This window comes from Micromonospora sp. CPCC 205561 (genome assembly GCF_036906775.1).
Classification (GTDB): Bacteria; Actinomycetota; Actinomycetes; order Mycobacteriales; family Micromonosporaceae; genus Micromonospora.
This window is the reverse complement of sequence record NZ_JBAKHV010000009.1, coordinates 57267-112007: the sequence shown is the minus strand read 5'-3', so window position 1 is coordinate 112007 and position 54741 is coordinate 57267. Positions and strand designations below refer to the sequence as shown.

Here is a 54741-nt window from a genome sequence, read left to right as displayed (position 1 = left end):
TCTCCCGCCTGAGGATCAGGTCGATCAGCTCGGGCAGGAAGCGACGCACCGGGGCGGGGCCGCCGTGCAGGTGCACGTGCGAGAAGAACAGCTCCTCGCCGGGCAGTTCGACGCCGTGCGCCACGCCGACGTAGCCGACGTGCCCTCCGGGACGGGTGGAGCGGATGGCCTGCATCATCGACTCCTGGGTGCCGACCGCCTCGATCACCGAGTGCGCGCCGAGGCCGTCGGTGAGGTCCTTGATCCGGGCCACGCCCTCGTCGCCGCGCTCGGTGACGATGTCGGTGGCGCCGTAGTGGGCCGCCAGCTTCTGGCGGGGCTCGTGCCGGCTGACCGCGATGACGCGTTCCGCGCCGAGCTGCCTCGCGGCCAGCACGGCGAGCAGGCCGACCGCACCGTCGCCGACGACCGCGACGGTCCTGCCCGGGCCCACCTCGGCGGCCACCGCGCCGAACCAGCCCGTGCCGAGCACGTCGGAGGCCGCCAGCAGGTCTGGGACCAGGTCCTCCGGGGGAAGCTCGGGCGTGGCGACCAGGGTGCCGTCGGCCAGCGGTACCCGCAGGTACTCCGCCTGGGCACCCAGCCCGCCAACCGGCTCCCGCTGGACGCACGAGGACTGGTAGCCCGCCCGGCAGATGGGGCAGGTGTTGTCGGAGGCGAAGAAGGAGCCGACGACGAACTGCCCGGGCCTGACGTCCCTGACCTCCCTGCCGACCTCCTGGACGACGCCGACGTACTCGTGGCCCATCGGGGACGGCCCGTCGACCGTCTCGATGCCGCGATACGGCCACAGGTCCGAGCCGCAGACGCAGGTGGCGGAGAGGCGGATGACCGCGTCGGTCGGGAGGAGGATCCGCGGGTCCTCGCGCTCCTCCACCCGTACGTCACCGGGGGCGTGCAGGACAGCACCGCGCATGGGGTTCTTCCCTTCGATTCCGTTCGGCCGCGACGCGACCGCTGCCCTGCGGCTTACCCCGGCAGGGCGTGGATCTGCCGTCTTCCGGCGAGCAACCCCGTGGCTGTCGGCGGTCGGGTCCGGCGTCGTCCAGCCGAACCTCGGTGCGGCCGGCCCGGGGAGTTCCCGCCCGCGCGCCACTTCGCACCTCGACCGACGACGAAGGAGCGCGGCTCGTCCACCAGCACGACGGCCGGCAGAAACCGGAGTGCCGCACCGGCAGGTCGGGGAGAAATGGGGAGCGGTGCTGATCTTCGCTCTCCATACTGGTGCCCATGAAGCTTGCCGAGGCACTTGCGCTGCGCGCGGATGCGGCGCGCCGCGCCGAACAGCTCCGCGCCCGCATCACTGCCAGCGCCCGCTACCAGGAGGGTGAGGCACCCGCCGAGGACGCCTCGGCGCTTCTCGCGGAGGCGGGCGAGGTGCTCGGTGAGTTGGAGTCACTGATCCGGCGGATCAATCGCACCAACGCCGCCACCGAGGTGGAGGGTGGCACGCTCACCGACGCGCTTGCGCGTCGCGACGTACTCCGCGTGCGGCACGGCGTGGTCACCGCCGCCGCGAACGCCGCGGCCGGTGAAGGTCAGCGCGGGTACCGGCAGCTGCGGTCGGAGTTGAAGATGATCCCGGCGCTGCCGGTGGCGGAGTTGCGCAGGCAGGCCGACGACCTCGCCCGGCAGGTCCGCGAGGTTGACACGATGATCCAGCGGACGAACTGGGAGGTCGAGCTGCTGGACTGACGAGTCGCGGAGCAGGTAGCCGACGTGGAGGCGTGCGCGAACCCGAGAGCCGGCGGGTAATCCGGCTCACTCCTGGTGCGCCGAGGGCAGGCGCGGGGGTTCGATTCCCCGGCACACATCGCACGCCCAGCACAGCTCACAGGTGACGGCGCACAGGGCACGGCACACCACCGGGTGCAGATCCACGACGGCGAGGGTGGGACAGGGGACTTCCGCGACCTCGTACGGCAGCTTGCCCGCCGCGACTTCGACACGTGCGCTGCACGGTGCCGGAGCTGCGGGAAGCCACGTCGCTCGACTACTCCTTCAGGTACCCCGTGGCAGGGTCGATCTCGGCGAGGAAGTCGCGGATCGCCTCCTCCATCTCGGGCTCGGTCATGGCGGAGCCGGCGGCTCCGCTGATCCCGAAGCCGTAGTCGTGCGGCCCGCTGAGCCAGTCGAAGTCGTACTCGCCGGGCCGCTCAGCCCGCTGACGGACGCGGAACTGCTGCCCGTCGACCGTCAACATGATCGGATCGCCCCCGACGTGGCGGGGGTTCGTGTGCTCGGGCGCGAGGCCCGGCTCCGGCTCGTTTGACATGCCTGCTCCTTCGATCGGTGATCCGCGCGGCGCGCTCAAGCGGCCCGGGGGCCCGCCCGGTTCGGAGCGCTCGGGACGGCAGGTTGGGTCGCGGGGTCGACCTCGGCGGTGACCCGTTCGCCCGGGCGTCGCAGTCGCGGCGACGCCCCAGGTCCCAGCCCGGCGGCGTGGAACTCGCGGTTTGTCCCATTCTTGCCACTCCAGTAGCCCAAAGGTGCTTTTGTGGTCTTCGCGCTATTTATACCGCTTCGGGCAGGGCGTGAATCGTGAGACGCCTCCTGCGAGCAGTACCCACGGAGGGTGTTCTGTGAAAGTCATACCCATTCATCGTCTTCGGCGGGCAGCCCTGCCGGCGCTCGCCGCTGCCGCGGCTGCCGCAGTGGCCGCCACCCTGCTGCTCCTCAACTCGCCCGCCGCCCACGCTCAGGAAGCGCCGGTGGGCCTGGGGACGGCCGGCAACTTCTCCGTACTCGCCGGGGCGGAGCCCACCAACACCGGCCCGAGCTTCCTGGCCCAGAGCCTCGGGCGGTACCCAGGGAACACCGCGTCGGGCTTCGAGACGGCAACCATAGGCGGCGAGGTCCACCTAGGCGACGCGGTGGCTCTACAGGCCCAGAGCGACCTGACCACGGCGTTCAACGACGCCGCGGGCCGGACCCCGTTCACCGTCCTCCCCGCGGAACTCGGCGGCAACACCCTTAACCCCGGGGTCTACCGGATCGGGGCAGCGCAGCTGACCGGGCCGTTGACACTCAACGCCCAGGGTGACCCCCAGGCCGTGTTCATCTTCCAGGTCGACTCCGCGCTGACCACGGCGTCGAACAGCAGCGTCGTCCTCATCAACGGCGCTTCGCCCTGCAACGTGTTCTGGAAGATCGGCAGTTCGGCGACGATCGGCACGGGTACCACCTTCGTGGGCACCATCATGGCTCAGGCGTCGATCACTATGGCCACGGGCGCGACACTGCAGGGCCGCGCGCTGGCTCGAACCGCCGCCGTCACCCTCGACACCAACGTCATCACCGCCCCGCTGTGCGCCGGCCCGACCGGTCCGCCCGGCCCAAGCGGTCCGCCCGGCCCGACCGGTCCGCCCGGCCCAAGCGGTCCGCCCGGCCCGACCGGTCCGCCCGGCAGTCCCGGCGCTCCGGGTAGTCCTGGCGCTCCGGGTAGTCCCGGCGCTCCGGGTAGTCCTGGCGCTCCTGGCGCTCCTGGTAGTCCCGGTGCTCCCGGCAGTCCTGGCGCTCCCGGTGCTCCCGGCAGTCCTGGCGCTCCTGGTAGTCCCGGTGCTCCCGGCGCACCCGGCAGCCCCGGTGCTCCCGGTGCTCCCGGCGCTCCCGGCGCTCCCGGCGCACCCGGCAGCCCCGGTGCTCCCGGCGCTCCCGGCGCTCCGGGTAGTCCCGGCGCTCCCGGCAGTCCCGGTGCCCCAGGAGAACCCGACGACAACCCCGGAACCCTGCCGGTGACTGGCAGCGGCTCCGTCCCGGTCATGACGGGCACGGGAAGCGTCATGGTCGCCCTGGGCGGGCTCATGTTCTTCCTCTCGCGACGTCGCGCACAGCGGTCCTGATCGGGGCCCCGAGGGATCCCGACAGGGCGGGGTAATGCCACATCGCGTCTGATGTCGACCACCCTCCGAAGCGGACTGCCGCCCGGCTCGTCACGTCAAGCGGACCTTTCACAGGTTCGGACGCTGGCGGGTCGGGCGGCGGTCCGCTCGGCTCGGTCGGGTGGTTGGCAGGCGGAAGCGCCCACCACCACCGCCGGCAGGAGGCGCAGTGACCGCACCCCCGCGACCGCCGTCAGGCCGCCGACGCGTCGGAAACGGCCTCTGGCAAGGGCCGCGCTGCCCCCGTCGCGGAGAGCGGGAACCCCCGCCCTCCGCGACTGACGACCTACCGGGCGACGAGCAGCAGCAGCGACCGGCCGCCCAGCACGTACGTGGTGGAGGCGCCACCGATCCGGGCCTCGCTGCCGGGGCTGGCCACCTGGTCGGGCCCCTCCGCCCAGTTCGATGTGTCGGTGACGCGGTACCACTGCTTGCCCGGGGGCGGGGCGGGCAGGGTGAAGGTCACGCTGCCGGACCAGCCGTTGTAGGCGGCGTAGAGACCCGAGTCGCCGAACTCGCTGCCGTCGATGCGCCAGGCCAGCGCGTGGTTGTTGGCGTTGCCCCAGTACGCGCCGTCCGGCGACGTGCCCGCCGGGGTGAACCACTCGAGCTGGCCCAGTCCATTGCCGTTGGTGTCGGCGGCGGTGTAGAAGTTCGCCGGTCGTAGGGCGGGGTGCGCCTTACGGAAGGCGAGCAGCCGGCTGGTGAAGGTGGCGAAGGTCGTCTGGTCGGCGTCCGGGGTCCAGTCCAGCCAGTTCGCGCTGGAGTCCAGGTTGTAGGGGTTGTTGTTGCAGTTGGTGGTGCGCAGGTACTCGTCACCACCGGTCATCATCGGGGTGCCCGCCGACAGCATGAGGAACGCGTGGCCGTTGCGGGCTGCCCTGCGTTGGTCGGCGGCCACACCGCCCTGGTTCCACGAGATGTTGTCGTCGGATCCGCCGTCGGACGGACCGTACGGCCAGGGTTGGTTGTTGTTCTTGCTGTTGCAGGCATAGAGGTCCCGCAGGGTGAACCCGTCGTGGGCGACGATGAAGTTGACCGAGTTCCAGGGGCGCCTGCCGTCGTCGCCGTAGAGGTCGGACGACCCGGCGAACCGGTCGGCGAGGCTGGCCGGGGTGACCGCGTCGACGCCCATCTTGTTCTGGTCGCGCCGCAGGGTGTCGCGGTAGATGCCGTTCCATTCCGACCAGCCGGCCGGGAAGTTGCCGACCTGGTAGGTGTTGCCGCCGATGGCCCAGGGTTCGGCGATCCAGTCGACACCGGACCCACCGCCGGCCGGTCGGGCGGGCATCTCGGCGACCAGGCGGTTGAGGGCGGTGCCCGGGTCGGTCCGGCTGTAGTTGAAGCAGCCGTGCTGGCAGGTGTTGCCCAGCACGGACGCCAGGTCGAACCGGAAGCCGTCGACGCCGAGTGTGTCCTTCCAGTAGGCGACGGAGTCCACGATGAGGTTCTGCGCGGCGGGGTTGAAGGTGTTGTAGTTGCCACCGACGCCGGTGTTGTCCCAGGGGCTCTGCCGGTCGCCGGTCAGCGAGTAGTAGGTGGAGTTGTCCAGGCCGCGCCAGGAGAACAGGTTGTAGGTGTTCTTGTCGCCCTGTGGCCCGTCCTCGCCGGTGTGGTTGTAGACGACGTCCACGAGCACCTTGATGCCGGCGTCGTGGAACGCCTTCACCATGGCCTTGAACTCGGCGGTGGGACCCCCGGGGGACTTGTCGTAGGCGTAACGCCGGTCGGGGGCGAAGTAGTTGAGCGTCATGTAGCCCCAGTAGTTGTCGCCGGCGGTGCCGGTGGGGTCGACCTCGTGGGTGTCGTTCTGCGTCTCCTGAAGGGGCAGGAACTCCACCGCCGTCACCCCCAGCGACGCGAGGTAGGGGGCCTTGAGTCCGGCGCCCCGGTAGGTGCCGCGGTACGCCGAGGCGATCGTGGGATCGTTCCGGGTCAGGCCGCGCACGTGCACCTCGTACACGATGTCGTCCTTGAACGCCCGGGTGGGTTTCGTGCCGACGCCGCCGGTCGTCGGCCTGAGGACGATGCCCTTGGGGGCGAACGTGCCGGTGTCGACCGCGCGGTTGGCGCCGCTGCGGTAGCCGGCCACGTCGGGACGGCTCGGGGTCTGCGGGTCGTGGCTGATCTCCCGCGCGTACGGATCGATCAGCAGCTTGTTGGGGTTGAACCGGTTGCCGGCGGAATCGACGTCGGAGACGAATCCCGCCGTCGACCCCTTCGTCCAGCCGGCGTGGTACGGCCAGTTCGGCCCCCAGGCGCGGTAGCCGTAGTAGACCGTGCCGGTGATGCCGAGGCCGTTCAGCTCGGCGACGCTGATCGTCCTGGCGAAGATGCCGCCGCTGCCGGTCAGCACGTAGCTGGCCCGTTCCTGCGCGCCGGTGGCGGCACTGTAGAGGTAGAGCGCGATCCGGGTGGCCGTCGCCGAGCGGACGCGGAAGGTGATGTCGCTGGCGGCCCCGTTGTAGCGCGCGCCCAGCGCCTGCCCGTCGATCGTGGCCTGGGCCGCCGGTGCGGAGACCAGGCCCGAGGGCAGTACGCCGGTCAGGCCGACCAGCATCGCGACGATCAGGGCGAGACTTCGTGGTGCGGGTCGGGGGGACGTCCTCGGCTCCGTGGCCTCGGTGAGCGGCTCGGAGCGCGATTGGGGGTTCATGCGGAAGACCTCCTCGCGGGGGCGGGATGTGGGGCGAGGAGGTCGGCAGCGGGCCCATCCGCCGACCATCGATCAATGCAAGTCCTTGCAATGTTTCCAGGACGCTACCATCCAGGAACATCAAAGTGAACGGGCTCGATGCTTCATGTGCGGGCGCGGCGGGATGGCGAGGTGCCGTGCGCTCTGGAAGGTGTTGCAGAGCCAGCAAGAAGTCGACGTCCCGGGGATGCTCGGCTCCGTACCGGTCGTGACCCTCGCTTCGGTCGCCCCACCGTCAGCACGCCGAAGCTCGGCCGACTGGCTTCGCTGACAAGTCGACCGGATCAGGGCGGCCCTAGCCATCTGGGCCAGGGGATGTCGCCCGCAAGCGTCAATCGGAACTCGACGGCCACGTCCGCTGCCCCCTTCAGTCCCGCGCACGATCTGCACGATCAAACGGCCTGGGGTCACCGCCAAAGGCAGGCAGCTTGAGGCGCTGGAGAGAACGTCTGGGGCGGGTTTGTGGTAGCGCGTCAAGGTAATCGGGCGATAGCCTGTGTCGCAGCGGACGGGCCAGATTCCCAGCGGATCCGCACCTTGGCGGACAACAACTCGCAGCTGGATGATCGGGTAGCCTGGTGGCGCTGCGGGCCGCTAGCTCAATGGCAGAGCTGTGGACTTTTAATCCATAGGTTCAGGGTTCGAGTCCCTGGCGGCCCACTCCTCCGCAGGTCACCGCCCCCTGGTGGGGTCGCTTGCGTCGTGATCTTGGCTTGCACAGCTACGATGTACAGCAGCACCTGTGGATCCACCGCCAGGTCGACCAGGGACGAGACGCAGGCCCGCCCAAGGTACAATTTCCTGTACTCGCCCTGGAGGTGGTCATGCGGACCGTCAACTTCACCCAGCTACGGCAGAACCTGGCCGCCGAACTCGACAGCGTCATCAACGACGCGGAGGAAGTGGTGGTGACCCGGTCGGGCCACGAGCCGGTGGTCATCGTGCCGCTTGCGGAGTACGAGGCGATGAAGGAGACCGAGTACCTCCTTCGCAACCCGGCCAACGCCGCAGCCCTGCGCCGCTCGATCGCGGAGCTTCAAGAGGGCGACACGGCCGAGCGGGGCCTGATCGACCCGGCCACCGTGCGGGACGTCGCGTGAGGCTGGTCTTCACCGCGACGGCCTGGAATCAGTACCTCAGCCACACCGACCGAAAGCTGGTCAAGCGCATCAACGACCTCATCGCGGACGTGATGCGCAACGGATACGAGGGCATCGGCAAGCCGGAGCCCCTTCGGGGAGAGCTGTCCGGCTTCTGGTCCCGCCGGATCGATCGCGAACACCGGCTGGTGTATCGGATCACGAAGGACGACGTCGAGATCATCGCCTGCCGCTACCACTACGGCGACAGGTGAGCGGACCGCACTGACCGGTGCGCCACCCTGGTCGACCACGGCGACGATCAGTGGGTCTGGGACAGCCACCACGTCGAGCCGATCGTGCCCGACCCCAGGGTGCCGGGCTGACCGACCCGTTCCGAGCAGGAGGCCGACGCCCGAGGGTCGGCCGGTGCCGACCTGCTCCCGTCTCAGCCTCCCGTGGCCAGTCGTAGTTCGGGGAGGCGTTCGCTGGCGGCGTCGATCACCGTGCGGGCGAGGGCCGTCGGGAGGCCGGCCTGCGCCGCCAGGCTCTCCGTCGTCACCCGCTGCTGGCCGAGGAGTTCGACGGCCCGGCCCAGCAGGGAGGGCTGCTCCCGGGGGCCGAGATCACCCGGCTCGGGATGACCCCACTGGGCGAGCAGGCTCATGCCCCGCCGGTAGGTGTGGTCCCGGTACACGCCCAGGTCGTGGCCCCGGTAGACGAGCGCCTTCAGGCTGATGCCCCAGCGGCGCTTCAACTCGTGCAGCCGGTCGAAGTCGAGGCGGGCCGGCAGCTCCGCGGCCAACGCGGGGCTGGGAGCGAGGAACTCGGAGGCGAAGGCGGTGGCTTCCCGCTCCAGGATCTGGCTGCCGGGCTCGGCGTCGTGGTGCAGCAGCAGATGACCGAGTTCGTGGGCGGCGTCCATCCGGGAACGGGCCCGGTCGTTCTTGGCCGGGTTCAGGAAGACGAACGGCCGCTGGCCGTACCAGTGCGAGAAGGCATCGACCCGCTCCGAGGCGTCCGGCAGGGACAGCACGATCACCCCGTGTGCCTCCAGCAGCCGTACGGTGTGCGGCACCGGCCCGTCGTCGAGCCCGAACTCCCGGCGCGCCGCCGCGGCGGCCGCGCGGATGTCCTCGGCCCGCGCCGGTTCCGGCAGATCCAGCTGGGGCAGCCGCAGCTCGGGCAGCCGCAACTGCCGGCTCAGCACCTCCACCACCCGCCAGGCGACCTCGCCGAACGCCTCCGCCTGGTCCCGCTCCGCCTGGCTGGTGGCCCGCAGACTACGGAAGTGTGCACGCCCCGGCGACGCCGGAGCGGGAAAGCCGGCGGCGAAGAACTCGACCGGCATCGTCAACGCCAACGCCAGCCGGGCCAGCACCGCCGCCGACGGACGGGCCTGCCCCAGCTCGTACTGGCTGACCGCCGCCGCCGTGACCCCGACCTGCCGAGCCAACTCGTTCTTGCGCATCCGCCGCCACCGGCGGGCCAACCCGAGGGCGTGCGGCTCGAACGCCGCGACGGCCACGCTGGCCGACAGCGGCGCACGGGTTCCCCCGGTCACGCCGATCGGCCGGCGGCAGCACCGAGAGTACGACCGCCGGCGCGGCCGGGCAGCAGCGTCTCGATCGGCAGCTCGGGAACCGGCAGCTCGTCGTGCCGCTGCCTCGGTACGCCGGTGGCGTCGCCGACGACCGGCAGCGGCGTACCCACCGTGACCGCGTCACCGAACCAGAGCATCACCTCGAACCACGGCGACCCGCCCTCACGGTTGTCCCGGGGCAGCCCGAGGTACGCCGTCGCCTCCCCGGTCGCGATGTCCCCGGTGTGCGCGACGCGCAGATGCCGCTTCGGCGGCACCACACCGGCGAAGACCTCCGGGAACTGCTCGTCGTCGTCGAAGGCCAACTGGCCGTCGCGGCTGTTCTCCACCGCCCCGCCCAGCCGGGCCTCGCTACCCTCCCACCGGATCGACTCGATCCCACCCTGCAACGAGTAGAGCCGCACCACGTACCCGGCGCAGAGGATCTCCAGGGAGTTGTCCTCCAGCCGGACCCGCACCCCGTCGACACCGTCGAACGTCGCCTTGCCCAGGTTGGTCAGGTTGCGCCACACGGTGGTGCCGAAGCTCATCGCGTCGTCGCCCAGCTCCGGCTCGTGCCGGTCGGTGGCCCGTCGGTACACCTGCCGGATCAACCCGCCCAGCGGCTCCAGCACGCCCCGCTCGTCCAGCACCGCCACCGCGTCGTCCAACAGGCCCATGCGGGGAAATCTAGCCGACGCCGCAGTTGATGTTGCGAAAATCAAGCGCTCGACACGCCGGAGATCCGAACCCCATCCAACCTCGCGCGTCCTCACGCCGTCCTCCGTGCCGGGCGAGGGGAACCTGGGTGGCCGTGGGCCACCGATTACGGCCGCCGCGGATGGTGCAGAGCGCCACGACCGGGGGCCGCAAGTGCAAGATCGACGCCGGGAGGCGCTGGCGACGAGGGTAAAGGGCGGGGCGGGTGTGGCGGGGGCGGCGCCGGGCGGTTGACTGGTGGGACGAACCGGGGGAGGACCACCGATGACCGAGTCGATCCGCGTCGCCGTACTGGCCGGGGCGACCCTGACCACCGGGCTGGTGGCGGGGCTGTTCTTCGCGTTCAGCTGCGCGGTCATGCCGGGACTGGCCGGGACCGACGACCGGACGCTGGTCGGCGCCATGCAGTCGATCAACCGGAGGATCCTCAACGGCTGGTTCCTGGGCGCCTTCCTCGGCGCGCCGCTGCTGCTCGCCGTGGCCGCCGCCGCGCACCTGGGCCGGGGCGGTGCGGTCCTGTTCTGGACCCTCGCCGCGCTGGCCTGCTACCTGGTCACCTTCGGGGTCACCGTGCGGCTGAACGTGCCGCTCAACGACCGGTTGGAGGTTGCCGGCCCGGTGGACGGCATCGTCGACCTGGCCGAGGCGCGGGCCCGGTTCGAGGCGGCCTGGGTGCGGTGGAACCTCGTCCGCACGGTCTCCTCGGTGGCCGCGTTCGCCTGCCTGGTCGCCGCCCTGCTGACCCGGAGCGGCTGACGCCGCCGCGCCCGAAGGCCGCCCTGCCGAGACGTGGGCCAGCCGCGCCGCCGGGCGTCGGGGGCGGGGCAGGAATGGGCGGGCCCGTGCGGGGGAAGACGTGTCCGCATGAGGATGAGCAGCGCCCCGGCCGTGGCGGCCTCCAGCGAGGAGACGGGCCCGGACGGCGTACGGGAGCCGGCCGGCGAGGTGCACGCCTGGCTGCCCGGGCAGAACCAGACCGTCTGCGGGCTCCCGCTCAGCCGGACCCGGCTGCGCCGCTTCCCGCACGTCCGGTTCGAGTACGGCTCGACGGATGTGCTCACCGAGGCGGACCCGGTCGGCTGGATCTGCCCGCGCTGCCTGGCCGCCTCCGCCGGCCGCCGACGCGACGGGAAGAAGAACTGGGTCCGCCACGCGCCCCGGCCCTGACGGCGGCGGAACGGCCACCGACGGTCGTCGCGCGGCGCGATTGACTCGTGGCTGACCGGGTACGGGTCAGACATGCGGATCGTGGTGGTGGGGGCGACCGGCAACGCGGGCACCGCCCTGTTGCGCCGGCTGCGGCGGGAGCGCGGAGTCGACCTGGCGGGGGTGGTCCGCCGGCTGCCGGGGGCGGACTGCGGTGAGCCGTACGACCAGGTGGAGTGGCACTCCTGCGACATCGGGCTGCCCGGTGCGGCCGGCCAGCTAGCCGAGGTCTTCGCCGGCGCGGACGCGGTGGTGCACCTCGCCTGGCAGATCCAGCCCAGCCACGACCAGCGGGTGCTGCGCCGGACCAACGTCGGCGGCAGCGCGGCGGTGATCGAGGCGACGGTCCGCGCGGGCGTGCCGGCCCTCGTGTACGCGTCGTCGGTCGGCGCCTACGCGCCCGGCCCGAAGGACCACCCGATCTCGGAGCGCTGGCCGGCGACCGGGGTGCCCGGCTCGTCGTACAGCCGGGACAAGGCCGAGGTGGAGGCGCTGCTCGACCGGGCGGAGCGGGAGCACCCGGGGCTGCGGGTGGTGCGGCTGCGGCCCGGCCTGAACTTCCAGCGGGCGGCGGCGACGGAGATCACCCGCTACTTCCTCGGCCCGTTCGCACCCGTCCGGCTGCTGCGCTTCGGCCGGATCCCGCTGGTGCCGGCGAACCGGCGGCTGCGGATGCAGGCGGTGCACACCGACGACGTCGCCGACGCGTACGCCCGGGCGGTCCTCGGTGACGCGCGCGGCGCGTTCAACGTCGCCGCGGACCCGGTGCTCTCCCCGGAGCTGGTGGCCCGGCACTTCCACGGCTGGACGGTGCCCGTGGCCGCCCCGGTGCTACGCGTCGCCGCCGCGCTGACGTGGCGGGCGCGCCTGCAACCGGTCGACGCCGGCTGGGTGGAGCTGGCGCTGCACGCGCCGCTGATGTCGAGCGAGCGCGCCGAGACGGAGCTGGGCTGGCGGCCGCGCCACGACGCGGTGAGCGCGCTGCGGGAACTCTTCGCCGGGATGGCCGAGGGCGCGCACACCGCCAGCCCGCCGATGTCGGCGGACAGGGACCGCCCCGGCCGCCCCGCGGCCTTGCTGCGCGGCCGCCCCGCCGGTCACGGCAACCCCTACTGACCCACGCCGCCGCTGCCGGGCCGCGCCGCGCCGCAAGCGGTGGCCGGGCGCGCGGGAGCGAGCCCCGGTCAGGGGCGGGACAGGGCGAACGCGGTCAGGAAGCCGGCGACGGTGACGAGGCCGACCAGCAGGTGGGCGCTCTCGAACGCCTCCGGCACCATGGTGTCGGTGATCATCGCGAGGATCGCGCCGGCGGCCAGCGCGGTGATGGCGGCGAGCGCGGCCGGCGGGGCGTCGCCGAGCAGCGTGAAGCCGGCGACCGCCGCCAGGCCGCTGACCAGGGTGATGATCGACCAGAGCGCGAAGACGAACCGTCGGGACCGGCCGGCCGCCCGCATCCCGGCCGCGCTGGAGAGGCCCTCCGGCACGTTGCTGAGGAAGACCGCGACCACGGTGACCAGGCTGACCGGCCCGCCGGCCAGCAGGCTGGCGCCGATCACCACCGACTCCGGTACGCCGTCCAGCAGCGCGCCGACCGCGAGCGCCGAGCCCGAACCGGGCCGCTCGCTCTCCGAGGGCTGCTGGTCGCCGGAGCGCTTGCGGTGCTGCGCTCCGCGGCGGGCGAGGGCCAGGTTGGCCAGGGTGTAGGCCGCCGCCCCGCCGGCCGCGCCGAGGGTGGTGGGCAGTAGCCCACCCTTCTCGTGTGCCTCGGCGATCAGCTCGAACGAGACGGCGGAGAGGAGCACCCCCGCCCCGAACGCCATGACCGAGGCGATGATCCGCTGCGGCACCCTGACGAACCAGCCCACGGCCGCGCCCAGCAGCAGGGCGGACCCGGCCAGCAACCCCCAGGCGCCCGCCTGCGACCACTCCGGCATTCGCAGCACCGTACCCCGCGCCGAGCCCCGGGAAGCGTCGTATCAGAAGTCGGCGAAGAGGTAGGGGGCCTGGCGGGGGAAGAGGCGACGCAGCTCCGCGGCGGCGTCCACCGGCACCTCGCCCAGCCCGCGCAGGCCCACCTCGACCGGGTCCAGCACGCCGTACACCAGGGCGGAGACACCGGCGGCGGTCAGCGTGGCGGCGGGCGGCGAGCCCACCGTGGCGGCGGCGCCGGTGACCAGCTCCAACCTCCCGGTCGTGCCGTCCAGCAGGTACGAGCCGGCCAGCCACCGGTCGCCGGTCAGCTCCACCCGGACCCGACCGGGCCCGACGGGCAGCCCGGCCAGCGCGTCGACCGCGAGCAGCCGGGCCATCGGCGCGGACGAGCCGGGCCGGGCCACCCGCGCCTCGACGTGCACGGCCAGGTCGGTCAGCCACAGCTCCGGCAGCTCGTCGGCGGGGATCTGGACCGTGATCCGCTCCACCTGGTCGACGTGCCGGGCGAAGAACTGCAACATCAGCGCCCGGGCGAGCGGATCGGTGACGAGCAGGTCGTCCGCCGCCAGCGTGCCGCCGTGGTCGTCGATGCGGTAGGTCACCGCGCCGGTGATCGTGCCGCCGCTGCGGGCGGTGAGCAGCCAGTGCTCGTCGCGGTCGCGCAGCCCGACGTCGCGGTAGCCGGGGAAGATCGAGAAGCCGTGCCGGTCGTTCAGGCACCGCTCGGTGAAGGCGCGCCAGTCCCGGTAGCCCTCGCCGATCCGTTCCCAGCCGACCTCGCCCGGCAGGTCGGCGGCGAGCAGCTCGCCCAGGTCGGCCGGCGAGAACGCGGCGGTACGCGGCTTCGGCAGCCCCACGTAGCCGAACCGGGCGTAGAACGACGGCCGGAACGGGTAGAGCGCGCTGAGCTGGTGCCCCTCGTCGCGCATCTCGTCGAGGAGCTGGTGCAGCAGGGTGCGTACGTGCCCCTTCCGGCGGGCCAGCGGGTGGCTGGAGACCCCGGCGACGCCCGCCATCGGCAGCACCTCGCCGCGTACGTTCTGCCGCATCGGGATGGCCGAGGCCGCGGCCAGGGTGGTGCGGCCCTCCTCGACGACCAGCGTCCGGTTGCCCTCGTTGTAGGGCAGGTAGCCGCGGAACTCCTCCGCCCGGGCCACGCTGCGCGGCGACGCCTCGAAGGCGTACGCGCCGAGCGCGAAGCTGGTGGTCAGTCTTTCCTCGGCGCTCACCCGGCGGACGGTCATCGGTCCATCCCAACGTGCCTCGGCGGTCGCCGCAACCGCAATCGCCGGTGGGAGGGCCGGCGGACGGTCATCCGACCGCGTAGTCCCGCTGCCGACCGAAGGCGGCCCGCGGGCCGCCCCCGCTGTCGCGCCCGCGAGGAGGCGACGACCCGCTCAGGCGGCGACGACGTCGGAGACCACGACGGTGACGTTGTCCGGCGCGCCGGCCTGGTGGGCGAGCTTGACGAGCTGCTCGCCGCACTGGTGGCGGTCGCCGTACGTGCCCAGCGCGGCGGCGATCGTGCCGTCCTCGACGTAGTCGGAGAGACCGTCGCTGCACAGCAGCAGCCGGTCGCCGGCCACGACCGTCAGCACCCCGACCGCCGGGGGCGTGTCCGAGCCCTGCACGGCCCGGGTCACCAGGGACCGCTGCGGGTGGTGGCGCGCCTGCTCCGGCGAGAGCGCCCCCTGGTCGACCAGCGCCTGGACGAAGGTGTCGTCCCGGGTCAGCTGGGTCAGCTCCCCGTCGCGCAGCAGGTAGCAGCGGGAGTCCCCCACCTGGGCCAGCACCAGCGCGTCCCCGGCGAGCAGGGCGGCGGTCAGCGTCGTACCCATGCCGTCGCGCGCCGGGTCGACGGAGATGGCGGCGGCGATGCGTCGGTTGGCGGTGCTCACCACGGCCCGCAGCGCGTCGGCCGCCTCACCGGGGGTGGTCGGCGGGCTCAGCTCGTCCAGGATCCGGATGACGATCTCGCTCGCCACCTCGCCGGCGGGCAGGCCGCCCATGCCGTCCGCGACCGCGACGAGGCGGTCACCGGCGAGTGCGGAGTCCTCGTTGTTGGTGCGGACCAGGCCGATGTCGTTGATGATGGCCGAGCGGAGGATCAGCGTCATGGGGTCAAGCTTGCCAAGAACACCCTCCCGCCGTCTCTACGCACTACTGCGTAGGGTTGGGGAATGATGCCGGTGTCGATGGTCGGACGCGCCGGCGAGCTGGCCGAGCTCGACCGGGCGTGGTCCACCGTGGTCGCCGCGCGACGCTCCGCGCCGACCGTCGCGGTGATCACCGGTGCCGCCGGGGTGGGCAAGTCTCTCCTGGTCGCGGCCGCCCTGGACGCGTTCAGCCCTCGACCGGCGGTGGTGCTCTCCGGTGCCGCGCGGGTGCACAGCCCCGCCCCGTACGACTGGTTGGCCGCCGTTCTCACGGGCCGGGACACGAGCGGGCTCGATCTTCCGCCGGACGCGCTGGCGTGGCTCGCCCAGCAGCCGACCGCGCCGCGCGAGCGCTACGCGCCGGGCACCCTCCTGCGGCTCGCGGTGCGGGTCGTCCGGCTGCTGGTCGCGTCCGGCCCGGCCGTGCTGGTGGTGGAGGACCTGCACGCCCTCGACCCGGCCAGCCTGAACCTGGTGGGCGAGCTGGCCACCGCCGTGGACCTGCCGGCGCTGCTGGTGGTGGCCGGCCGGCCCCCCGAGGACGCGGTCGCGCCGGATCTCGCGGCCCGCGCCCTGGCCCGCCTCTGCGGCGTCCGGGGCGCCGTCCGCCAACATCTCGGACCGCTGCTCCCGGCCGAGGTCGCCGAGGTGCTGACCCAGGTGTACGCGGACCCGCGCCCGTCCGGCCGGCTGGTGGCCGCCGTCTGGCGGCGCACCGGCGGCAACCCGTACGCGCTGACCGAACTGCTCGCCGCACACGCCGGCCGGGGCCCCGAGGCGCTGCTCCGGCCGGCGTCCGTTCCGCGTCCCCAGCGGGTGGCGCCGCACCGGCCGACCGGCCCGGCCGACGCCGAGCTGACCGGGCGGGAGATCGAGGTGCTGGGCTGTCTGGTCGCCGGGATGTCGAACAAGCAGGCGGCCCGGGCGCTCGGCATCTCGGTGCGGACGGTCACCGTGCACGTCTCCAACCTGCTGCGCAAGACCGGGTCGGCGTCGCGCACCGAGGCGGCGATCTGGGCGGTGCAGCGGCGGCTGCCGGTGCCGACGCCGGTCGACGGCTGAACCAGCGGGGCCGGTGCCGGGCGGGTCAGCGGCGGGGGTAACGCAGCAGGAGGCTGGCGGCGACCTCCTGCTCGCCGACGGCGGCGTACACGTGCGGCACGTCCGAGGCCCAGCGCAGGTGCCCGCCGGCGGCGGCGGTCAGCGGCGCGTCGGCCGGGCCGGCGCGCAGGACGCCGGCGAAGACGGTGACGTGCTCGGTGACCCCCCGCTGGTGCGCGGGGGAGAGCTGCCCCGGGCCGGGCGCGACCCGCATCCGGTACAGCTCGTAGGTGGCGTCGGAATCCTCGAAGACCTCAAGCAGGGTGGCGCTCACCGCGGCGCCGCGGACGGTCGGCCCGGCGGTCGACTCCGCGGCCGGGGCGGAGAGCACGGCCGTCAGCGGGACGCCGAGCTGCGCGGTGATCGCGTAGAGCGTCTCCAGGGTCGGGTTGCGGGTGCCGTTCTCAAGCCCGGAGAGGGTCGCCTTTCCCACCCCGGCGAGCCGGGCGAGGGTGGAGAGCGACATCCCCCGCTCCTCGCGCAGGGCGCGTACCCGGCAACCGACGGCCCCGGCGCCCGGATCGGGGGCCGAACGGTGGACTGGTGACGTCTGCGGCACCCCGCTATGGTGCTACAGGTTCGTGTTCCGTAAACGGAACGATCGGGGGACGGGGATGGCGGGACGCTCGCAACCGGTGCTGGCCGGCGTGGTCACCGCGCTGGTGGGATTCGCCAGCTCGTTCACGGTGGTGCTGGCCGGCCTGCGCGCCGTCGGCGCCTCGGACGCGCAGGCGGCCTCCGGGCTGCTCGCGGTGTGCGTGGCCTCCGGGGTCTCCGCCGTCTGGCTGGGCCTGCGGCACCGGATCCCGATGAGCGTCGCCTGGTCCACCCCGGGCGCGGCGCTGCTCGTCGCCACTGGCGCGATGCCCGGCGGTTGGCCCGTCGCCGTCGGGGCGTTCCTGGTCTCGGGCGTGTTGATCGTGGCGGCCGGGCTCTTCCCGGCGCTCGGGCGGGCCGTCGCGGCGATCCCCCGACCGGTCGCGGGCGCGATGCTGGCCGGGGTCCTGCTGCCGCTCTGCACCGCCCCCGTCCGCGCGCTGGTCGAGGTGCCCCGGCTGGCCGTCCCCGTGGTGCTGGCCTGGCTGCTGCTGCACCGGTTCGCCCGACGGTGGGCGGTGCCGGGAGCGCTGGTCGTCGCGGTGGCGGCGATCGCTCTGACCGCCCCGGTGTCCGGGCTCGGCGGCGCGGGGCTGCTGCCCGCGGTCGAGTTGACCGCCCCGGCCTGGAACGTCTCCGCGATGGTGGGCCTGGCGCTGCCGCTCTTCCTGGTCACCATGGCCGCGCAGAACGTGCCCGGGATGGCGGTGCTGGTCGGCTACGGCTACCGGCCGCCCTTCGGCGCCGCGCTGCGGGCCACGGGGCTGACCACCCTCCTCGCCGCCCCCGCCGGCGGACACGCGGTCAACCTCGCCGCGATCACCGCCGCGCTGGCCGCCGGCCCGGACGCCCACCCGGACCCGGACCGCCGCTGGATCGCCTCGGTCACCGCCGGGACCGGGCTGGCCCTGCTGGGGCTGGGCGCCGGGGCGGCCACCGCGCTGGTCGCGCTCGCCCCGCCGGTGCTGATCGAGGCGGTGGCCGGGCTGGCCCTGCTCGGCGCGCTGGCCACCGCGCTCACCTCGGCCCTGGCCGAGCCGGCGGCCCGGGAGGCCGCGGTGGTCACCTTCGTGGTGACCGCGTCCGGCGTGACGCTGGTCGGCGTGGGCGGCGCGTTCTGGGGCCTGGTCGCCGGCGGGCTGATGCTCCTGCTCTTCCGGCACCGCCCCGCCGGGTCGGGCACGGCTGAGTCGGGCACGGCCGGGTCGGGCACGGCCGGGTCGGGCGCGGCTGAGTCGGGCGCGGCTGAGTCGGGCGCGGGCGGGTCGGTCGCGGCCGGGCGGGATTCCGTCGCGGTGGGCTCGTCGCCGAGCGGCGGCGGGGCCGGCGGCACCTGACCGTCCACGCGCTTTCGAGCTGAGTCGGCTACGACATCACGGCACCGCCCCGGCCACCGCCGCCGCCGCTGTGCCGGCTCGTCCGGCTCCGGCCACCGCCGCTGTGCCGGCTCACTCGGCCCCGGCCCGCCGCCATCGCTGTGCGGGCCATCCGGCTCCGCCGCCGCCCGGGCGCCCTGGCTTGGCGCCGCCGCCCCGCAGCTCTCCTCGACCTTGCCCGGCGCCTTGCCTCGGCCCCGCTCCGGCACCCGGAGCGAGCCCGGGTGCGGCGGCGTGGCGCGGGTTCCGGCGAGGCGTCCGGGCGGCCGGAGGGCGTTGAATCGTCTACGACATCAGCTCGAAAGCGTGCGGCGGGTATGCCATCCGGCGTCGTGTCGGGCGCGGATGGGCGCCGCTGACGCCGGGGCGGGGATCCGGCTCACTCCTCGGACGGCAGGTCGCGGGCCGGGACGTCGAGGCGTACCTGGCCGTCGGCCACGGCGCCGATCTGCTCGGCGAGCACGTAGACGGCGCCGGTGCGGACCAGTTCGGTGGAGACCTTCAGGTAGCCGCTGTGCAGCAGGCGGGCCGCCAGGTCGGCCGGCACGTCCGGCTCCTCGACCGCCGTGGACTCGATCAGCTCGTCCAGGCTGCTGCCCGGGTCGGCGGTCGGCGCCTGCACGGTCACCGCGTTCGGGTCGCCCCGCTGGACGAGGTCGACGGTGCCGACCTCGGTGCCGTCGACGTCGACCACCCGCATGCCCGTGGTGACCCGGGAAACTGCCGCCTGTCGCTCGGTGCCCTGCTGCTCCATCCTGGAGCGGTTCCCGGCCCCCGCTCCGGCTAAACCGTCAGCGCGCCGGCCTCACGCCTCCGGCGTCCAGGCGCTGGGCGGCCGGGGGGAGAGCTCGCGCCACGTGTCCGTGCCCTGGAGCAGCGCCCGGACCGTCTCCTCGGCCTCGTCGGCGGTGCCGTACTCGTAGAACCGGGAGACGCCCTCGGAACCGCCGGCGCGCTGCTCGACGTGCCACCGGTCGGCGTCCACCCGGAGGAAGACGTCGCGTCGGGCCAGCCGGCCCCATTTCCCGTTCCACCAGTGCTTCCGCTGCTCCATGGCGGGACTCTATCGAACAGGCGTACGAAAATGGGTGGCCCCTGCGGGATTCCCGCAGGGGCCGATGTGCGTGTGCCGGGTTCAGCGCTGGGTGGGCGGTTCCTCCCGGCGACCGAGCACGTCGTCGAGCGCTCCGCGCCGCTGCCCGGGGGTGGCGTGACCGGCGGCGACCAGGGCGTCCCGGATCTCGGTGAGCAGCTTGACCTCCTCGCTCGGCGCGCTCGGCGGCGGCTCCTCGCCCCGCCTGCGCCGCTCGGCCAGCTTGTTCATCGGGAAGACCACGAGGAAGTAGAGGGCCGCCGCGGTGAGCAGGAAGGTGATCAGCGCGTTGATGAAGCTGATCCAGTCGAACTCGATGCCACGGATCTTCCACGCGGCTCCTTCGAGCCCGTTGCTCTTGCCGGTGAGCAGCAGGACGAAGAGCCCGATCAGCGGCTTGAGGAACGCGTTGGTCAGCGACGTGACCACCGAGGTGAACGCGGCGCCGATGACGACACCGACCGCCAGGTCGACGACGTTTCCGCGCATGATGAAGTCTTTGAAGCCCTTGAACATCCATACTCCCGAGGTGTCCGGTCCGTGGTCCGGCACAACCTATGCCCCGGGCGAGGGCTCCAGAAAAGCGCCGGCCTCGATCGCCGCGCGGTCCGGGTCGCCGGCCCGGATCGCCTCGACCAGCCGGGAGTGGTCGACGTAGCGCTCCGGCTCCAGCGCGTCGCCCATCGACTGGGCGACGGTGCTGCGCAGCGCGGCCCCGACGGAGGCGTACAGCTCGGCGAGCATGCCGTTGTGCGCCGCCGCGACCACGGCGGTGTGCAGCGCGGCGTCGGCCTCCACGAACTCGTCGACCCGGCCGCCGCGCCAGGCCGCCTCGCGGGCGGCGAGCGCGCCGTCGAGGGCCGCCAGGTCCCCGGGCGTACGCCGCAGCGCGGCGAGCCGGGCGGCCTCCACCTCGAAGGCGCGGCGCACCTCGACCACCTCGACCACCCGGTCGTCGGTGAGCCTGCGGGCCACCACGGGGGCCAGCTCGTCGGTCGACACCACGTACGTCCCGGAGCCCTGCCGGCACTCCAGCACCCCGGCGTGCACCAGCGCCCGGACGGCCTCGCGGACCGTGTTGCGCCCCACGCCGAGCGCCGCGACCAGCTGCGGCTCGGTGGGGATCCGCCCGCCCACCGGCCACTCGCCGCCCAGGATCCGCTCCCTGAGCTGCGCGATGGTCTGCCGCACGCGGTGCCCCCGGGGCGGTGTGGCGACGGAATCAACCGACGGTGGCACTGGTTACATCACCGGCCCGAAATTCATCCCATGATTGTAGGTTCGAAGCCATGACCCCGCCACCCACCGTCGCCCCGGCGGCCCCCACGCCGCCGGCCGCGCCCGCGCCGGCCGCCCCCGCGCCGGCGCGACCTGTCGCCGGCGGCCTGCTCGTGCTCGCCGGCATGCTGCTCGTCGCGCTCAACCTGCGGGCCGCGATCACCAGCCTGGGCGCCCTGCTGGACGAGGTGCGTGGCGGCCTCGCGCTCTCCGGGGCGATGGCCGGGTTCGTCACCACCCTGCCCGCGCTGGCCTTCGCCGTCTTCGGGGCGCTCACCCCCCGGCTGGTCCGCCGGCACTCGCCGGCCCGGGTGCTGGTCGTGGCGATGCTGATCCTCGCCGCCGGGCAACTGGTCCGCGTCGGCACGAACTCCGCGCTGGTCTTCATCGCCGGCAGTGCCCTCGCGCTGGCCGGGATCGCGGTGGCGAACGTCCTGCTCCCGCTCCTGGTGAAGCAGTACTTCCCGCACCGCGTCGGGCTGGTCACCGGGGCGTACTCGATGGCCTTGACGGTGGGTTCCACGGTGGCCGCCGCGGCGGCGGTGCCGGTGGCGCACCTCTTCGGCTCCTGGCGGGCCGGGCTCGCCGTCTGGGCCGGGCTGGCGCTGGTGGCCGTACTCCCGTGGGTGCCGCTGGCGCTGCGGGCGCGCGCGGCCCGACGGGCGGCGACCGCGGCGGCGGTGGCGCCCCGCCCTGCCCGGATCCGGCCGGGACGGACCCGACTCGGCTGGGCGATGGCGGTCTACTTCGGGACGCAGTCGCTCGGCGCCTACGCGATCATGGGCTGGCTGGCCCAGCTCTTCCGCGACGCCGGCTACCGGCCGCAGGACGCCGGGCTGCTGCTCGCCGGGGTGACGGCGCTGGGCGTGCCGATCGCGCTGCTGATGCCGACCCTGGCCGGCCGGCTGCGCACGCTGCACCCGCTGGTGCTGACGCTCTCGGCGGCCATGGTCCTCGCCTACGTCGGGCTGGCCGTCGCGCCGCACGACGGGGCGCTGCTCTGGATGGTGCTGCTCGCCATCGGGCAGAGCGCGTTCCCGATGGTCCTGGCCACCATCGGGCTGCGCGCCCGGAGCGCCGAGGGGACGGTGGCGCTCTCCGCCTTCAGCCAGAGCGTCGGCTATCTCATCGCGGCCCTGGGGCCGCTGCTGGTGGGCATCCTCTACGGGACGACCGGCGGGTGGACCGCCCCGATCGGCTTCCTGCTGGCGGCCCTCGCCGTGCAGACGGGCGCGGGCATGGTGATCGCCCGCCCCCGGTACGTCGAGGACGAGGCGTGAGCGCGGAGCGTCAGGAGCTGGCGGGCGTGGGGTCGCCGGCCACGGCCTGGTCGACCGTCGGGTAGGTGTGCAGCACCTCGACGAGGCCGCTCACCTCGAGGATGCGCAGCACGCCCCGCTGCGGGGCGGCCAGCCGCACCACGCCGCCGGCCTCGTCGCAGCTGTTCTTGGCGCGGACGAACACCGACAGCCCGGTGGAGTCGCAGAACGAGACGTTCGCCAGGTCGAAGACGAGCCGGCTCCGGCCCTTGTCGAGCAGGTCGGTGATCTGGTCCTGCAACTGCGGTGCGGTCGCCATGTCCAGCTCGCCCGCGACCGATACGACGACCACGTCGCCGCGCTGTTCCGTGTGCACCGTCAAGGACATTCGCCAGACCTCCTGTTATCGGGGAAACGGTATCCCACGACCGGGGTGGTACGCAGAACGGGAGCCGGTATCCGGTGGGCAGCCTCATTCATTTGCCACGCGGCAAGTAGCTCCCCAGCCCCCGGTGATAGAGTCCGCCGTCCAGGTCGAAGGGGGTTCCACCATGGCGCTGAGCGCCGAGGAGAGCAGCCGGCTGGCCGGTCTGCTGACCGGTCACGCCGAGCGGGTCACGCAACGCTGGACGGAGATCGTCGCCGCTTCGCTGCGTGGTCGGCTCAGCCAGGGGGAGCTGCGCCGGCAGGTGCGGGAGCTGCACTCTAGCATCATCACCGCCGGGGAACTGGGCGCCGTCGATCTCGAGTCCGAGCAGGCCACCGAGCTGCGCGCCGTGCTGTCGGAGCTGTCCCGCGGGCGCGCCCGCCAGGGCTTCTCCGCCTCCGAGACCGCCGTCAGCGTGTTCGCGCTGAAGGAGGTGCTGCTGGAGCTGCTGGAGACCGAGGACGGCCCCGACAAGCTCCGCGACTACGTCGCCTTCTCGACGCTGATCGACCAGATGGGTCTCTTCACCTTCGAGAGCTTCGTACGCACCCGGGAGAGCCTCATCGCCGACCAGGCGGAGCAGCTGCTGGAGCTCTCCACCCCGGTCGTGAAGCTCTGGGAGGGCGTGGTGGCCGTGCCGCTGGTCGGCACCCTCGACTCGGCCCGCGCCCAGGTGGTGATGGAGCGGCTGCTCCAGACCCTGGTCGACACCGGCTCGCCCTACGCGATCATCGACATCACCGGCGTACCGGCGGTGGACACCCAGGTCGCCCAGCACATCCTCAAGACCGTGGTGGCCGCCCGGCTGATGGGCGCCGACTGCATCATCTCCGGCATCCGACCGCAGATCGCGCAGACCATCGTGGCCCTGGGCATCGAGTTCGGCGACATCGCCACCAAGTCCAGCCTCGCCGACGCGCTGCGACACGTGCTCCGGCTCACCGGGGTCGAGACCAGCCGCCGCCAGCGCCGGGAGGCCTGATGGAGCGGGTGCCGATCCTCAAGATCGGCGACATCCTGCTGGTCTCCATCCAGCTCGACATGTCCGACCAGACGGCGGTCCAGCTCCAGGACGACCTGGCGGAGCGAATCGTCGCCACCGGCTGCCACGGCGTGATCATCGACATCACCGCCCTGGACATCGTCGACTCGTTCGTCGGGCGGATGCTCTCGACCATCGCCTCGATCTCCAAGGTGCTCGACGCGGAGACGGTGGTGGTCGGCATGCGCCCCGCCGTCGCCATCACCCTGGTCGAGCTGGGCCTCTCCCTCAACGGCATCCGGACCGCGCTCAACGTCGAACGGGGCATCGAGCTGATCGCCGCCGCGCGCGGCGACGAGCACGAGTTCGCGTTCGACGACGAGGCGGACGCCGAGCCGACGGCGTTGTCATGACCGCCGGTGTCGACCTGGGCCAGCCGCAGGCGCAGGCGATCCGCAGCGACGAGGACGTGGTCCGCGTCCGGCAACTGGTGCGTACGGTGGCGGTGGCGGTCAAACTCTCGCTGGTCGACCAGACCAAGGTGGTCACCGCGGCCAGCGAGCTGGCCCGCAACACCCTGGTCTACGGCGGCGGCGGCATGGTCGAGGTGTCCACCGTGGACAACGGCCGGCGGCGGGGCGTGCGGATCGTCTTCGCCGACTCGGGCCCGGGCATCGCCGACCTCGACCTGGCGCTCACCGACGGCTACACCACCGGTGGCGGGCTGGGCCTCGGGCTGAGCGGGGCGCGCCGACTGGTCGACGAGTTCGACATCCAGACCGCCGTCAACGAGGGAACCCGGATCACGGTCACGAAGTGGTCCCGATGAACGACGAGGTCTCCGACCGCGGAATCTGGTTCCGGGTCGAGAGCGGAGGTGCGGCCAGCGCCGTGCGGCGGGCCGCCGAGCGGCTCGGCGTCCAACTGGACATGAGCGAGGCCCGCATCGCCGACCTGGCCATCGTCGCCGCCGAGCTGACCAGCAACCTGGTCAAGCACGCCCGGGACGGGGTCCTGCTGCTGCGGCCCGTCCGGCGTGAACGGGAGGCGGGCGTGGAGCTGGTCGCCATCGACGCCGGGCCGGGGATGGCCGACCTCACGGCCTCCTCGCAGGACGGGCACTCCACCGCCGGGACGCTCGGCATCGGCCTCGGCGCGATCGTCCGGCAGGCGAACTGGTTCGACGGCTACTCCCGGCCGGAGCGGGGCACCGTCCTCGCCGTGCAGGTCTGGCCGGGGCGCGACGGCGGGCACGAGCGGCCCTGGGTCGGCGCGCTGAGCCGGCCACTGACCGGGGAGTCGGTCAGCGGGGACGGGTACGCCTGGCGGGTCGTCGAGGGCCGACGCCAGGTGCTCACCTGTGACGGCCTGGGGCACGGGCCGCTCGCCTCCGCCGCCACCGACGCCGCGCTCGACGCGTTCCGCAGGGCTCCGGCGGGGCCGCCGGCGACGGTCGTCCAGCACCTGCACCGCGCGATGTCGCACACCCGGGGCGCGGCGCTGGCCGTGGCCGAGCCGGACCCGGCGGCCGGGCTGCTGCGCTACTCGGGGCTGGGCAACATCTCGGCCGCCGTGCTCGGCGCGGACGGCAAGCGGCGGGGCCTGGTCTCGCTGCCCGGCATCGCCGGGCACCAGCGACCCTCGGTCCGGGAGTACGACTACCCGTTCGAGGCCGGCGCCCTGCTGGTGATGCACAGCGACGGGGTGGTCGACCGCTGGCAGCTCACCGACTACCCGGGTCTCGTGGACCGTTCCCCCCTGGTGGTGGCCGCGACGGTGCTGAGGGACGCCGGTACCCGTCGCGACGACGCCTGCGTCCTGGTCGTGCGGGCGTGGCCGTGACGGGGCAGGGGCCCGCCGGGGCGCCCCTGTTGCAGATGGCGCTGCGGGTCGAGCACGACATCTTCGTCGTCCGGCAGCGGGGTCGCGAGGTCGCCGCCGCGGTGGGGCTGGAACACCAGGACCAGGTACGCATCGCCACCGCGCTCAGCGAGGTCGCCCGCGATCTGCTGCGCGCGGTCGGCGGTGCGGACGTGACATTCTCGGTCGTCGAGGAGACGCTCGACGGCAGGCGCCACCTCCAGGTGGACCTCGCCCCCGTGCGTCCGCTGCCCGGCGGGCGGTACGAGCCGCAGTCCGGCGCGGTGGCGCGGTTGGTGGACAAGTTGAGCACGGTGGCGGGGGAGGGGGATACGGTCGTGAGGATGTCCCGACGTGTCCCGGTCACCGCAGCGGCGCTGACTCCCGAGCGTCTGGCCGAGCTGCGGTGTGAGCTCGACCAGAACGCCCCGGGCAGCGCCCTGGACGAGCTGGCGGCCCAGAACGGCCAGCTGATCGCCGCCCTGGACGAGGTGCGCAGCCAGCGCGACGAGCTGGCCGTGCTGAACGAGGAGCTGGCCGAGACCAACCGGGGCGTGATGGCGCTCTACAACCAGCTCACCGAGGAGCTGGAGGAGACCAACCGCGGCGTGGTGGCCCTCTACGCCGAGCTGGACGAGAAGTCCGCCCAGCTCCGCGCGGCCAGCGAGTCGAAGAGCCGGTTCCTGGCGAACGTCAGCCACGAGCTGCGGGCGCCGGTCACCGCGATCATGGGGCTGGGCCGGCTGCTGGGGGATTCCGCGTCGGACCCGCTCACCGCCGAACAGGCCCGCCAGGTCGGGCTGATCCGTTCCTCCGCGAGCGACCTGCTCACGCTGGTCAACGAGCTGCTCGACCTGGCCAAGGCCGAGTCGGGCCGGATCGAGCCCGACTGGGCCGAAGTCGACCTGCGACCGATCTTCGGCCAGTTGCGCGGCACGCTGCGGGCACTGGCACCCCGCGCCGGGGTGGAGCTGGTGGTGGAGGAGCCGCCGATGCCGGCGACGCTGCGCACCGACGAGGTGCTGCTCGCCCAGGTGCTGCGCAACCTGCTGCACAACGGGCTCAAGTTCACCGAGCGGGGCGAGGTACGGCTGCGGGCGGAGCGGTGGAACGACCAGTGGTCCCTCACGGTCTCCGACACCGGCGCGGGCATCCCGCCGGAGCTGCACGAACGGATCTTCGAGGAGTTCTACCAGGTGCCCGGCGCGACCCGGGTCGGCGGCACCGGCCTCGGCCTGCCCTACGCGCGACGGCTGGTGAACCTGCTCGGCGGCAGCCTGGTGGTGTCCAGCGAGCCGGGCCGGGGCAGCACGTTCACGGTCACCCTGCCCATAGGCGGAGCGTGACGGTGGAGGGCGGCCCGGCGACGGTGCTGGTGGTCGACGACAGCCCCACCAAGCGTTACCTCCTGGTCAGCTGGCTCTCCCGCGCCGGCTTCGCGGTGCTGGAGGCGGAGAGCGGGGGCGAGGCCCTGGCCCGGGTCGGGGTGGACCCGATCGACCTCGTGGTGCTCGACGTGCGCCTGCCCGACCTCAACGGCTTCGAGGTCTGCGAGCGGATCAAGGCAGCACACCCGGCGATGCCCGTCATCCACGTCTCCGCGCACGCGGTGGACGTGGTGGACCGGGCGCAGGGGCTCACCCGGGGCGCGGACGCGTACCTGGCCGAGCCGATCGAACCGGAGGAGCTGGTCGCCACCTCCCACGCGGTGCTGCGCTACTACCGGGCCCGGCAGCGCGCGGAGCTGCTCGCCGAGCGGCTGCTGGGGCTGGCGGACACCACCGTGGCGGTGCACTCCGCGCCGAGCTTCGCGCGGCTGCTGGAGGCGGCGGCGGCCGGCGCCGCGCGGATCTTCAAGAGCCCGGCGGCGGTGATCGCCGAGACGTTCGACGGCGACTGCATCGCCGGGGTCGCCAGCGGCCCCGACGCCACGGCCGTGGTCAGGCCGTGGGTCGTGGACGACACCGGGGTGCCGACCGGGACGACGGTCCGGGTGGACGAGCCGACGGGCTGGGGCCTGGTCGACTGGCCGACGGGCGACACCGTCACCGTGGCCGCCGCGCGGCTGCGCGAGGACCGCGCGCCGCTCTACGTCGTCGTACCCACCGCCACGCAGACCGCCCGTACGCCGGTGCTGGTGCAGCTCGCCCAGGCCGTGGCGGCGGCGGTGGAGGCGCAGCGCTCCTTCGACGAGGAGCACCGCATCGCGGTCACCCTCCAGCGCAGCCTGCTGCCCCGCCGGGTCCCGGAGGTCAACGGCCTCGACATGGCCGTCCGGTACGAGCCGGCGAGCGCGCAGACCGAGGTGGGCGGCGACTTCTACGAGCTGGTGATGCTCGACGGCCACCTGCTGCTGGCGATCGGCGACGTGGCCGGTCACTCGCTGCACGCCGCGACGGTGATGGCCGAGCTGCGGCACGCGGTGCGGGCGTACGCGGTGGAGGGGCACCAGCCGGGCGAGATCCTGCACCGGGTCAACGAACTCATGCGCACCCTGCTCCCCGACGAGCTGGCCACGATCTGCGTGCTGCTGCTGCACCCGCCCAGCGGCCGGGTCCGGCTGGCCAGCGCCGGGCACCTGCCGCCGGCGCTCAGCATCGACGGCAAGGTGGAGTTCGTGCAGCACTCCGCCCCGCTGCTCGGGGTCCGCGCGCCCCGGCCGCCCGACCTGGAGTTCGTGCTGCCCGCCGGGGCGACGCTGGTGTTCTACACCGACGGCCTGATCGAGCGGCGCGACAGCACGATCGACGACGGGCTGGCCGCCCTGGCCGGGGTCGCCAGCCGGGTCGACGCCGACCTGGACCGGTTCTGCGAGCGGCTCCTGGTCGAGCTGGCCCCACCGGAGATCCACGACGACGTCGCCGTGGTCGCCCTCCGCCGCCGCTGACCGTCGGGCGTGCCAGCGGGACTCGGCGGCCCCCGGGACGCGCCGGCCTCCCCGCGCCCGGAGCGGCGGGTGCGCCGGTCAGCCGAGCGACCGGGCGTACGCGGCCGGGGAGACGCCGGTGACGGCGGTGAACTCCCGGACCAGGTGGGCCTGGTCGCTGTAGCCCAGGTCGAAGGCGAGCGCCGCCCAGTCCTGCGGCCCGCCGGCGGCCTGCTCGATCGCCTCCTGGAGCCGGTAGCGCCGGATGACCCACTTGGGGCCGACGCCGACGTACTCCAGGAAGAGCCGCTGCAACCGGCGGACGGAGCTGTCGTGCCGCCGGGCGAAGTCGCTCACCCGCAGGATGTTCCGGTCGGCGCGGATCTTCTCGACCAGCGCGATGACCTCGTCGGCGACCGGGTCCGGCTCGGGCGCCCAGGCGGTGAGGAAGGCGTCCAGCGCGGCGCAGCGCTCGTCGTCCGTACCCTCGCAGACCGCGCCGCCCACGGCGGGCCGCGGGGGTGCGCCGGCACCGGTCGGGTCGGCGGCGCCGGGGCCGGTGGTGGTGAGGGGCAGGCGCCGCCCGGTCAGCTCGGCGACCGACCGCCGCCAGTAGGGCCGGAAGCCGCCCGGGCGGAACTGGACGCCGCAGACCTGGCCGCTGCCGGCCAGCGTTATCGAGAGCAGTCGCAGCCCGACGCCGGCGATCTCGGCGGTCTCGGGGGCGTCGTCGTGACGGGCGAAGACCATGTTCACCGCGGGATGGGGCACGACCCGCTGCACGAACGGCTCGGTCAGCCGCCAGTCGACGAGCCAGTAGTGCTCCACATAGGGCAGTAGCGCGGCGGCCGGCAGGCAGCGGCGGAGCCGGACCCGCCGCAGCAACCGGTGGGGGTCCAGAATTCCCCGGCTGTCGCGGCGCGGCTGGTGTCGCATTTCTTCAAGACGATCCTCATACGCTGACCCTATGTCCACAAAGACTAGCGATCTGTTGGCAGCCGCGGCGCCCCGTACCGTCGCGGTGATCCGGGGGATCTCCGACGACCAGTTGGGCCTGCCGACCCCCTGTAGCGACTACGCGGTACGCGACCTGCTCAACCACTTCTACCAGGCGGTGGTCAACCTCCGGGTCCTCGCGGCGAAGCAGCAGCCGGAGTGGGTGGAGAAGCCCGACCACCTGACCGAGGGCTGGCGCGACCGCTTCGAGGGCGAGATCGCGAAACTGATCGAGGCGTGGTCGGATCCGGCCGCCCTGGAGGGTGACTCGCCCGGAATGGGCATGCCACAGGAACTGGTCGGCAGCATCGCGCTGCTCGAACTCACGGTGCACGGGTGGGACCTGGCCATCGCCACCGGTCAGCCGTTCCAGCCCGCGCCGGAGGCGCTGCCCCCGATCTACGCGTTCATGGAGCAGCGGGGCCCGACGGCCCGCGAGCGTGGCCTCTTCGCCGAGCCGGTGGCCGCGTCCGCCTCGGACGCCTCGGAGATCGATCGTCTCCTCGCCCTGACCGGTCGGCACCCCGCCTGGTCGGCGGGCGCCTGACCGGAGAGCCGTTCCCTTCTCGAAGGCCCGCGCGGCGCCCCGCCGCGCGGGCCTTCCCGACGACCGGCCCAGCCGGCCGCGTCAGGCGGTGAACAGGCCGGCGGAGAGCGCGAGCAGCGTCCCGGCGACGGCCGAACAGCAGCACACGAGCAGGAACGCGACCACCACGAGGATCGCCCAGACCCGCCGGTCACGCGCCGCCGCCCGCCAGCCCGCCGCCGGTACGCCCTCGGCCCGCGCGTCCTCGTCGGTCTCGCCGTCCCCGGTCACCCCGGCAGTCTAGGGGCGCCCGAAGGTCACGGGCGGACGGACGCGGGACCGCCGACGCCCGCCCGGATCGGGCAGGATGGGGCGATGGAGCTGGTCTCGATCGACGACGTCCGAGGCGCCGCCGCCGACATCGCGGGCACCGTGTCGCGTACCCCGCTGCTGCGGACCGGCTGGGACCCGGAGCTGTGGCTCAAGCCGGAGAGCCTGCAACCGGTGGGGTCCTTCAAGCTGCGCGGCGCGACCCACGCGGTCGCCCGGCTGACCCCGGCGGAGCGGGCGCGCGGGGTGGTCACCCACTCCTCGGGCAACCACGGCCTGGCGCTGGCCTACGCGGCCAGCGCGGCCGGTGTGCCGTGCCGGATCGTGGTGCCCGAGGGCGCGCCGGCGGTGAAGGTCGACCGGATCCGGGCCCTGGGGGTGGAGGTCCTGCTGGTGCCGCCCCCGCGGCGCGGGCCGGAGGCGGCGCGGATCGCCGCGACGACGGGCGCGGTGCTGGTGCCGCCCTTCGACGACCGGCGGATCATCGCCGGGCAGGGCACGGTCGGGCTGGAGATCGTCGAGGACCTGCCCGACGTCGACGTGGTGCTGGTGCCGGTGGGCGGCGGCGGCCTCTCCTCCGGCGTGGCGACCGCCGTGGCGGCGCTGCGGCCGGCGACGGCGGTGATCGGCGTCGAGCCGGAGCTGGCCGCCGACGCCCAGGAGTCGCTGGCGGCCGGGTCGGTGGTGGTGTGGGGCGAGGAGCGCACCTACCGGACGATGGCCGACGGCCTGCGCCTGCCACCGTCCGAGCTGACCCTCGCCCACCTGCGGGCCCGGCTCGACCGTGTCGTCACGGTGACGGAGGAGGAGATCGGGGCCGCGATGGGCCGGCTGGTCCGGGACGCCCGCCTGGTCGTGGAGCCGAGCGGCGCGGTGGCCGTGGCCGCCCGGCTGTTCCACGCCGCCGAGCTGCCGCCCGGTCGTACGGTCGCCGTGGTGACCGGCGGCAACGTCGACCCGGCGGTGCTGGCGGGCGTGCTGCGCTGAGAGCGTCGGGAGGGGCCCTCCGGTCGAGGGCCCCTCCCGCCACGCTCAGGCCCGGCCGAGCCGGTCGAGGATCCAGGCGTTGACGAACGCCTCCTCGCGCCAGGAGTCGTAGCGGCCGCTGGGGCCGCCGTGGCCGGCGCCCATCTCGGTCTTGAGCAGGTAGTCGCCCCGCGGGGCGACCGCGCGCAGCCGGGCCACCCACTTCGCCGGCTCGTGGTAGAGCACCCGGGTGTCGTTGAGGCTGGTCACCGCGAGGATCGCCGGGTAGTCCACCGCCCGCACGTTCTCGTACGGGGTGTAGGACTTCATGTACGCGTAGACCTCCGGGTCGGCCAGCGGGTTGCCCCACTCCTCCCACTCGGTGACGGTCAGCGGCAGCGACGGGTCGAGGATCGAGGTGAGCGCGTCCACGAAGGGCACCTGCGCGACGATCCCGGCGAACGCGTCCGGGGCGATGTTGGCGACCGCGCCCATCAGCAGCCCGCCGGCCGAGGCGCCCCGGGCGACGAGCCGGTCGCCGCCCGTCCAGCCGGCCTTGACCAGGTGCCGGGCGCAGGCGACGAAGTCGGTGAAGGTGTTCTTCTTGGCCAGCAGCTTGCCCTGTTCGTACCAGCTTCGGCCCAGCTCGCCGCCGCCCCGGATGTGCGCCACGGCGAAGATGACGCCCCGGTCGAGCAGGGAGAGCCGCGCGATGGAGAACCACGGGTCCATGCTGGCCTCGTACGAGCCGTAGCCGTAGAGCACGCAGGGGGCGGAGCCGTCCTTCGGCGTGCCGGCCTTGCAGACCAGCGAGATCGGCACCCGGGTGCCGTCGTCGGCGAGCGCCCAGTCGCGGTGCTGCTCGTAGTCGGCCGGGTCGTACGCCCGCCCGTCCGGCCCGGGCAGCACCGGCTTGCGTCGCCGCAGCACCATCTGCCGGGTGACCAGGTCGTAGTCGTAGACCGAGTCGGGGCTGACCAGCGAGGTGTACCGGAGCCGGATCTGCCCGGTGCGGTACTCCGGGTTGTCGTGCAGGCCGACGCTGTAGAGCGGCTCCGGGAAGTCGATGTCGTACGCGTCGCCCCCGCCGACGGGGAGCACCCGCAGCCCGGTGAGCCCGTTGGTGCGCAGCGAGACGACCAGGTGGTCGGCGAAGGCGTCGACCGCCTCCAGCCGGGTGCCGGGCGAGTGCTCGATCAGCGGCACCCAGTCGCCGGGCGCGTCCGCCGAGGTGTACGCCAGCGCGAAGTCCTCCGCGCCGTCGTTGTGCAGGATCAGGAAGCGGTGCCCGTGGTGCTCGACCGCGTATTCCACGCCCTGCCGCCGGGGGGCCACGGACGCCGGCGCGCCGGTCGGGTTGCCGGCAGGGATCACCAGCACCTCGCTGGTGATCTTGCTGTGCACGTCGATGAGGATGAACCGCTCGGAGCGGCTCAGCTCGACGCCCACCCAGAACCGCTCGTCGTCCTCCTGGTAGGCCACCACGTCCTCGCTGGAGGGGGTGCCCAGGGTGTGCCGCCACACCCGGTTCGGGCGCCAGCTCTCGTCCACCGTGACGTAGAACAGCACCGAGGCGTCGGCGGACCAGGCGGTGCCGTAGAAGGTGTCGGGCACCTCGTCGGGGAGCAGTTCGCCGGTGGAGAGGTCCTTGACCCGCAGCGTGAACCGCTCGTCGCCGGAGAAGTCCGTGGAGTAGGCGAGCCACCGCCCGTCCGGGCTGATGTCGAGCGCGCCCAGCGCGAAGAAGTCGTGCCCCTCGGCGAGCAGGTTGCCGTCGAGCAGCACCTCCTCGCCGTCGAGCGGCGCGCCGTCGGTGCTGACCGGCGGCTCCGTCTCGCCGTCGCGGACGGCACGGCGGCACTGCACGCCGTACTGCTGGCCCTCCACCGTGCGGGCGTAGTACCAGTAGTCGCCCTTGCGGCTGGGCACCGAGAGGTCGGTCTCCTGGGTGCGCCGGCGGGTCTCCTCGAACAGCTTCGCGCGCAGCCCTTCGAGATGCGCCGTGCGGGCCTCGGTGTAGGCGTTCTCGGCGGTCAGGTAGGCGATGGTCTCCGGGTCGTCCTTGACGGTGAGCCAGGCGTACTCGTCGACGACGGTGTCGCCGTGGTGGGTGCGCTCGCTGGGCACCCGCTTCGCCGTGGGCACGGGGGTCTCGGTGGTCACGGCGCCACGTTACCGGCCGCCCGCCGTCCGCCGCGCGGCCTCGTCGGCGACCCGCCGCCACATCTTTCGAACATGTGTACGATGGCCGGCATGGCGGCTGCAGCGAGTTCCACCGACCGGCCCGGAGCACTCGACATCACCCGGCGGTTGACCGAGATCTGCGGCCCGCCGTTCGCCCGCTTCGCCGGCCCCGCCGACGAGGTGGCCGGCCGCCCCGCCCGTTGGGTCGCCGTTCCGGGCGGCCCGCGCGCCGCCGCCGAGGTGCTGCGGCTGGCCGCCCGGCACGACCTGACGGTGGTGCCGCGCGGCGCCGGCACGAAGATCGACTGGGGCGCGGCTCCCGACCGGGTCGACATCATGCTCGACACCGGCCGGCTCGCCGGGATCGGGCACGAGCCGGTCGGCGCGCCCACCGCGGAGGTCGGCGCGGGCACCCCGCTGCGCGCCGTGCAGGCCACACTGGACCGCACCGGGCAGCGCCTGGCGCTCGACGCCCCCTCGCCCGGCGCCACCCTCGGCGGGGTGCTCGCCGCCGCCGAGGCCGGGCCGCTGCGGCACCGCCACGGCAGCCCCTGCGACCAGCTCGTCCGGGTGCGCTACCTCGACGCCGACGGCGAACTGGTCGACGCCGGGGGCGGCGTCGCCGGGCTGGAGCTGGCCCGACTGCTCTGCGGCTCCCAGGGCGCGCTCGGCGTGCTGGTCTCCGCGACCCTGCGGGTACAGGCCGTCCCGGCCGGCCGGATCTGGGTCAGCCGCCCCGTCTGGACCCCGCTGGAGGTGCACGACCTGGTCCGCACCGTGCTCGCCGCGCGCCTCGACCCGGCGGCGGTCGAGCTGGACCTGCCGGCGGGCCCGGGAGCCCGGCCGCGCCAGGGCAGCCGGGCCGCCGCGATGGCAGCCCACCCGTCCATGTCGGGGCGCGCCGGCGCCGGCCGGCTGGTGGTGCTGCTGGAGGGCGGCCCGGCCGACGTCGCCGAGCGCGCCGACCGGCTCGTCACGCTCCTCGGCGGTGGCGCCGGCGTGAGCCATTCGGCACCGCAGTGGTGGCGGCGCTACCCGTTCGGCCCGGGCGACACGGCGCTGCGCATCGAGGTGCCGATCGCCGACCTGCACGCCGCCGTCTACGCGCTGCGCGACGCCGCCGGTGGCCCCGTCCCGGTGCGCGGCTCCGCCGGCCTCGGCGTGGTGCACGCCGCCCTGCCCGGCGCCATGGCCCCCGACCGGGTGGCGTCGATCCTGGCCGCCGTCCGCGGCGTGCTCCTCGCCCGGCAGGGGCGGTGCGTCGTGGTCTCCGCGCCGGCTGCCGTACGGCGGGCCGTCGACCTGTGGGGCGAGCTGGCCGGGCTGGCCCGGCTGCGCGCGGCCAAGGAGCACCTCGACCCGCACCGCCGCCTCGCCCCGGGCCGCCTCCCCGGCGGCCTCTGAGCCGACCGGGCGGCTCGCGGCGACGCGCTCAGGTGGTGTCGTTGCGGAGCACCAGGATGGCGATGTCGTCGCGGGGTGCCTCGGTCGAGAAGCCGATCGCCGTCGAGCGGAGCCGGGCCGCGATCACGTCGGCCGAGTAGCCGGCCAGCGGGGCGGCGGCGTCGCGCAGCCGGTCGGTGCCGAACAGCTCCCGGCCGCGCCGCCGCTCGGTGACGCCGTCGGTGTAGAAGACGAGCGCGTCGCCCGGATCGAGCGAGAACACCGCCGACGGCGAGGCGATCGAGTCGAGCAGGCCGAGCGCCGTCCCCCCGGTGCCGACGAAACGCGCCCCGCCGCGGGCCGGCAGCAGCACCGGGCGGTCGTGGCCGGCGAGGTGCAGGGAGACGTCGAGCTGGTCGCCGTCGCCGGGGCCGACCGCCGCGAGGGCGAGCGTGCAGTAGCGCCCACCACCCCGCTCGAAGAGCGTCTCGTTGACCCGGGCCAGCGCCTCCGGCAGCGGCTTGCCGTCGCCCACCAGCACCCGGATGACGTCGCGGACCAGGCCGGTGACCGTCGCCGCCTGCACCCCCTTGCCCGAGACGTCGCCGATCACCACGAGCCAGCGCCCGTCCGGCAGCGGCACGACGTCGTAGAAGTCGCCGCCGACGTCGACGTCGCCGCCGGTCGGAACGTACTCGGCGGCGAGGCCGATGTTCTCGACCACGGGCAGCACCGGCGGCAGCAGTGACTGCTGGAGCGTGTGCGCGATCCGCCGGCGCTCGGCGTGGATCCGGGCGTTCTCGATCGCCAGGGCCGCCCGCCGGGCGACGTCCTCCAGCACGGCGACCTCGTCCGGGTCGTGCCGGTGCCGCTGGTGCCGGCCGACGGCCAGCGTGCCGAGCCGCTGGCCCCGGGCGATCAGCGGAACGGCGAAGCCCTCCATTGGGGCGCCGATCGGCATCTGGGTGCCGTTGCGGGACGCCTCGCGCAGCCGTTCCTGGACCGAGTCCGGGCCGGTCTCCTCGAGCACCTGGTGCAGCTGGGGCAGCACCGACTCGTCGGCGTGGCTGGCCGCCGCGAGGCGCAGCCGGCCCCACTCGTCGGTCGTGTGGACCGCGCACCACTGCCCGAGCCGGGGCACCACGAGCTGCGGGACGAGTGCCATGGTCAACTCGACGTCCAGCGACTGCGCGAGCAGCTCGCTGGCCTCGGCGAGGAAGGTCAGCCAGGCCCGCCGGCGGACGTCCGCCCGGCGCAGCCGGTCGTTCTCCAGGTGCAGCGAGAGGCGCTCGGCCATCAGCACGGCCAGCGGTCGCGCGTACGCCGACGGGGCCGCGTCCAGCTCCAGCTCCCCGGCGTACGGCCGGTGCACGGCCAGCGGCACCCGGAGCAGCTCGTTGCCGGGCCGGGGCTGGCGGCCGTACCGGGCCAGCGCCTGGATGCCCTGCCCGTCGCCCCGGTCCAGTCGGACCGTCCCGCCGGCCGCTCCGACCATCTCCGCCACGCGGGTGAGCAGGCTGGTCGCGAACTCGGGCAGGGGGTCCTCGGCGTACGGGTCGGGGGTGGTCTGCATCAGCTCGCTCATCGCCCCGGCGCTCGGCGCGGAACTCTCCGCCGCCGCGCCGCCGGCCACGGCCGCCCCGCCCGGCACCGCCCACCGCGCGGCCGCGGCGTCCCGGTCGCCCGGCGGCGGGCCGGGCCGGTCCAGCCGGAACCAGACCCCCTTGCCGGTGCGGAGATAGGTGGTGCCCCAGCGGCTGGCGAAGTGGTCGACCAGGAGCAGTCCCCGACCGCGTACGGAGACCTCGTCGATGTCCGTGGCGTCGTTGCGGACGCCGATGATTAGCTCCTCCACCGGGCCGGTCGCGAAGTCGGAGACGGTGACGGTGAGCCCGAGCGGGTCGGCCACCACCTCGATGTCCAGCTCGGTGCGGGCGTGCTCGACCGCGTTGGTGCTGAGCTCCGTGGTGAGCAGCATGGCCTCGTTGGCCAGTTCCTCCAGGTCGGCCTCCGTCAGCACGGACCGCACCAGGGCCCGCGCGGCGGCGGGCGTACGCCGGTCGGCGGGGAGCCTGACGCGCCGGACGTGCTCGTCTCGGCCCCCGGTCGCCGCGGGCCCCGCCTCCGCTGACATCCCCGTATCCTCCACCGCCGCCCGCTCGGGTGCCAAGCCGATGCCCGGACGGGTGGCCCGTGGCGCGCCGGCCAGCTCGACGGGCCGGGATAAAGGGGGCGAACCGTAACGGTGACCCCGTCTTCTCCCAAGGCCGGGCGGCGCGGGCGTGACCGGGTGTGACGGCCGGCGCGTGGACGTGGCGCGGACGGGGTCGCGGGACAATGATGGGATGGCCGGCGTCGGCAGGAGTCGGTGGCCCCGAGCTGAGCGAGGAATGATGACCACGGCGAAACAGTCGGTGACCGCGGATCCGTCCGCGCCCGACCACGAGGCGCTCCTCGGCGAACTCACCGAGGCGCTGCGGCGGGTCCGCCGGGGCGATCTCAAGGTCCGGCTGCCCCGCCGGGCGGGCCGGGCCGGTGAGGTCGCGGACGCCTTCAACGAGGTCGTGTCGCTCCAGGAGCGGCAGTACCTCGACCTGCGGCGGATCAGCAGGATCGTCGGCCGCGACGGCCGGCTCACGGAACGACTCGACGACGAGGGGCTGGACGGCTCCTGGGCCGAGGGGCAGCGCGCGGTCAACTCGCTGATCGACGACCTGGGCCGGCCGACCACCGAGATCGCCCGGGTCATCGTGGCGGTCGCCGACGGCGACCTCTCCCAGCACATGGCGCTGGAGATCGACGGGCGGCCGCTGCGCGGCGAGTACCTGCGCATCGGCCGCACGGTCAACACGATGGTCGACCAGCTCTCGTCCTTCTCCAACGAGGTGACCCGGGTCGCCCGGGAGGTCGGCACCGAGGGCAAGCTCGGCGGCCAGGCCGACGTGCGCGGCGTCGCCGGCACCTGGAAGGACCTCACCGACTCGGTGAACACCATGGCGTCGAACCTGACCGGCCAGGTGCGGTCGATCTCGCAGGTGGCGACGGCGGTGGCGAAGGGCGACCTGTCGCAGAAGATCACGGTCGGGGCGCGCGGCGAGGTCGCCGAGCTGGCCGACACGATGAACTACCTCACGGACACCCTGCGGCTCTTCGCCGAGCAGGTCACCCGGGTGGCCCGCGAGGTGGGTACCGAGGGCAAGCTGGGCGGCCAGGCCGAGGTGCCGAACGTTGCCGGCACCTGGAAGGACCTGACCGACAGCGTCAACTCGATGGCGTCCAACCTGACCGCCCAGGTGCGCAACATCGCCCAGGTCTCCACGGCGGTGGCCCGGGGCGACCTGTCGCAGAAGATCACGGTGGCGGCCCAGGGCGAGATCCTGGAGCTGAAGGACACCGTCAACACGATGGTGGACCAGCTCTCGTCGTTCGCGGACGAGGTGACCCGGGTGGCCCGCGAGGTGGGCATCGAGGGCAAGCTGGGCGGCCAGGCCCAGGTGCGCGGCGTCTCCGGCACCTGGCGCGACCTGACGGAGAACGTCAACCAGCTCGCGGGCAACCTGACCAGCCAGGTGCGCAACATCTCCCAGGTCTCCACCGCCGTCGCGAAGGGCGACCTGTCTCAGAAGATCACGGTCGACGCGCAGGGCGAGATCCTGGAGCTGAAGAACACCGTCAACACGATGGTGGACCAGCTCTCGTCGTTCGCGGACGAGGTGACCCGGGTGGCCCGCGAGGTGGGCACGGAGGGGAAGCTGGGCGGTCAGGCCCAGGTCAAGGGCGTCTCCGGTACGTGGCGCGACCTGACCGACAACGTGAACTCGATGGCGTCGAACCTGACGTCGCAGGTGCGCAACATCGCCTCGGTCACCACGGCGGTGGCGAAGGGCGACCTGTCGCAGAAGATCACCGTGGACGCCCGGGGCGAGATCCTGGAGCTGAAGTCGACGGTGAACACGATGGTGGACCAGCTGTCGTCGTTCGCCGACGAGGTGACCCGGGTGGCCCGCGAGGTGGGCACGGAGGGGAAGCTGGGTGGCCAGGCCCAGGTGCGCGGCGTCGCCGGCACCTGGCGCGACCTGACCGACAACGTGAACTCGATGGCGTCGAACCTCACCGCCCAGGTGCGCAACATCGCCCAGGTCTCGACCGCCGTCGCGAAGGGCGACCTGTCGCAGAAGATCACCGTGGACGCCCGGGGCGAGATCCTGGAGCTGAAGTCGACGGTGAACACGATGGTGGACCAGCTGTCGTCGTTCGCGGACGAGGTGACCCGGGTGGCCCGCGAGGTGGGCACGGAGGGGAAGCTGGGCGGTCAGGCCCAGGTCAAGGGCGTCTCCGGTACGTGGCGCGACCTGACCGACAACGTGAACTCGATGGCGTCGAACCTGACGTCGCAGGTGCGCAACATCGCCTCGGTCACCACGGCGGTGGCGAAGGGCGACCTGTCGCAGAAGATCACCGTGGACGCCCGGGGCGAGATCCTGGAGCTGAAGTCGACGGTGAACACGATGGTGGACCAGCTGTCGTCGTTCGCCGACGAGGTGACCCGGGTGGCCCGCGAGGTGGGCTCCGAGGGGAAGCTGGGCGGTCAGGCCCAGGTCAAGGGGGTCTCGGGCACCTGGCGCGACCTCACCGAGAACGTCAACCAGCTCGCCTCGACCCTCACCACCCAGCTGCGCGCCATCGCGCAGGTCTCCACCTCGGTGACCCGGGGTGACCTGACCCAGCGCATCGCGGTCAAGGCGCAGGGCGAGGTCGCCGAGCTCAAGGACAACATCAACCAGATGATCGTCACCCTCCGGGAGACGACCAAGAAGAACGCCGAGCAGGGCTGGCTCGACTCCAACCTGGCGCGGATCGGCGGCCTCCTCCAGGGGCAGCGCGACCTCGGCGAGGTCTGTCGGATGATCATGATGGAGGTGACTCCGCTCGTCGACGCGCAGCTGGGCGCGTTCTTCCTGGCCGACAACTCCGAGGGCGTGATGCGGCTGCGGCTGACCGCCTCGTACGGCTACGTCGCCCGCGGGCACGACGTCACCTTCGGCCCCGGCGAGGGGCTGGTCGGGCAGGCCGCCCTCTCCCGCCGCACCATCCGGATGGGCGGCGCGCCCGACGGCAAGCTGATGCTCCGCTCCGGGCTCGCCGAGACGCCGCCGACCGACCTGGTCGTGCTGCCCGTCCTCTTCGAGGGCGAGCTGCTCGGGGTGATCGAGTTCGCCAGCGTCGCCGCCTTCTCCGAGCTGCACCTGTCGTTCCTGGAGCGGCTGGTGCTCACCACGGGCATCGCGGTCAACACCATCCAGGCCAACCGCCGTACGGAGGAGTTGCTCTCCCAGTCCCAGCGGCTCGCCCACGAGTTGCAGGAGCAGTCGGCGGAGCTCCAGCGCACCAACGCCGAGCTGGAGGACAAGGCGCAGCTGCTCTCGGAGCAGAAGGGCAACATCGAGACGAAGAACCGGGAGATCGAGCTGGCGCGGCTCGGGCTGGAGGAGAAGGCCCAGCAGCTCACCCGCGCGTCGGCGTACAAGTCGGAGTTCCTGGCCAACATGAGCCACGAGCTGCGTACGCCGCTGAACTCCCTGCTGCTGCTGGCCCGGTTGCTGGCCGAGAACTCGGAGCGGAACCTCACGCCGAAGCAGATCGAGTTCGCCCGGACGATCCACGGCGCCGGTTCCGACCTGCTCTCCCTGATCGACGACATCCTGGACCTGTCCAAGATCGAGGCGGGACGGATGGACGTCGAGCCCACCGAGGTCCGGTTCGACGAGATCCGCGGCTACGTGGAGCAGGCGTTCGCGCCGCAGGCCGAGGAGAAGAGCCTGGACTTCCAGGTGCGGATCAGCAAGGACCTGCCGGGCGCGCTCGTCACCGACGCCCAACGCCTCCAGCAGATCCTGCGCAACCTGCTCTCCAACGCGGTCAAGTTCACCGACAACGGTGCGGTGACGCTGCGGATCGCGCCCGCGCCCGAGAACGCGGTCTTCGACGTGCCGGCGCTGACCAACGCGCGGCAGGTGATCGCGTTCACGGTGGTGGACACCGGCATCGGCATCTCCGACGACAAGCTGTCGCTGATCTTCGAGGCGTTCCAGCAGGCCGACGGCACCACCAGCCGCCGCTACGGCGGCACGGGGCTGGGGCTGTCGATCAGCCGGGACCTGGCCCGGCTGCTGGGCGGCAGCATCGTGGTGTCGTCGGCGCCCGGCCAGGGCTCGACGTTCACCCTCTTCGTGCCGGACGTGCTCGCCCCGGACGCGGTGGTCGCGCCGCTGCCGCCGTCGCCGGCCCGGGCCGGCCTGCCGTCCTCGCTGCTGATGCCGCCGCCGGAGCTGCCCGAGCCGACCTCCACGCCGGTCACCCGGCGGCTGGACGGGGCCACCGTGCTGATCGTCGACGACGACGTGCGGAACGTCTTCGCGTTGACCAGCGCGTTGGAACTGCACGGGTTGACCGTGCTCTACTCGGACAACGGTGCGGACGGCGTCCGCCTGCTGGCCGAGCATCCGGAGGTGGACATCGTCCTGATGGATGCGATGATGCCCGACCAGGACGGCTACGAGACGACCCGACAGATCCGGCGCAACCACCGGTTCGCCGACCTGCCGATCGTCTTCCTGACCGCGAAGGCCATGCCCGGCGACCGCGAGTCGGCGCTGGCGGCCGGAGGAAGCGACTACATCACCAAACCCGTCGACCTGGACGAGTTGATCGAACTCATGTCGTCCTGGATCAGCGGCAGCCGAAACGAGGAGAGTTCGTGACCCAGATGGCAAAGGCGCTGCTGGTGGACGACCGCCGGGAGAACCTGATGGCGCTGGAGGCGATTCTCCAGGGTCTGCCGGTGCAGTCCGTCGCCGTGGAGAGCGGCGAGGCGGCGTTGAAACAGCTGCTGGTCGACGACTTCGCGGTGATCCTGCTGGACGCCCAGATGCCGGACATGGACGGCTTCGAGACGGCCAGCCACATCAAGCGGCGCGAGCGTACGCGGCACGTGCCGATCATCTTCCTCACCGCCGCCGACCGCGACGCCCAGCTCGCACTGCGCGGCTACGCGGTCGGCGCGGTCGACTACCTGACCAAGCCGTTCGACCCGTGGGTGCTGCGCGCCAAGGTGTCGGTCTTCGTCGAGCTGTGGGTGAAGACCCGCCAGCTCGCGGCCCAGTCGGATCTGGTGCGGGAACGGGACGCGCAACTGCGGGTGCTGACCGACGCGGTCGACGAGGCCACCGGGATGCTCAACGCGGACGACCCCGACGCCCGCGACCGCGCGGTCCAACTCCTGGAACAGGCCCGCTGGGGCAACACCCCCTAACCCCTGCCCCCGCCCGTCCCCGCCCCCCGCCCGTCCCCGCCCCGTCCCTCCGCGCGTCGACCCTCCGCGCGTCGATCTTGCACTTCGGACCCTCGCATACCGGATGAACGGGACATCCCGGGGGCCGGAACTGCAAGATCGGCGCGCCGGTGGGGTGGTGTGGGGTGGGGTGGGCGGGATTGGGGCGTGAGGGGAGGGTGGGTCAGCCCGTGGTCTGGTCGTTGCGGATCATCAGGGCGCTGCGGAGGCCGGTGATGTCCAGGACGCGGAGCAGGAAGTCGCCGACGTTGGTCAGGATCAGCAGGCACTGCGCGTGGCTGGCCTTGCGGCTGAGCACGACGAGGGTGCCGAGGCCCTGCGAGTCGCAGAAGGTGACTCCGCCGAGGTCGAGGACGATCCGGGGCGGCGGGTCGGCGAGCACCTCGTTGACCACCGTCGACAGCTGGGCGGCCGTGAGCATGTCGATCTCACCGGCCAGGCGAAGCACAGCTTCGTCGCCCGTCCGGTGTAGCGTGATGGACAGTTCGGCACGATCCACCGGGTCAGCCTAGCGCGATCCAGGCGACCCGGCCCGTCGAGCGGCGGCGACCCGACCTACCGGCCACCCGCGCCACGCTCCCGAGGCCACACCGGCCCCGGGATGACGGCCCACCCGGCCCCGGGATGACGGCCCGCCGACCCGGGGTGAGGCAGGCCCGGGCCGGTGGTGGCGCCGCCGTCGGCGGCGGACCCGGAGATTCCCGCGTTGCCCACTCCGAGCGGCGCGAGGAGCCCCGCTCCCGGTACGCGAGCCCGCGCCCCGCCGGGCGTAGGAGCCCGGCCCCGGGTGAGCCTGGTAACCCCGGCACGGGGTGGCTGCCGATTCGCGGCCCGACGCTGACACAATGGCGGCATCGTGACCGATATGTTTCCCGCCGGATCTGGCCGCTACCCGGCCGACGCGCCGGCCTCCGAGGCCCTGTTCGACCGCGCCACGGCCATCGTGCCGGGCGGGGTGAACTCCCCCGTGCGCGCCTTCCGTGCCGTCGGCGGCACCCCGCGCTTCATGGTGCGGGGGGAGGGGCCCTGGCTCTACGACGCCGACGACCGGCGCTACGTCGACCTGGTCTCCTCCTGGGGCCCGCTGATCCTCGGCCACGCGCACCCGGAGGTCGTGGACGCGATCAGGTCGGCCGCCACCCGGGGCACCAGCTTCGGCACGCCCACCCCGGGCGAGGTCGAGCTGGCCGCCGAGATCGTCGACCGCACCCCGGTCGAGCAGGTACGGCTGGTCAACTCGGGCACCGAGGCGACCATGTCGGCGATCCGGCTGGCGCGTGGGTTCACCGGCCGTCCCCGGATCATCAAGTTCTCCGGCTGCTACCACGGGCACTCAGACGGCCTGCTGGCCGCGGCCGGCTCGGGGGTGGCCACCCTCGGCCTGCCCGACTCTCCGGGGGTGACCGGCGCGGCGGCGGGCGACACGATCGTGCTGCCGTACAACGACGTCGCCGCGGTGGAGCAGGCGTTCGCCGCCGAGGGGCAGCACATCGCCGCGATCATCACCGAGGCCGCCGCCGGCAACATGGGCGTGGTCGCCCCGCGCGACGGCTTCAACCAGCAACTCGCCCGGATCGCGCACGCGCACGGCGCGCTGCTCATCGTTGACGAGGTGATGACCGGGTTCCGGGTCTCCCGCGCCGGCTGGCACGGCCTCGACCCCTCCGACGCCGACCTGTGGACGTACGGGAAGGTCATGGGGGGTGGGCTGCCGGCCGCGGCGTTCGGCGGGCGGACGGAGATCATGCAGCGGCTGGCCCCCGCCGGCCCGGTCTACCAGGCGGGGACCCTCTCCGGTAACCCGCTGGCCTGCGCGGCCGGCCTGGCCACCCTGCGGCTGGCCGACGACGCGCTCTACCGCAGGCTGGACGAGACGGCCGCCGTCGTGAGCCGGCTCGCCGCCGACGCGCTGGCCGCCGCCGGCGTCCCGCACCGGCTGTCGTACGCGGGGAACATGTTCTCGATCTTCTTCACCGACGCCGACGTGGTCGACTACGACAGCGCCCGCACCCAGCAGGTGCCGGCGTTCAAGGCGTTCTTCCACGCGATGCTCGCCGGCGGCGTCTACCTGCCGCCGAGCGCCTTCGAGGCGTGGTTCGTGTCGGCGGCGCTGGACGACGCCGCGCTGGAGCAGCTCGCCGCCGCGCTGCCGGTGGCGGCCAACGTCGCGGCAGCGGCGGGTCACGGGGCGCAGCGGTGAGCGCGAGGAGTGAGCCGGGTCTGCGAGCCCCGCAGTTGCGAGCGAAGGGGGCGCAGCGGTGAGCGCGAGGAGTGAGCCGGGTCTGCGAGCCCCGCAGTCGCGAGCGAAGGGGGCGCAGCGGTGAGCAAGACGGTGGTCCACGTGCTGCGGCACGGCGAGGTGCACAACCCGGACGGCATCCTCTACGGCCGGCTGCCGGGCTTCCGCCTCTCCGAGCTGGGCGTGCAGATGGCGAAGGCCGCCGCGCAGGGGCTGGCCGAGCGGGAGGTCGTGCACGTCGTGGCCAGTCCGCTGGAACGCGCCCAGCAGACGGCCGAGCCCATCGCCGGGCAGTTCGGGCTGCCGGTCGGCGTGGACGAGCGGCTGATCGAGAGCGCCAACTGGTTCGAGGGCAAGAAGGTCTCGCCCGGCGACGGCTCGTTCCGCGACCCGCGCAACTGGTGGGTGCTGCGGGACCCGGTGACTCCGTCCTGGGGCGAGGCCTACCGCGCCATCGCGGAGCGGATGTTCGCCGCCCTGCACGCCGCCCGGGTGGCCGCCGAGGGGCGCGAGGCCGTGCTGGTCTCCCACCAACTGCCGATCTGGACGCTGCGCCGCTACGTCGAGCGCAAGCGGCTCTGGCACGACCCGCGCAAGCGCCAGTGCGGGCTGGCCAGCCTCACCTCCTTCCACTTCGACGGCGCCAAGGTGGTCGGCATCGGCTACTCCGAGCCGGCCGCCCACCTGATCGCGATGTCGCCGACCGCCAGGACGGCCAAGGGGGCCTGATGAACGCCCGGAGGTGGACCGCGGGTCTGCTCGCCGCCGTCGCGACGGCGGCGCTGGCCGGCTGCTCGGCACGCGACGGGGAGGATGCCTGCGACAACCGGGACGGCATCATCGAGTGCGCCCCCGACCAGCGTTCGGCCGCCCCGAAGCTCGCCGGCGAGCTGCTCACCGGCGGCGACCACGACGTGGCGAAGGACCGGGGCCAGGTCGTGGTGGTCAACTTCTGGGGCTCGTGGTGCGCGCCGTGCCGGGCCGAGGCGGACGACCTGGAGAACACCTACCAGGCCACGAAGGCCTCCGGGGTGACCTTCCTGGGCATCAACATCCAGGACCAGCGGGACAAGGCGCTCGCCTTCGAGGAGAGCTTCAAGGTCACCTACCCGAGCCTCTTCGACCCGCCGAGCCGGCTGGCGCTCGCCCTGGACATCCCGCCGAACACCATCCCGGCCACCGTCGTGCTGGACCGGGACGGCCGGATCGCCACGGTGATCCGGGCGGCGGTGAAGCAGGAGGGCCTCCAGCCCATCGTCGAGCGGATCGCGGCCGAGCGGCCGCCGGCCAACGGTTCCCGCTGATGGGCGAGACGTTCTCCGAACTCGCCCGGTCGGGCCCGCTGCTGCTCGCCATCGGCGCGGCGGCGCTCGCGGGGCTGGTCAGCTTCCTCTCCCCGTGCGTGCTCCCGCTGGTGCCGGGCTATCTCTCGTACGTCACCGGCCTCGCCGGCGCCGACCTCGAAACCCGCCGCCGGCCGGCGACGGAGCCCCGGCCCGGCGCCGGGAGCGCCGCGAGCGGGGAGAACGGCGGCGGGGTGGCGGTGCGGGAGCGCACCGCGCCGGCGACCGCCGGGGTGAAGGGGCGGGTGCTGGCCGGCACGCTGCTGTTCATCGGCGGCTTCACCGTCGTCTTCACCGCCACCGCGATCCTCTTCGCCGGCGTCGGCCGGGTCTTCTTCGAGTACCAGCGGGCGCTGGAGATCGTCATCGGCGGGCTGATCGTCGTGCTCGGGCTGAGCTACGTCGGGCTGCTGCCGGGGTTGCAGCGGGAGTTCCGGATCCAGCGGCTGCCCGCCGCCGGGCTGCTCGGCGCGCCGGTCTTCGGCGCGGTCTTCGCGCTCAGCTGGGTGCCGTGCGTCGGCCCGACCCTCGGCGCGGTGATGGGCATGGCCGCCGTCGGCGGGCAGACCGACCGGGCCGCGGTGCTCGCCGTGGCGTACTGCCTCGGGTTGGGGATTCCGTTCGTCGTCTTCGGGCTGGGCTTCGAGCGGCTGCTCGGGGTGTTCCGGGCGGTCCGGCGCAACAGCCGCTGGGTTACCCGGGTGGGCGGGGCACTGCTGATCCTGATCGGCCTCGCGCTGGTCACGGGCGGCTGGACGAACTTCGTGATCTGGTTGCGGACCATCGTCGGGGTGGGCGAGGTGAGCATCTGATGACCGCCGTCGACGACCGGCCGGCACCGCCGGCCGAGGCCCCCCGGCGCCGGCCCAACCCCCTGCTGGGCCTGCTGCGCAACTCGTGGCGGCAGCTCACCAGCATGCGTACGGCCCTGGTGCTGCTCTTCCTGCTCGCGGTGGCCGCCATCCCGGGTTCCGTGCTGCCGCAGCGCGGGGTCAATCCGGAGGACGTGCGGGACTACTTCGTCGCGCACCCCGAGCTGGCCCCGGTGCTGGACCGGATCGGCGCCTTCGAGGCGTTCGGCTCGGTCTGGTTCTCCGCGATCTACCTGCTGCTCTTCACCTCGCTGATCGGCTGCATCGCGCCCCGGCTGCGCGACCACGTACGGGCGCTGCGGTCGAAGCCGCCGGCCGCGCCGAAGCGGCTGGACCGGCTGCCGCAGCACGCGGTGCTGGCCGCACCGCGGGACGGCGCGGCGGCGATCGCCGAGACGCTGCGCCGGCGGCGGTGGCGGGTGGTGGTGCGTGGCGACGAGGTCTCCGCCGAGAAGGGCTACCTCAAGGAGACCGGCAACCTGCTCTTCCACAGCTCGCTGGTGTTCGTGCTGGTCGGCGTCGCGCTCGGCTCCTGGTACGGCTGGAGCGGCAACAAGCTGCTGGTGGCCGGCGAGGAGAACGCGTTCTGCAACACCCGCCAGCAGTACGCCGAGAGCAAGCTCGGCCCCCGCGTCGGCAGCGCCGACCTGCCCGGCTTCTGCATCCGGCTCGACGACTTCGAGGCGCGGTTCCTGGAGTCCGGCCAGCCGGAGTTCTTCGACGCCGAGGTGACGGTCGACGAGGCCGACGGCGGGCGGCGGCAGGCCAACTTCTCGGTCAACTCCCCGCTGCGCCTCGACGGTGCGAACGTCTACCTGCTCGGCCACGGCTACGCCCCGGTGATCCGCTACACGGACCGGTTCGGCAAGAGCCAGACCAGCAACTTCCCGTTCCTGACCACGGGCGACGTCGGGTTGACCAGCGAGGGTCTGGCGGCCTTCCCGGACATCAACGTCGACCCGGCGACGGGCGAGCGGGACGCGAACCTCCAGATGGCCTTCTCGGGCCTCTACCTGCCGACCGCGCCCGCCGCCGCGCCGTTCGCCCGCTCCGAGTACCCCGCCGAGCGCAACCCCGCGCTGAACCTGGTCGCCTACCGGGGCAACCTGGGGCTGGACGCCGGCATCCCCGGCTCGGTCTACGAGCTGGACCAGCGGCAGGTGCGGGCCGGCAAGGTCAGGGAGGTCGGCACGAAGCTGCTCCGCAAGGGCGAGACCTGGAAGCTGGACGACGGCACCACGGTCGAGTTCCTGGGCACCGAGCCGTACATCACCCTGTCGGTCCGGTACGACCCCGGCTCGACGCTGCTGCTGGTCAGCTCCGCCGTCCTGCTGGTCGGGCTGATGGGTTCGCTGTTCGGCCGGCGCCGCCGGGTCTTCTTCCGGGTGCTGCCGGCCGACCCCACGAGTGGATCTCCGACGGGCGGTAGTAGTTTGGTCGAGGCCGGTGGCCTGCCGCGCACCGACCATCCCGGGTTCGCCGACGAGTTCGCGCAGCTCGTGGCCGCGATCGGCGGCGACGGGCGGTCGGACGAGGAGGCCGGGGTCGACCCCGACGGCGGCGACCGGGCCGGAGCGCGAGAAGGAGCCGAGTGATGTCCGCACTCTCCGACCAGCTGGTGTCGTTCGCGATCCTGGCGTACCTGGTCGCGATGATCAGCCACGCCGTCGAGTACGCGCTGGGCAACTCCCGTGCCCGGTCCGTGGCGCACGCCCGGGAGCTGGTCGGTGCCGGCGTGGGGGCGGCGGGGGGCGTCACCTCGGGCGTACCCGTCGGGACCGGCGCGTCGGCCGCCGAGCGCACGGCCCGACGCGCCCGGCTGGCGGGCCTGGTCGCGGTCGCGGCCACCGCCCTCGGGGCGTTGCTGCACCTGGGCGCGCTGGTCACGCGCGGTCTCGCCGCCGACCGGATGCCCTGGGGCAACATGTACGAGTTCGTGCTCACGGGCACCTGGATCGGGGTCGCCGCCTGGCTGGTGGTGCTCTGGCAGCGGCCGCAGCTGCGCCGCCTCGGGCTGTTCCTGACGCTGGTGATGGTGCTGCTGGTCGCGACGGCGGAGCTGGTGCTCTACACGCCGATCGTGCCGCTGGTGCCGGCGCTCAACTCGTACTGGTTCGTCATCCACGTCTCGACGATCGTCTTCGCCTCCGGCATCTTCCTGCTGGGCGCGGTGCCGGCGGTGGCGTTCCTGATGCGCGCCGGCTACGAGCAGGGCCGGCGGAGCTTCCCGTACACCCTGGCGAAGCGGCTGCCCGCGGCGGCGGCGCTGGAGCGGCTGACCTTCACGCTGCACGCCTTCGCGTTCCCGGTCTTCACCTTCGCGGTGATCGCCGGGGCGATCTGGGCCGAGGCGGCCTGGGGGCGGCCGTGGGGCTGGGACCCGAAGGAGACCTGGTCGTTCATCTCCTGGGTGATCTACGCCGGCTACCTGCACGCCAGGGCCACCCCGAGCGTGCGGCGGAACGTGGCGACCTGGCTGGCCATCGCGGGCTTCCTCACCATGCTGATGAACCTCTTCGGCGTGAACATCTTCTTCGAGGGCCTGCACTCGTACGGCGGCCTCGACTGATCACCTCCGGGTGGCGTGCGGGGTAGCTGCCGGCCGATGGCGTTCAGAACCTCCGGCTCGGCCGCCCGTACGCTGCGCAGGGGCCCCCACGCGGTCCGGAACCCCGTGATCGCCGGTGTCACACCACCCGGCGTGGTCGCCGCCGTGACCGGTGCGGGAGACTGGCAGGCATGGCGGCTCGTGGCTTCCCGTACACAGACCTGAAGGACTTCCTCGCGGCGCTGGAGCGCGCGGGCGAGCTGCGGCGGGTGAGCGCCCCGGTCGATCCCACCCTGGAGATCAGCGAGGTCGTCACCCGGACGGTCCGGGCCGGCGGTCCGGCGTTGCTCTTCGAGCGGCCGACGCGGGGCGAGATGCCGGTGGCGATCAACCTCTTCGGCACCGAGAAGCGGATGGCGATGGCGCTCGGCGTCGAGTCGCTGGACGAGATCGGCGAGCGGATCGGCGACATGCTCAAGCCGGAGCTGCCGATGGGCCTCTCCGGCATGATGGACGGCCTCGGCAAGGTCATGCAGCTCAAGTCGATGCCGCCGAAGAAGGTCAGGACCGCTCCCTGCCAGCAGGTGGTCTACCGCGGCGACGACGTCGACCTGAACCGGCTCCCGGGGTTGCAGGTCTGGCCGGGCGACGGCGGGATCTTCCACAACTTCGGGCTGACCCACACCAAGCACCCCGAGACCGGCAAGCGCAACCTGGGGCTGTACCGGTTGCAGCAGCACTCGCAGAACACCATCGGCATGCACTGGCAGATCCACAAGAACTCGACGGCGCACCACGCGGTCGCCGAGCGGCTCGGGCAGCGGCTGCCGGTGGCCATCGCCATCGGTACCGACCCGGCGGTGGCGTACTCGGCCAGCGCGCCGCTCCCCGCCGACATCGACGAGTACCTGTTCGCCGGTTACCTGCGGGGCGAGCGGGTCGAGATGGTGGACTGCCTGACGGTCCCGCTCCAGGTGCCGGCGCACTCGCAGGTCGTCCTGGAGGGGTACATCGAGCCGGGCGAGCGGCTCCCGGAGGGCCCGTTCGGCGACCACACCGGCTTCTACACGCCGGTGGAGCCCTTTCCCGTCATGCACATCGAGTGCATGACGACGCAGCGCGACCCGGTCTACCACTCGATCGTCACGTCGCAGCCGCCGCAGGAGGACCACGGCCTCGGCAAGGCCACCGAGCGGATCTTCGCGCCGCTGCTGCGCTTCCTGATCCCGGACATCGTCGACTACGACCTGCCCGCCGCCGGGGTCTTCCACAACTGCGCGATCGTGTCGATCCGCAAGCGCTACCCGAAGCACGCGCAGAAGGTGATGAACGCCATCTGGGGCGCGCACATGATGTCGCTGACCAAGCTGATCGTGATCGTCGACGAGGACTGCGACGTGCACGACTACAACGAGGTCGCCTTCCGCGCCTTCGGCAACGTCGACTACGCCCGTGACCTGCTCCTCACCGAGGGCCCGGTGGACCACCTGGACCACGCGTCCTACCAGCAGTTCTGGGGCGGCAAGGCGGGCGTCGACGCGACCCGCAAGCTGCCCACCGAGGGTTACACCCGCGGCTGGCCGGAGGAGATGAGGATGGCCCCCGAGGTCGTCTCGCTGGTCGACAAGCGCTGGAAGGAGTACGGCATCTGATGGCCACCCCCGCCGACCCGCGCGATCTCGCGGTTTCCGCCCCCGGTTCGCCCGGTTCCGTCGGCTCCGCCCCGGCGGCAAGTGCAAGATCGCGGGGGAGGGTGCGCGCCTTCCTCGACCTGGTGGCGATCGAACACTCCGTGTTCGCGTTGCCCTTCGCGTACCTGTCGGCGCTCACCGCCATGCAGGTGCACGGCGGGCGGGTGCGCTGGGTGGACCTGCTGCTGATCACCGTGGCGATGGTCGGTGCGCGGACGTTCGCGATGGCCGCGAACCGGATCCTGGACCGGCGGATCGACGCGCGGAACCCGCGTACCGCCTCCCGGGAGCTCGTCACCGGGGCGGTGAGCGTGCGGACGGCCTGGACCGGCGCGGCGGTCGCGCTCGTGGTCTTCCTCGGCGCGGCCGCCCTGCTCAACCCGCTCTGTCTGGTGCTCGCCCCGCTCGCCGTGGTGCCGCTTGTCGTCTACCCGTACGGCAAGCGGTTCACCAACTGGCCGCACGCGATCCTGGCCCTCGCCCAGGCCGTCGGGCCGGTCGGCGCCTGGCTGGGCGTCACCGGCACCCTGGACGGCTCGTGGCCGGCCTGGCTGCTCGGCGTGGCCGTCGGCCTCTGGATCGGCGGCTTCGACCTGATCTACGCCTGCCAGGACGCCGAGGTCGACCGGCAGATCGGCGTGCACAGCGTGCCGGCACGCTACGGGCTGCGGTTCGCGCTGCACGCCTCCACGGTCGCGCACGTGGTGACGTTCGCGCTCTTCGTCTGGTTCGGGGTGCTGATCGGCTTCGGCTGGCTCTGGTGGATCGGGCTCGGGCTGACCGCGCTCGCCTTCGGCTACCAGCACCTGGTGGTCGGTCCGACCGACCTCAGCAAGGTCAACCGGGCGTTCTTCACCGCCAACGGCTTCGTCGGCATCGCGCTGTTCCTCTTCGCCCTGCTCGACCTGGTGTTCCGCCTCGGCCTGCGCGCCTGATCCGGCCCGTCGCCGCCCTCCGGCAGCCGCCGGCCCCTAGCCGCGTCGGCCGCTGCCGGAGACGTCGACGAGGCGCCCCTGCCCGCCCGCGTAGCGGGCGCTCTCCAGGGTCCAGTCGACGGTGGCCCGGACGGCGTTCGCCACCCCGTCGAGATGGTCGGCGACCGCCTCGTCCAGCGCCGGGCCGAACGACGGCACGGCCGCGCGCAACTCCACGAAGCGGCGCATCGAGGCCCGCCAGCGCTCGGCCGTCAGGCCGAGCGCGGTCTCCACCGGCACCCGCCGCTCGGCGGCGGTGGCGAGCACCAGGTTGTGCCCGCCGGAGACGGCCTCGTCCCGCTCCAGCGAGGCGAGGTCGTTGTACCAGGAGATCAGGTCGTTGCCGGTCTCGGCGATCCCGCGTAGCACCGGGTGCTGGTGGACCGGGCCCGGCAGCGGGCGCCCGGTGACGAACTCCACCAGCGGGAACGAGACGTACGCGGCCGAGGTCGCGCGCCGCAGCTCCACGTACTCGGCGACGCCGGGGGCGCGCCCCGCCGCCTTGTTGACCGCCTCCCGCCAGGTGCCGTCGAGGTGGTGGGCGACAGCCTCGGCGAAGCGCCGCCGCCAACGCGCCGGCATCCGCCGGCGTGGCTCCCGCCAGGCGCGCACCAGCAGCCGCCGCAGCGGCCCGGTCAGGCCGGCGTGCCGGAGCCGGGGACCGTCGTGCAGCAACGCCAGTGCCCCGGCCCGCAGCGACCGGATCTGGTCGGGGTCGGGCCGCCCCCGGCCGTCGCAGGCGTCGTCGACCAGGAAGAACCACGTGAAGAGGGCGGCCAGCACCCGCAGGTCGGCCTCCGTGGCGCCGGGGTAGAGCCGGCCGGCGTAGCGGGCGAAGCCGGAGCGGGCCAGCCGCTGCAGCGCCACCCCGTCCAGCGCCAGGCCCAGGCCCGGCAACAGCTCGCCGGCCAGCCACTCCTGCACCCGGTCGGCGTGCGGGGAGAGCCGGGGCGGGATGGGGCATTCAGACCGCAGCGACCAGAGGATCTCGCCGGTCATCACCGATCCCTCCCGTACGTCCCGCGGTCGGCGCGAATCGCACCGGCAGCATGTCAGGTCGCCGGCAGAAGCGCCCTCCGCGCCGACATAGCGCCCCGGGCGGGACAACCGGCGCCGACGCGTACATCGCGGACGGGCGGCGGCGGGGCGGCGCGCGGCCCGTCCGGCGGGGGTGCCGGGCGCGGCGGGGCGGCGACCAGGCAGGCTGGAGGGCATGCGCGAACCATGGGTGGTCGGAGTCTCCGGGGCGTCCGGCACGCCGTACGCGGCGGCCGTCGTGCGGGCGCTGCTCGACGCGGGCGAGCCGGTGGACCTGATCGTCTCCCGGGCCGCCCGGCTGACCGTCCTCGACGAGACCGGCCGCCCGTTCCGGGACGGGCACTGGGCCGAGGACCTCGCCGCCTGGCTGGGCCGCGACCTCGCGGGCGCCGACGTGCGGCACTGGCCCGCCGGCGACCTGGCGGCCGGCCCGAGCAGCGGCTCCTACCGGGTACGCGGGATGGCGGTCGTCCCGGCCAGCACGGCGGCCTGCGCCGGCATCGCGATCGGGCTCTCCAAGGACCTGCTGCAACGGGCGGCCGAGGTGAACCTGAAGGAGCGCCGGCCGGTGGTGGTGGTGCCCAGGGAGACACCGGTGACCCGCAGCCACCTGGAGCACCTGATCGCCCTGCACGACGCGGGGGCGGTGGTGCTGCCGGCCAGTCCCGGCTTCTACGGCGCCGGCGCGTCGGCCTCGGCGCGGCAGCTCGTCGACTTCGTGGCCGGCAAGGTGCTGGACGCCCTCGGCGTACCGCACGACCTGTTCCGTCGCTGGGCCGGTGAGCTGGGCGCGGCGCGGGAGTGACCCGGGCCCGCACAGCGAGACGCGGACCGGAACTGTAGTCCGGTCCGCGTGACGATCCGCACCATTCAGTACATGCCGGCGTTGGCCGGGCCCGGCCCGGTCGAGGCGGCCGGCCCCGCGTTGCGCGGTTTGCCGACGTCGTCCGCCTCGTCCAGCATGCCCTCCCCCTCAAGCAGGGCTCGCACCTCGGATTCCCGAAACCGGCGATGCCCGCCTGGAGTCCGGATGCTGCCTATCCGGCCCGCCGCTGCCCATCGCGTCACGGTCTTCGGGTCAACCCGAAACAACGCGGCAACTTCACCCGGTGTCAGCAGGCGATCTCCAGTGTCCACAGCCCCCTCCTCGCGTCGACGAAGCCCCCGGCTGAACACACTGCCCCCGGCCGGTGCGAGCCCAGAGCCGTCATGAGGGACGTATGGCAATTACAGCACCAGCGACCTGGCCTGTCCGCCAAACGCGAAAAAAGCACTGAGTGGGAAGTTAGGAAATATTACCTGCGCAGAGCCCCTTTGACCGCGAGTCTGTGAACAACTACACCCTGTCATGTCCAACGTGCGCCGGGTGCCCGACGTTACGCCCGGGCCGCTAGGGTCTACAGTCCGTGGACGCCATCGACCTGAGCCTCGTGGAGCTGTTGCGCGGCAACGCCCGCCTGTCCTACGCCGAGCTGGCCCGGCAGGTCGGCCTCTCCGCACCCGCCGTGCACGAGCGGGTCGGCAAGCTGGAGTCCGGCGGCGTGATCCGGGCCTACCGGGCGGAGGTGGAGCCCGAGTCGATCGGGCTCGGCGTCACCGCGCTCATCGGCATCGTCCAGGACTCCGGCGGCGACACCGACGACGTGCTGGAGGCGTTCCGCAAGATGCCGGAGATCGAGTCCTGCTACTTCATGGCCGGCGTCGAGTCGTTCCTGCTCAAGGCTCGCGTCGGCACCATCGCCGAGCTGGAGCGGCTGATCGTCCGGCTGAACCGCACCCCGGGCGTCGCCTCCACCCGGACGGGCGTGGCCCTCTCCACGAAGTGGGAGAACCGCCCCCAGCCCCCGGTGCGGCCGGCCGCCTGACCGGCTCGCGGCCCCTCGACGGGCCGCCGGCTCTGGCGCCCGCCCGCCGGGCGGCGATAGCGTGCGCCGATGACGAAGCCCGCCCCCGGGGCGGCGGTGGTGACCGGCGCGGCGGGCGGCCTCGGTCGCGCCGTCGCCGCCGCGCTGCAGGCCGACGGCTGGCCCGTGCTCCTCACCGACCTCGACGCCGACGAGGTGGCCCGCGCCGCCGCGCCGCTCGGCGGCTGGTCCCGCCCGCTGGACGTACGCGACGAGGCCGCCTGCGCCGCCGTCGCCGCCGAGGCGGCCGGCCGGGGCGGGCTGGGCCTCTGGGTGAACAACGCCGGCATCCTGGTCACCGGCCCC

At 73.4% G+C, this 54741-nt stretch carries 53 protein-coding genes, 1 tRNA gene and 1 pseudogene (2 of these 55 running past the window's edge); 33 read left to right on the top strand and 22 right to left on the bottom strand.

The features are described 5' to 3' along the window. A protein-coding gene (locus tag V6V16_RS08365; protein ID WP_334561127.1) for a zinc-dependent alcohol dehydrogenase family protein crosses the window boundary here: on the bottom strand, nt 1–916 show its 5' portion. 107 nt of this gene lie to the left of the window's left edge; the window shows 916 of its 1023 coding nt (coding positions 1–916); it begins with the start codon at nt 914–916; its stop codon lies beyond the left edge, outside the window. Between the two features lie 314 nt (nt 917–1230). On the opposite strand from V6V16_RS08365, the gene V6V16_RS08360 reads away from it, so the two are divergent. Continuing rightward, nucleotides 1231–1695, top strand: coding sequence for a DIP1984 family protein (locus V6V16_RS08360; RefSeq protein WP_334561126.1), 465 nt, complete (start codon nt 1231–1233; stop codon nt 1693–1695). A gap of 298 nt (nt 1696–1993) precedes the next feature. On the opposite strand, the gene V6V16_RS08355 is transcribed toward V6V16_RS08360, so the two are convergent. After that, nucleotides 1994–2275 (bottom strand): hypothetical protein, encoded by a 282-nt coding sequence (locus tag V6V16_RS08355; protein ID WP_334561124.1) that lies wholly within the window; start codon nt 2273–2275, stop codon nt 1994–1996. A gap of 214 nt (nt 2276–2489) precedes the next feature. On the opposite strand from V6V16_RS08355, the pseudogene V6V16_RS08350 reads away from it, so the two are divergent. Next, nucleotides 2490–3239: pseudogene (locus V6V16_RS08350) on the top strand (ice-binding family protein); the annotation flags it as partial. Nucleotides 3240–3294: 55 nt separating this feature from the next. On the opposite strand, the gene V6V16_RS08345 reads toward V6V16_RS08350, so the two are convergent. Together V6V16_RS08345 and V6V16_RS08340 are read right to left on the bottom strand one after the other, a co-directional pair. After that, nucleotides 3295–3627, bottom strand: coding sequence for a hypothetical protein (locus tag V6V16_RS08345; RefSeq protein ID WP_334561145.1), 333 nt, complete (start codon nt 3625–3627; stop codon nt 3295–3297). 540 nt (nt 3628–4167) lie between these two features. Next, nucleotides 4168–6537, bottom strand: a complete 2370-nt coding sequence (locus V6V16_RS08340; RefSeq protein ID WP_334561122.1) for a glycogen debranching protein — start codon at nt 6535–6537, stop codon at nt 4168–4170. Between the two features lie 627 nt (nt 6538–7164). Here V6V16_RS08340 and V6V16_RS08335 point away from each other — a divergent pair. From V6V16_RS08335 to V6V16_RS08325, 3 genes are all read left to right on the top strand, one after another. Next, a tRNA-Lys gene (locus tag V6V16_RS08335) sits at nt 7165–7236 on the top strand. Between the two features lie 164 nt (nt 7237–7400). Continuing rightward, nucleotides 7401–7676, top strand: coding sequence for a type II toxin-antitoxin system Phd/YefM family antitoxin (locus tag V6V16_RS08330; RefSeq protein ID WP_334561121.1), 276 nt, complete (start codon nt 7401–7403; stop codon nt 7674–7676). Next, entirely contained in the window at nt 7673–7930 is a 258-nt protein-coding gene (locus V6V16_RS08325) for a Txe/YoeB family addiction module toxin (protein ID WP_120328095.1), read from the top strand. Before V6V16_RS08330 ends, V6V16_RS08325 begins: the two co-directional genes overlap by 4 nt. A gap of 173 nt (nt 7931–8103) precedes the next feature. On the opposite strand, the gene V6V16_RS08320 is transcribed toward V6V16_RS08325, so the two are convergent. Next, a complete protein-coding gene (locus tag V6V16_RS08320; RefSeq protein WP_334561118.1) occupies nt 8104–9219 on the bottom strand; it encodes an XRE family transcriptional regulator in 1116 nt (371 codons plus the stop codon). Then, nucleotides 9216–9917, bottom strand: a complete 702-nt coding sequence (locus V6V16_RS08315) for a hypothetical protein (protein ID WP_334561115.1) — start codon at nt 9915–9917, stop codon at nt 9216–9218. Before V6V16_RS08315 ends, V6V16_RS08320 begins: the two co-directional genes overlap by 4 nt. Nucleotides 9918–10221: 304 nt before the next feature. Between V6V16_RS08315 and V6V16_RS08310 the strand changes: the two genes are divergently transcribed. From V6V16_RS08310 to V6V16_RS08300, 3 genes are all read left to right on the top strand, one after another. Further along, complete coding sequence (locus tag V6V16_RS08310) at nt 10222–10713, top strand: anthrone oxygenase family protein (RefSeq protein ID WP_334561113.1); 492 nt, start codon at nt 10222–10224, stop codon at nt 10711–10713. Between the two features lie 108 nt (nt 10714–10821). Continuing rightward, a complete protein-coding gene (locus V6V16_RS08305) occupies nt 10822–11124 on the top strand; it encodes a hypothetical protein (RefSeq protein WP_334561112.1) in 303 nt (100 codons plus the stop codon). Between the two features lie 72 nt (nt 11125–11196). Next, nucleotides 11197–12279: an NAD-dependent epimerase/dehydratase family protein gene (locus tag V6V16_RS08300; RefSeq protein ID WP_334561111.1), complete on the top strand. Its 1083-nt coding sequence runs from the start codon at nt 11197–11199 to the stop codon at nt 12277–12279. A gap of 68 nt (nt 12280–12347) precedes the next feature. On the opposite strand, the gene V6V16_RS08295 is transcribed toward V6V16_RS08300, so the two are convergent. From V6V16_RS08295 to V6V16_RS08285, 3 genes are all read right to left on the bottom strand, one after another. After that, nucleotides 12348–13097, bottom strand: coding sequence for a ZIP family metal transporter (locus V6V16_RS08295; RefSeq protein ID WP_334561109.1), 750 nt, complete (start codon nt 13095–13097; stop codon nt 12348–12350). A gap of 42 nt (nt 13098–13139) precedes the next feature. Further along, nucleotides 13140–14339, bottom strand: coding sequence for a GNAT family N-acetyltransferase (locus V6V16_RS08290; RefSeq protein WP_334561107.1), 1200 nt, complete (start codon nt 14337–14339; stop codon nt 13140–13142). Between the two features lie 153 nt (nt 14340–14492). Continuing rightward, nucleotides 14493–15212 (bottom strand): PP2C family protein-serine/threonine phosphatase, encoded by a 720-nt coding sequence (locus V6V16_RS08285; protein ID WP_334561105.1) that lies wholly within the window; start codon nt 15210–15212, stop codon nt 14493–14495. A 63-nt stretch (nt 15213–15275) separates the two neighbouring features. Between V6V16_RS08285 and V6V16_RS08280 the strand changes: the two genes are divergently transcribed. Further along, nucleotides 15276–16313, top strand: a complete 1038-nt coding sequence (locus V6V16_RS08280; protein ID WP_334561103.1) for a helix-turn-helix domain-containing protein — start codon at nt 15276–15278, stop codon at nt 16311–16313. Nucleotides 16314–16338: 25 nt separating this feature from the next. On the opposite strand, the gene V6V16_RS08275 is transcribed toward V6V16_RS08280, so the two are convergent. Then, a complete protein-coding gene (locus V6V16_RS08275) occupies nt 16339–16818 on the bottom strand; it encodes a helix-turn-helix domain-containing protein (RefSeq protein ID WP_334561101.1) in 480 nt (159 codons plus the stop codon). Between the two features lie 148 nt (nt 16819–16966). Here V6V16_RS08275 and V6V16_RS08270 point away from each other — a divergent pair, with 148 nt between their 5' ends. Continuing rightward, entirely contained in the window at nt 16967–18286 is a 1320-nt protein-coding gene (locus V6V16_RS08270; protein WP_334561099.1) for a benzoate/H(+) symporter BenE family transporter, read from the top strand. 418 nt (nt 18287–18704) lie between these two features. On the opposite strand, the gene V6V16_RS08265 is transcribed toward V6V16_RS08270, so the two are convergent. From V6V16_RS08265 to V6V16_RS08250, 4 genes are all read right to left on the bottom strand, one after another. Next, the gene (locus V6V16_RS08265) at nt 18705–19079 is read right to left on the bottom strand and encodes a hypothetical protein (RefSeq protein ID WP_334561097.1); all 375 of its coding nucleotides are present in this window, start codon (nt 19077–19079) and stop codon (nt 18705–18707) included. 51 nt (nt 19080–19130) lie between these two features. Continuing rightward, nucleotides 19131–19379 carry a hypothetical protein gene (locus V6V16_RS08260; RefSeq protein ID WP_334561095.1) on the bottom strand — a complete coding sequence of 83 codons (249 nt, stop codon included), beginning with the start codon at nt 19377–19379 and terminating at the stop codon, nt 19131–19133. Nucleotides 19380–19460: 81 nt separating this feature from the next. Further along, nucleotides 19461–19934: a large conductance mechanosensitive channel protein MscL gene (mscL, locus tag V6V16_RS08255; RefSeq protein ID WP_334561094.1), complete on the bottom strand. Its 474-nt coding sequence runs from the start codon at nt 19932–19934 to the stop codon at nt 19461–19463. A 39-nt stretch (nt 19935–19973) separates the two neighbouring features. Next, entirely contained in the window at nt 19974–20657 is a 684-nt protein-coding gene (locus V6V16_RS08250; RefSeq protein WP_334561093.1) for a FadR/GntR family transcriptional regulator, read from the bottom strand. A gap of 50 nt (nt 20658–20707) precedes the next feature. Here V6V16_RS08250 and V6V16_RS08245 point away from each other — a divergent pair, with 50 nt between their 5' ends. Continuing rightward, nucleotides 20708–21976, top strand: coding sequence for an MFS transporter (locus V6V16_RS08245; RefSeq protein ID WP_334561091.1), 1269 nt, complete (start codon nt 20708–20710; stop codon nt 21974–21976). A 10-nt stretch (nt 21977–21986) separates the two neighbouring features. Here the strand turns inward: V6V16_RS08245 and V6V16_RS08240 are convergent, their stop codons facing one another. Next, nucleotides 21987–22343: an STAS domain-containing protein gene (locus V6V16_RS08240; RefSeq protein WP_092381119.1), complete on the bottom strand. Its 357-nt coding sequence runs from the start codon at nt 22341–22343 to the stop codon at nt 21987–21989. Between the two features lie 163 nt (nt 22344–22506). Here V6V16_RS08240 and V6V16_RS08235 point away from each other — a divergent pair, with 163 nt between their 5' ends. The 6 genes from V6V16_RS08235 to V6V16_RS08210 are packed head-to-tail and all read left to right on the top strand — an operon-like array spanning nt 22507 to nt 28111. Beyond that, a complete protein-coding gene (locus V6V16_RS08235; protein ID WP_334561087.1) occupies nt 22507–23364 on the top strand; it encodes an STAS domain-containing protein in 858 nt (285 codons plus the stop codon). Next, nucleotides 23364–23777, top strand: a complete 414-nt coding sequence (locus V6V16_RS08230; RefSeq protein ID WP_334561085.1) for an STAS domain-containing protein — start codon at nt 23364–23366, stop codon at nt 23775–23777. Before V6V16_RS08235 ends, V6V16_RS08230 begins: the two co-directional genes overlap by 1 nt. Further along, on the top strand, nt 23774–24193 hold the full coding sequence (locus tag V6V16_RS08225) for an ATP-binding protein (protein WP_334561083.1): 420 nt from the start codon (nt 23774–23776) through the stop codon (nt 24191–24193). Before V6V16_RS08230 ends, V6V16_RS08225 begins: the two co-directional genes overlap by 4 nt. Beyond that, nucleotides 24190–25206, top strand: coding sequence for a SpoIIE family protein phosphatase (locus V6V16_RS08220; RefSeq protein ID WP_334561082.1), 1017 nt, complete (start codon nt 24190–24192; stop codon nt 25204–25206). Before V6V16_RS08225 ends, V6V16_RS08220 begins: the two co-directional genes overlap by 4 nt. Before the next feature lie 35 nt (nt 25207–25241). Further along, the gene (locus V6V16_RS08215; RefSeq protein WP_334561142.1) at nt 25242–26570 is read left to right on the top strand and encodes an ATP-binding protein; all 1329 of its coding nucleotides are present in this window, start codon (nt 25242–25244) and stop codon (nt 26568–26570) included. A 2-nt stretch (nt 26571–26572) separates the two neighbouring features. After that, nucleotides 26573–28111: a SpoIIE family protein phosphatase gene (locus V6V16_RS08210; RefSeq protein WP_334561140.1), complete on the top strand. Its 1539-nt coding sequence runs from the start codon at nt 26573–26575 to the stop codon at nt 28109–28111. 78 nt (nt 28112–28189) lie between these two features. On the opposite strand, the gene V6V16_RS08205 is transcribed toward V6V16_RS08210, so the two are convergent. Continuing rightward, nucleotides 28190–29026, bottom strand: coding sequence for an AraC family transcriptional regulator (locus V6V16_RS08205; protein ID WP_334561081.1), 837 nt, complete (start codon nt 29024–29026; stop codon nt 28190–28192). Nucleotides 29027–29057: 31 nt separating this feature from the next. Between V6V16_RS08205 and V6V16_RS08200 the strand changes: the two genes are divergently transcribed. Then, complete coding sequence (locus V6V16_RS08200; RefSeq protein WP_334561079.1) at nt 29058–29633, top strand: TIGR03086 family metal-binding protein; 576 nt, start codon at nt 29058–29060, stop codon at nt 29631–29633. Between the two features lie 81 nt (nt 29634–29714). Here V6V16_RS08200 and V6V16_RS08195 read toward each other — a convergent pair whose 3' ends face one another. After that, complete coding sequence (locus V6V16_RS08195; RefSeq protein ID WP_334561077.1) at nt 29715–29903, bottom strand: hypothetical protein; 189 nt, start codon at nt 29901–29903, stop codon at nt 29715–29717. 84 nt (nt 29904–29987) lie between these two features. On the opposite strand from V6V16_RS08195, the gene V6V16_RS08190 reads away from it, so the two are divergent. Continuing rightward, a complete protein-coding gene (locus tag V6V16_RS08190; protein WP_334561075.1) occupies nt 29988–30929 on the top strand; it encodes a threonine ammonia-lyase in 942 nt (313 codons plus the stop codon). A gap of 45 nt (nt 30930–30974) precedes the next feature. On the opposite strand, the gene V6V16_RS08185 is transcribed toward V6V16_RS08190, so the two are convergent. Then, nucleotides 30975–33071, bottom strand: coding sequence for a S9 family peptidase (locus tag V6V16_RS08185; protein ID WP_334561073.1), 2097 nt, complete (start codon nt 33069–33071; stop codon nt 30975–30977). Nucleotides 33072–33161: 90 nt separating this feature from the next. Here V6V16_RS08185 and V6V16_RS08180 point away from each other — a divergent pair, with 90 nt between their 5' ends. After that, nucleotides 33162–34496 (top strand): FAD-binding oxidoreductase, encoded by a 1335-nt coding sequence (locus tag V6V16_RS08180; protein WP_334561071.1) that lies wholly within the window; start codon nt 33162–33164, stop codon nt 34494–34496. Between the two features lie 28 nt (nt 34497–34524). Here V6V16_RS08180 and V6V16_RS08175 read toward each other — a convergent pair whose 3' ends face one another. Beyond that, nucleotides 34525–36609, bottom strand: coding sequence for a SpoIIE family protein phosphatase (locus tag V6V16_RS08175; RefSeq protein ID WP_334561068.1), 2085 nt, complete (start codon nt 36607–36609; stop codon nt 34525–34527). 259 nt (nt 36610–36868) lie between these two features. Between V6V16_RS08175 and V6V16_RS08170 the strand changes: the two genes are divergently transcribed. Both V6V16_RS08170 and V6V16_RS08165 read left to right on the top strand, forming a co-directional pair. Further along, complete coding sequence (locus V6V16_RS08170; protein WP_334561066.1) at nt 36869–41236, top strand: HAMP domain-containing protein; 4368 nt, start codon at nt 36869–36871, stop codon at nt 41234–41236. Beyond that, the gene (locus V6V16_RS08165; RefSeq protein WP_334561065.1) at nt 41233–41787 is read left to right on the top strand and encodes a response regulator; all 555 of its coding nucleotides are present in this window, start codon (nt 41233–41235) and stop codon (nt 41785–41787) included. Before V6V16_RS08170 ends, V6V16_RS08165 begins: the two co-directional genes overlap by 4 nt. A gap of 202 nt (nt 41788–41989) precedes the next feature. Here V6V16_RS08165 and V6V16_RS08160 read toward each other — a convergent pair whose 3' ends face one another. Further along, on the bottom strand, nt 41990–42325 hold the full coding sequence (locus tag V6V16_RS08160; RefSeq protein WP_334561063.1) for an STAS domain-containing protein: 336 nt from the start codon (nt 42323–42325) through the stop codon (nt 41990–41992). Nucleotides 42326–42682: 357 nt separating this feature from the next. On the opposite strand from V6V16_RS08160, the gene hemL reads away from it, so the two are divergent. The 8 genes from hemL to mqnP all read left to right on the top strand — a co-directional run bounded on the left by hemL (nt 42683) and on the right by mqnP (nt 51454). After that, the gene (hemL, locus tag V6V16_RS08155) at nt 42683–44026 is read left to right on the top strand and encodes a glutamate-1-semialdehyde 2,1-aminomutase (RefSeq protein ID WP_334561060.1); all 1344 of its coding nucleotides are present in this window, start codon (nt 42683–42685) and stop codon (nt 44024–44026) included. 120 nt (nt 44027–44146) lie between these two features. Next, nucleotides 44147–44794: a histidine phosphatase family protein gene (locus tag V6V16_RS08150; protein WP_334561057.1), complete on the top strand. Its 648-nt coding sequence runs from the start codon at nt 44147–44149 to the stop codon at nt 44792–44794. Continuing rightward, nucleotides 44794–45369 (top strand): TlpA family protein disulfide reductase, encoded by a 576-nt coding sequence (locus tag V6V16_RS08145; RefSeq protein WP_334561055.1) that lies wholly within the window; start codon nt 44794–44796, stop codon nt 45367–45369. Before V6V16_RS08150 ends, V6V16_RS08145 begins: the two co-directional genes overlap by 1 nt. Continuing rightward, complete coding sequence (locus tag V6V16_RS08140; protein ID WP_334561053.1) at nt 45369–46220, top strand: cytochrome c biogenesis CcdA family protein; 852 nt, start codon at nt 45369–45371, stop codon at nt 46218–46220. The genes V6V16_RS08145 and V6V16_RS08140 overlap by 1 nt, the downstream gene beginning before the upstream one ends. Further along, complete coding sequence (gene resB / locus V6V16_RS08135; protein WP_334561051.1) at nt 46220–47875, top strand: cytochrome c biogenesis protein ResB; 1656 nt, start codon at nt 46220–46222, stop codon at nt 47873–47875. Before V6V16_RS08140 ends, resB begins: the two co-directional genes overlap by 1 nt. Further along, nucleotides 47875–48849 (top strand): c-type cytochrome biogenesis protein CcsB, encoded by a 975-nt coding sequence (gene ccsB / locus V6V16_RS08130; RefSeq protein ID WP_334561050.1) that lies wholly within the window; start codon nt 47875–47877, stop codon nt 48847–48849. The genes resB and ccsB overlap by 1 nt, the downstream gene beginning before the upstream one ends. Before the next feature lie 170 nt (nt 48850–49019). Beyond that, complete coding sequence (locus V6V16_RS08125; protein WP_334561048.1) at nt 49020–50480, top strand: menaquinone biosynthesis decarboxylase; 1461 nt, start codon at nt 49020–49022, stop codon at nt 50478–50480. Then, nucleotides 50480–51454, top strand: coding sequence for a menaquinone biosynthesis prenyltransferase MqnP (mqnP, locus tag V6V16_RS08120; RefSeq protein ID WP_334561045.1), 975 nt, complete (start codon nt 50480–50482; stop codon nt 51452–51454). The genes V6V16_RS08125 and mqnP overlap by 1 nt, the downstream gene beginning before the upstream one ends. Before the next feature lie 36 nt (nt 51455–51490). Here the strand turns inward: mqnP and V6V16_RS08115 are convergent, their stop codons facing one another. Continuing rightward, nucleotides 51491–52492: a terpene synthase family protein gene (locus V6V16_RS08115; protein ID WP_334561044.1), complete on the bottom strand. Its 1002-nt coding sequence runs from the start codon at nt 52490–52492 to the stop codon at nt 51491–51493. 214 nt (nt 52493–52706) lie between these two features. On the opposite strand from V6V16_RS08115, the gene V6V16_RS08110 reads away from it, so the two are divergent. After that, complete coding sequence (locus V6V16_RS08110; RefSeq protein ID WP_334561042.1) at nt 52707–53336, top strand: UbiX family flavin prenyltransferase; 630 nt, start codon at nt 52707–52709, stop codon at nt 53334–53336. Nucleotides 53337–53401: 65 nt separating this feature from the next. On the opposite strand, the gene V6V16_RS08105 is transcribed toward V6V16_RS08110, so the two are convergent. Further along, on the bottom strand, nt 53402–53668 hold the full coding sequence (locus tag V6V16_RS08105) for a BldC family transcriptional regulator (protein ID WP_334561040.1): 267 nt from the start codon (nt 53666–53668) through the stop codon (nt 53402–53404). A gap of 269 nt (nt 53669–53937) precedes the next feature. On the opposite strand from V6V16_RS08105, the gene V6V16_RS08100 reads away from it, so the two are divergent. Continuing rightward, nucleotides 53938–54396 carry an Lrp/AsnC family transcriptional regulator gene (locus V6V16_RS08100; protein WP_334561038.1) on the top strand — a complete coding sequence of 153 codons (459 nt, stop codon included), beginning with the start codon at nt 53938–53940 and terminating at the stop codon, nt 54394–54396. Between the two features lie 69 nt (nt 54397–54465). Next, nucleotides 54466–54741, top strand: the start of a protein-coding gene (locus tag V6V16_RS08095) for an SDR family NAD(P)-dependent oxidoreductase (RefSeq protein ID WP_334561036.1). The gene runs 552 nt beyond the window's last position; 276 of the gene's 828 nt are visible here — the first part of the coding sequence; it begins with the start codon at nt 54466–54468; its stop codon lies beyond the right edge, outside the window.

Coding starts and splice junctions, on each gene's coding strand:
- V6V16_RS08305 (WP_334561112.1), top strand. CDS start 10,822: ATGAGGATGAGCAGCGCCCCGGCCGTGGCGGCCTCCAGCGAGGAGACG.
- V6V16_RS08190 (WP_334561075.1), top strand. CDS start 29,988: ATGGAGCTGGTCTCGATCGACGACGTCCGAGGCGCCGCCGCCGACATC.
- V6V16_RS08240 (WP_092381119.1), bottom strand. CDS start 22,343: ATGTCCTTGACGGTGCACACGGAACAGCGCGGCGACGTGGTCGTCGTA.
- V6V16_RS08230 (WP_334561085.1), top strand. CDS start 23,364: ATGGAGCGGGTGCCGATCCTCAAGATCGGCGACATCCTGCTGGTCTCC.
- V6V16_RS08315 (WP_334561115.1), bottom strand. CDS start 9,917: ATGGGCCTGTTGGACGACGCGGTGGCGGTGCTGGACGAGCGGGGCGTG.
- V6V16_RS08355 (WP_334561124.1), bottom strand. CDS start 2,275: ATGTCAAACGAGCCGGAGCCGGGCCTCGCGCCCGAGCACACGAACCCC.
- V6V16_RS08225 (WP_334561083.1), top strand. CDS start 23,774: ATGACCGCCGGTGTCGACCTGGGCCAGCCGCAGGCGCAGGCGATCCGC.
- V6V16_RS08220 (WP_334561082.1), top strand. CDS start 24,190: ATGAACGACGAGGTCTCCGACCGCGGAATCTGGTTCCGGGTCGAGAGC.
- V6V16_RS08310 (WP_334561113.1), top strand. CDS start 10,222: ATGACCGAGTCGATCCGCGTCGCCGTACTGGCCGGGGCGACCCTGACC.
- V6V16_RS08265 (WP_334561097.1), bottom strand. CDS start 19,079: ATGGAGCAGCAGGGCACCGAGCGACAGGCGGCAGTTTCCCGGGTCACC.
- V6V16_RS08340 (WP_334561122.1), bottom strand. CDS start 6,537: ATGAACCCCCAATCGCGCTCCGAGCCGCTCACCGAGGCCACGGAGCCG.
- mqnP (WP_334561045.1), top strand. CDS start 50,480: ATGGCCACCCCCGCCGACCCGCGCGATCTCGCGGTTTCCGCCCCCGGT.
- V6V16_RS08215 (WP_334561142.1), top strand. CDS start 25,242: ATGGCGCTGCGGGTCGAGCACGACATCTTCGTCGTCCGGCAGCGGGGT.
- V6V16_RS08285 (WP_334561105.1), bottom strand. CDS start 15,212: ATGACGCTGATCCTCCGCTCGGCCATCATCAACGACATCGGCCTGGTC.
- V6V16_RS08245 (WP_334561091.1), top strand. CDS start 20,708: ATGACCCCGCCACCCACCGTCGCCCCGGCGGCCCCCACGCCGCCGGCC.
- mscL (WP_334561094.1), bottom strand. CDS start 19,934: ATGTTCAAGGGCTTCAAAGACTTCATCATGCGCGGAAACGTCGTCGAC.
- V6V16_RS08110 (WP_334561042.1), top strand. CDS start 52,707: ATGCGCGAACCATGGGTGGTCGGAGTCTCCGGGGCGTCCGGCACGCCG.
- V6V16_RS08280 (WP_334561103.1), top strand. CDS start 15,276: ATGATGCCGGTGTCGATGGTCGGACGCGCCGGCGAGCTGGCCGAGCTC.
- V6V16_RS08200 (WP_334561079.1), top strand. CDS start 29,058: ATGTCCACAAAGACTAGCGATCTGTTGGCAGCCGCGGCGCCCCGTACC.
- V6V16_RS08275 (WP_334561101.1), bottom strand. CDS start 16,818: ATGTCGCTCTCCACCCTCGCCCGGCTCGCCGGGGTGGGAAAGGCGACC.
- V6V16_RS08330 (WP_334561121.1), top strand. CDS start 7,401: ATGCGGACCGTCAACTTCACCCAGCTACGGCAGAACCTGGCCGCCGAA.
- V6V16_RS08180 (WP_334561071.1), top strand. CDS start 33,162: ATGGCGGCTGCAGCGAGTTCCACCGACCGGCCCGGAGCACTCGACATC.
- V6V16_RS08115 (WP_334561044.1), bottom strand. CDS start 52,492: ATGACCGGCGAGATCCTCTGGTCGCTGCGGTCTGAATGCCCCATCCCG.
- V6V16_RS08270 (WP_334561099.1), top strand. CDS start 16,967: ATGGCGGGACGCTCGCAACCGGTGCTGGCCGGCGTGGTCACCGCGCTG.
- V6V16_RS08295 (WP_334561109.1), bottom strand. CDS start 13,097: ATGCCGGAGTGGTCGCAGGCGGGCGCCTGGGGGTTGCTGGCCGGGTCC.
- V6V16_RS08170 (WP_334561066.1), top strand. CDS start 36,869: ATGACCACGGCGAAACAGTCGGTGACCGCGGATCCGTCCGCGCCCGAC.
- V6V16_RS08360 (WP_334561126.1), top strand. CDS start 1,231: ATGAAGCTTGCCGAGGCACTTGCGCTGCGCGCGGATGCGGCGCGCCGC.
- resB (WP_334561051.1), top strand. CDS start 46,220: ATGACCGCCGTCGACGACCGGCCGGCACCGCCGGCCGAGGCCCCCCGG.
- V6V16_RS08125 (WP_334561048.1), top strand. CDS start 49,020: ATGGCGGCTCGTGGCTTCCCGTACACAGACCTGAAGGACTTCCTCGCG.
- V6V16_RS08205 (WP_334561081.1), bottom strand. CDS start 29,026: ATGCGACACCAGCCGCGCCGCGACAGCCGGGGAATTCTGGACCCCCAC.
- ccsB (WP_334561050.1), top strand. CDS start 47,875: ATGTCCGCACTCTCCGACCAGCTGGTGTCGTTCGCGATCCTGGCGTAC.
- V6V16_RS08145 (WP_334561055.1), top strand. CDS start 44,794: ATGAACGCCCGGAGGTGGACCGCGGGTCTGCTCGCCGCCGTCGCGACG.
- V6V16_RS08175 (WP_334561068.1), bottom strand. CDS start 36,609: ATGTCAGCGGAGGCGGGGCCCGCGGCGACCGGGGGCCGAGACGAGCAC.
- V6V16_RS08140 (WP_334561053.1), top strand. CDS start 45,369: ATGGGCGAGACGTTCTCCGAACTCGCCCGGTCGGGCCCGCTGCTGCTC.
- V6V16_RS08300 (WP_334561111.1), top strand. CDS start 11,197: ATGCGGATCGTGGTGGTGGGGGCGACCGGCAACGCGGGCACCGCCCTG.
- V6V16_RS08290 (WP_334561107.1), bottom strand. CDS start 14,339: ATGACCGTCCGCCGGGTGAGCGCCGAGGAAAGACTGACCACCAGCTTC.
- V6V16_RS08235 (WP_334561087.1), top strand. CDS start 22,507: ATGGCGCTGAGCGCCGAGGAGAGCAGCCGGCTGGCCGGTCTGCTGACC.
- V6V16_RS08260 (WP_334561095.1), bottom strand. CDS start 19,379: ATGGAGCAGCGGAAGCACTGGTGGAACGGGAAATGGGGCCGGCTGGCC.